Origin of the sequence: Rossellomorea sp. SC111 (assembly GCF_024733565.1) — a bacterium.
GTDB lineage: Bacteria > Bacillota > Bacilli > Bacillales > Bacillaceae_B > Rossellomorea.
In genome coordinates this window covers 1-57,671 of sequence record NZ_JANIOC010000006.1, presented here as the reverse complement: position 1 = coordinate 57,671, position 57,671 = coordinate 1, and the positions used below count along the sequence as shown (strand labels likewise).

Below are 57,671 nucleotides of genomic sequence, written 5' to 3'. Positions count from 1 at the left end.
GATCATCCTGCTTATGACAAACGCAGGCGAAACAAGCCCCTATTCCGCACCCCATCCTCTCCTCCAAAGAGATGAACCCGCGTCTGCCCTCCAATTGTATTTCCAGAGCTTTCAGCATGGGTGTCGGACCGCAGGAATAAAACACATCAAAGTCAGGCTTCTCTTCAGAGATAACATCTGTAACAAATCCCTCACTTCCAAGGGAGCCGTCGACAGTGGCAACATATGTGAGCCCCAGTTTCCTGAACTTATGTTCATAAAAGCTGACAGCTTCATTTTGAAAACCAAGAATGTGCTTCACTTCCCAACCGTTTTCCACAAGCTTCCTGGAAAGACCGTAGAGGGGAGGAACGCCAATTCCTCCACCTACTAACAGTGCGGTCTTACTTTCTCCTTCCACGGAGAAACCATTACCTAAAGGTCCCAATACGTCGACTCTTTCACTACTACCCACAAGGGAAAGGAGTCGTGTCCCTTTTCCTTCAGCCCGGTAGATCAGGGTCATGGTTTGATGTTCAGGGTCGTGGGAGGCGATGGAAATCGGTCTTCTGAGCAAAGGGTCGATTCCCGTCCCTATCTTCACATGAACAAACTGACCCGGGGCCTTTATTTCCTCCACTAAATCCCCTTGAAGAACCAGTTCAAAAATGTTTTCAGCTATCCGTTCATGAGAAAGAACAACCATCTTTTCGTTAACGATCATTGGTAAACCGCCTCTTTCACTTTCGGGAGTGAGTCCAGTGCCTCTGCTGAGAAAGTCATGGATTCAATCACTCTCAGGATGGCTTCTGCAGTGTCAAGTGACGTGAGGCAGGGAATGCCGTTTTCGACCGATTCTCTTCGAATTCTGAATCCATCACGGGCGGGCTGCTTTCCTTTTGTCAGTGTATTGATGACAAGTTGTGTCTCACCACTTTGGATGATATCCAATAATGTAGGGCCGCTGGATCCGATCTTATCCACTTCTCGAACAGTGATGCCGGCCTTGGCCAGATGGTCTGCCGTCCCCTTCGTTGCAAGGATTTGATAGCCGATATCGATAAAGCGTTGTGCCAGTTGTACTGCTTCACCCTTGTCTTTATCTGCCACGGTCATGAGCACGGAGCCATATTCCTTCATTTGCATTCCTGCAGCGACCATCCCCTTGTAAAGTGCCTTTTCCAAGGTATGATCTTTCCCCATTACTTCCCCAGTAGATTTCATTTCAGGTCCCAATGTGATGTCCACCCGTCTAAGTTTGGCAAAGGAGAAGACTGGAACTTTGACGTACACACCTTCTTTTTCAGGAATCAGCCCTGATTCATACCCTTGATCCTTCAGGGATATACCGAGGATGGACTTGGTTGCAATATTGGCCATTGGTACATTTGTGATTTTACTGATGAATGGCACTGTCCGGCTGGAACGCGGGTTCACTTCCAGGACGAAGACTTCGCCTTTTGAGATGACATACTGGATGTTCAGTAATCCGATAATGTTCAACCCTTTTGCCAGTCTTGTCGTATAATCGATGATGGTTTGTTTCTGTTCCTTCGTGAGCTGCTGCGGAGGATACACCGCGATGGAATCCCCTGAATGAACTCCCGCACGCTCGATATGCTCCATGATTCCCGGTATGACCACGTCAGATCCATCTGAGATGGCATCCACCTCGATTTCCTTGCCGATCAGATAACGGTCGATTAAAACCGGATGCTGGGGATTGACCTTTACAGCATTTTTCATATATTGAAGGAGCTCTTCTTCCCTGTAAACAATCTCCATTGCCCGTCCTCCGAGGACATACGAAGGTCTTACCAAAACCGGGTAGCCGATGCTTTTCGCTATTTCAAGTGCCCCTTCTACCGAAACCGCTGTTTTCCCATCCGGTTGAGGGATGCCGAGTTGGTTCAGAGTATGTTCGAATTTATCGCGGTTTTCTGCACGATCGAGATCTTCAAGTGAAGTACCCAGAATCGTCACGCCTCTTCTCACCAGCTCATCTGCCAGATTGATGGCCGTTTGACCCCCGAATTGAACGACGACTCCTTTTGGCTTTTCAAGATCGATGATGTGCATAACATCTTCCACCGTCAGTGGCTCAAAATATAATTTATCCGAAATACTGAAGTCGGTGGAGACCGTTTCCGGATTGTTATTTACGATGATGGCTTCATAACCCGCTTCCTTAATGGCCCAAACAGAGTGAACGGTCGCATAATCAAACTCCACTCCCTGTCCGATCCTGATCGGTCCCGAACCGAGGACGATGACACTCTCACGTTCTGTGACCCTTGATTCATTCTCATCTTCATAAGTCCCGTAGAAGTAGGGAGTTTCTGATTCAAACTCAGCTGCACAGGTATCTACCATTTTATATACTGGAATAAGGTCATTTTCTTTTCTCCAGGTATACACATCTGCTTCCGTGCTTTCCCATAACCTTGCCATGGTGATATCTGAGAATCCCATACGCTTCGCTTTTTGTGCAAGCTCAAAGTTGAAAGGGTTCATTGCTAATTCTTTTTCAAACTCTATGATTCTATTCATTTTATATAAGAAGAAGAGGTCGATTTTGCTCCATTCATGAATGGTCTCGATCGTCACTCCCCTTCTCAGCGCTTCGCCGATATAGAAGAGGCGTTCATCCCCTGCTTTCCTGATCCTTTTCTCAATCCACTCGTCTGTAAATTGATCCGCGTCACTCAATTCCATGTGATACGTATTGCTTTCAAGGGAGCGTATCGCTTTCAATAGTGATTCTTCGAAGGTACGTCCGATCGCCATCACTTCTCCGGTTGCTTTCATTTGGGTACCGAGGTTCCGTTTGGCAGCTTCGAATTTATCAAATGGCCATCTTGGGATCTTTGTCACAACATAATCCAGTGCAGGTTCGAATGATGCATACGTTTTACCCGTCACCGGATTCATCATTTCATCCAATGTAAGACCGACGGCGATCTTCGCTGCAAGCTTTGCAATCGGGTAGCCTGTCGCCTTGGATGCCAGTGCAGATGAACGGCTCACCCTGGGATTTACTTCAATGATGTAATACTGGAAGCTGTCTGGATCGAGTGCCAGCTGAACATTACAGCCCCCCTCGATTCCCAACTCCCGGATGATATTCAAACTTGTATTCCGGAGCATTTGATATTCGCGGTCACTTAATGTTTGACTTGGGGCCACCACGATGGAGTCTCCCGTGTGGATTCCCACTGGATCGATGTTCTCCATATTACACACAACGATGGCGTTATCGGCTGCGTCCCGCATAACCTCATATTCTATCTCTTTGAAGCCTGCAATACTTTTTTCCAGAAGGCATTGTGTTACCGGGCTGTATTTCAGTCCTGAGCTTACAATCTCGACCAGTTCGTCTTCGTTGTGACAGATCCCCCCTCCGGTTCCACCTAAAGTGTAGGCTGGACGGACAATGACCGGATACCCGATTTCATTCACAAATTGATAGGCTTCATCCAGAGAATGTATGATTTCACTGTCCGGAACCGGTTCTCCCATTTCATTCATCAAGTTCCTGAACAAATCACGGTCTTCCGCTTTCTCGATTGCGGAAAGCTTCGTCCCGAGGATCTCTACTCCGCATTCTTCCAAGACTCCCGACTGGGCAAGTTCAACAGCCATGTTCAATCCTGTCTGGCCTCCTAATGTAGGCAGGAGTGCATCAGGACGTTCTTTACGGATGATCCTGCTGACAAATTCCAGGGTCAAAGGTTCGATATACACTTTATCTGCCATTTCAGCATCTGTCATGATCGTGGCAGGGTTTGAATTTACGAGGATGACCCTGTAGCCTTCCTCTTTCAATGCGATGCAGGCTTGTGTGCCGGCGTAGTCGAATTCCGCCGCCTGTCCAATGATGATAGGTCCGCTTCCGATAACCAAGATGCTTTTAATGTCTGTACGTTTAGGCATGTTGAAGCTCCTTTCTTTTCTCTTCTTTCATCAGTTGTAAGAAATCATCGAATAAGTAGTTCGAATCCTCAGGTCCCGGAGATGCTTCAGGATGATACTGAACCGTAAAGGCAGGAAAGTCCAAATGTTTCAATCCTTCCACTGTTCCATCATTTATCGCCAAATGGGTCACCTGTAATCTTGATCCGGCTAAAGACTTTTCATCGACTGCATAGCCATGGTTCTGTGAAGTCAGAGCGACTTTTCCAGATTTTAAATCTTTGACCGGATGGTTGCCCCCACGGTGGCCAAATTTCATTTTGAAAGAGTCCCCTCCACATGCCAGGGCAAATAATTGATGCCCAAGGCAAATGCCGAAGAGTGGGATTTCACCAAGCAACTCCTTGATCGTTTCAACCGCTGCCGGTACATCTTTCGGATCTCCCGGTCCATTCGATAACATGATCCCGTCAGGCTGCAGGCGTCTGATTTCTTCCGCAGAAGTATCATAAGGAACCACGATCACATCACAATCACGCTTGTTCAATTCCCTTAGAATTCCGTGCTTCATCCCGAAATCCATCAACACGACACGATACCCTCTTCCAGGGCTTGCGTAAGCAGTCTTCGTGGATACCTGCATGACTTGATCTGTTCGCAGATCTGTACCATGCAGCTTTTCAAGCATTGCCCCTGAATCTATTTCAGCGGAACAAATGATGCCTTTCATGGCTCCATGCTTCCTGATGATCCTGGTTAACTTTCTAGTATCGATACCTGAGATTCCAGGAATTCCTTTTATTTTTAATAATTCATCCAACGTTGATTCATTTCTCCAGTTAGAAGGGAAGTCCGCCGCTTCTCTCACAATGAACGCTTTGATGGCCGGGGTGATCGACTCAAAGTCGTCCCGGTTGATGCCGTAGTTCCCTACAAGGGGATACGTCAAAGTGACAAGCTGGCCGCAGTAGGATGGATCTGAAAGTATTTCCTGGTAGCCTGTCATGCTTGTATTGAATACCACTTCACCGATCGTTTCTTCATTCGCTCCGAATCCTTCTCCCACGAAAACCGTTCCATCGTCTAAAATGAGTTGTCTTTTCATTGTTCGTTTCCTCCTTCATTCCATACAAGAGATCCCTGATAAAAAGTTGCCTTCGGCCATCCTTTGCATTCCCATCCTTTGAATGGTGTGTTCTTCCCTTTGGACCTAAATCCAGCAGGGTCAATTCCTCTTTGTTCTTGCAAATCAATGAGCGTAAAGTCCGCTTCTCCTCCTACTTCAAGTAGTCCAAACGGAAGATTGAATGCTGAACTTGGTTTGATGGTCATCCAGTCAATAAGCTGCTTCAGTGTAAAGATCCTTTTTTCCACAAAGTTTGTATAGAGTAGCGGAAATGCCGTTTCCAACCCGACGATTCCGAACGGAGCAAGCTGCATCCCTTCCGACTTTTCGGCTTCTGTATGCGGGGCATGGTCGGTGGCGATGAAATCAATCGTTCCGTCCAAGAGCCCCTCTATAAGAGCCTGCCGATCCTCATTACTCCTAAGAGGCGGATTCATTTTGAAGTTGGAATCAAGACCCGGAATATCGTCTTCACTGAGCAGAAGATGATGGGGCGTCACTTCAGCCGTCACGTTGATACCGGCTTTCTTCGCATCCCTGACCACCCTGACAGACTCTTTTGTCGATATATGGCAGACGTGGTAATGTACTCCCGCTGCTTCTGCCAGAAGCACATCCCTGGATATATGTACAGCTTCACAGATGGAAGGAATGCCTGGCAGGTTATGCTCTTTGGAGAATGTCCCATCATGAACCGCTCCTCCATAAATCAAGGTATTTTCTTCACAGTGGGCGACAATGGAGGCATTGATCCCGGCTGCCATCTTCATGGCTTGATACATCATATCCGCTGATTGTACCCCTACTCCATCGTCTGTGAATGCAAATGCCCCGTTTTCTTTTAATGATGGTAAATCATTAAGCTTATTCCCGATTTGCCTTTCCGTGATGGCGGCATATGGTAACACGCGAACACTTGCTGTGTCAGAGATTTTCTGATTAAGGGACTGTAGATTTCCCACTGAGTCGGGTACAGGTCTCGTATTGGGCATGGCCGCGATGGTGGTGAAACCGCCTTTTGCTGCTGATTTCGTTCCCGTTTCGATGGTTTCCTTATGTTCGCCGCCCGGTTCTCTTAGATGGACATGCAGATCGACAAAGCCTGGTGAAATCACTAACCCTTCTGCTTGAAACTCCTCGTGATCTTTCCCTTTCAGCTCTGAACCGATCTCTATGATCTTCTTATCTTCCACCTTTACATCCACAGTCTCAAGATCACCATTCTTTGTTACAAGTCGTGCATTCCGGATTAACCAATTCATTTCAAATTCCCCCTAGTCAGTTGATTTCGAGTGCTCTTTTTAAAACGGCCATTCTCACGTATACTCCATTTTCCATCTGAGTAAAGATTCTTGATTGCTCACATTCAACCAACGAGTCGGCTATTTCCACCCCTCGATTGACAGGTGCGGGATGAAGGATGATACCGGATGGTTTCATCCTGGCTCTCCTTGATTCCGTCAGTCCGAAGCGTTCATGGTATGCCTCTTTCGTCAGGATCGATGTACTCTCGTGACGTTCATGCTGGATACGGAGAAGCATGATGACATCAGAATCGGTTATACATTCATCTATAGGCAAATAGTGCTTTTGGTCCGTAGATGGGAACCATTCCTTCGGACCGGAGAAAAAGACTTCTGCACCGAGTTTCGTCAAGGCCTCAGCATTGGACCTGGCGACCCTGCTATGGGCGATATCTCCGATGATGGATACCTTGATTCCCTCGAATCGGCCAAACTCCTGATGGATGGTCAACAGATCTAACAGACATTGGGTGGGATGATTTCCACACCCATCTCCACCGTTGATCACACTTATGTTAAGAGGGGTCAGCTGGTCAAAGTAGCGTTCAAGAGAATGACGGATGACGACCGTATCGACTCCTATGCTTTCTAATGTTTTCACCGTATCATACAAGCTTTCACCTTTTTGGATGCTTGATGTTTGGGCTTCGAAGGGAATGACTTCAAGACCAAGTTTCCTTTCTGCCATTTCAAAGCTGCATTTTGTACGTGTACTTGCTTCGAAGAAAAGATTCGCAGCGTATTTCTTTGTCCCGCACTCCCAGCTTTCACCCTTTTGAAAACGCTCCGCCTGTTCCAGTATTTGAATGATTTCTTCCTTTGATAAGTCATTCATCGTCAACAAGTTCTTCATCATGAGACAACCCTTTCCTCTCTTCTCTTCCAAAAAAACACCCTGTCATCTTCCCGACAGGGTGTTTTTGAACATACTGACACTGACAGCGCGGAAAAACCCCGCATGTCTTGTTCAAATACACCCTTCTTAGACTCTCTGGACCATGTTAAAAGGTGTTTCTATTTACGCAACATCATGCTTTGTGTTTTCTTCTTGGAATAAATTGTTCTCTCCTTCACTCTCTTCCCTGCCCGGCAGGACAAGGTTCAGGAATACCCCAACGATCGCCGCAAGGGCCATTCCCGATAGAGAGACCTGCTCGTTGATCTTTACAAATGCCCCTCCGACCCCGATTACAAGGATGACACTCGAGATGACTAAATTACGCTTGTTTCCTAAATCCACTTTGTTATCGATCAACATACGGAGTCCACTTGAAGCGATGATTCCGAAAAGCAAGATGGAAACCCCACCCATGACCGCCGAAGGGATCGAACCGATCAAGGCCGTTATCTTGCCTACAAATCCGAACATGATGGCAAGTACAGCCGCCCCGCCGATGACAAAGACGCTGAACACCCGTGTAATGGCAAGCACTCCGATGTTTTCGCCATACGTTGTATTTGGCGGTCCGCCCAGGAAGGAGGCGATCACAGTCGCTACCCCGTCCCCCAGGATGGAGCGGTGAAGACCCGGTTTTTCAATGAAATTTCGTCCTACGACTTTACTTAATACCATCTGGTCCCCCGTATGTTCTGCCAGGGTCACCAGTGCAACCGGGACCATGATGGATACGATTTCCCAAGAGAAGCTCGGCGTGTAGTCGACAAACGGGACAAAGAAGTCCGGCATTTGGAAGAAGGGAGCATCGATTACCTGCTGAAAATCCACCAGCCCTGCGAAAACCGCGATGACATATCCTCCGATAATACCAGCGAGAATCGGGACCATCCCGAGAAATCCTCTGAAGTAAATCGAACAGATGACCGTGATTCCCAATGTGGCAAGTGCCACCATGAAGTGCGTGTTACTGTAAACCAATTGTTCTGCTCCAGGATTTTCATACATGGCCATATTGACGGCCGTTCCGGCAAGACCTAATCCGATCACCATGATGACCGGCCCTACCACAACCGGAGGAAGGATCCTGACAAGCCATTTCAATCCAAGCTTTGATATAAGCAGCGCGACGATTCCGTATACAATCCCTGCAAGGAAGCTTCCCATCATGGCAGCCTCCGGACCTCCCAGGCTCTTGGCAGCCAGGATCGGAGCGATGAAAGCGAATGACGACCCCAGGTAAGCAGGGATCCTCCCCTTCGTGATCAGGAGATAGGCAAGTGTTCCGAGTCCGCTTGAGATCAGAGCAACACCCGGGCTTAATCCCACAAGGAATGGAACCAGCACCGTTGCCCCGAACATGGCGAATAGATGTTGTATGCTAAGTGTAATCCACTTTCCTATATTAGGTACTTCTTCTACGTCTAACACGACTTGTTGATTTTGATTCATGTTTGTTTCCTCCTCCAATACCCATTTTTATCCATTAAAAAAACCCTCTTTGTCCTGAAGAGGGCACAAAGAGGGTATAAGAAGGCCAGATTCCACCTTCATTCCCATCCTTTGTCAGCCTCTCTGGACCGCTATTAAAAGGACTTCCGTTATTCTTTTTCGTGTATGGCAACGATGTCTTCTTGATCGACTTCTGATAATGCAACCATGATTTTTTCAGAGCTTGATGTCGGAATATTCTTCCCGACATAATCTGCCCTTATCGGTAATTCCCTATGTCCACGGTCAACCAGTACAGCCAGTTGAATCTGACTTGGCCTGCCGAGATCCATTAAGGCATCCAAGCCCGCCCGGACCGTCCTTCCGGTGAATAAGACATCATCCACCAAAATGACTTTCTTGTTTGTAATATCCACCGGAAGGTCAGAACCCTTCACTTCTGGTTCGTGATCGGCTGTTTTCGTTGTTAAATCATCACGGTAAAGGGTGATGTCTATTTCTCCGACCGGGATTTCTTCTCCTTCAATCGCATGGATCCGCTCGGCTAATCGGTTGGCGATATAAATGCCCCTTGTTTTAATTCCAACAAGGACGCAATCTTCAATTCCTTTGTTTCGTTCGATGATTTCATGGGCTATCCGCGTGAGTGCCCTTCGAATGGCGGGTTGATCCAGTACCGTTGCTTTCTTTGTCATTTTCGCCACCTCATTTTCATTTATTCTAATAAAAAATCCCTCTCACCGTAGAGATGAGAGGGCACACTTATCGTTATGATCTGATTGCACGCCAAAGAATTTTGGTCGTACACTGCTCCTTCTCAGCCTCACGGGACCGTATTAAAGGTTACTTATTCAATTAGTACAATCATAAGGGTCAGGTCGAAATTTGTCAACGGTTATTTTCAAGATGCTTAATCAATTTAGAGAATTCTTCGGGTAACTCCGCATGAAACTCCATATATTCTTCCGTTCTTGGATGAACAAACCCAAGCACTCCGGCATGAAGGGCCTGTCCTTCAATGCTCAACGTCTTTCGCGGGCCGTATTTCGGGTCCCCCGCCAGCGGGAAGCCGATGTATTTCATATGGACACGGATCTGATGGGTTCTTCCTGTCTCTAATTCACATTCAACGAGTGTGAAATCTTTATATCGGTCCAACACTTTGAAATGCGTGACCGCTTGTTTGCCATTATCCACGACAGCCATACTCTGACGGTCTTTAGGATCCCTGCCGATCGGGGCATCGATCGTCCCGTATTCGTGGGGGATCAGGCCATGTACGATGGCTGTATATTTTCTTGTTACGGACTTTGCTACAAGCTGATTCACCAAATGCTCGTGAGCCATGTCATTTTTCGCTACCATCAGTAATCCCGATGTATCCTTATCTATACGGTGGACAATCCCTGGTCGCAAAACGCCGTTGATACCTGACAGGTCCTTACAGTGATGCATCAATCCGTTCACCATTGTTCCAGAATAATGACCCGGTGCAGGGTGGACGACCATACCTTTCGGCTTATTGACGACGATAACATCCCCGTCTTCATAGGCAATCTCAAGATTAAGGTCTTCCGGCTCTACATCCAATTCTTCCGGTTCCGGGATCGATACAGTGATGACTGCATTCAATGGACACTTAAAGTTAGGTTTGACCGCTTCTTCATTTACTTTAATATGGCCATCTTTAATCCATTGTTGAACCTGGGAACGGGACCAATCCTTGTTCAACTGACTTACGACCTTATCGATTCGTTCTCCCTGGTTTTCCTCAAGTATGTTGTGCTGAATTACTTCCATTTTTGTTCTCCTTCTTTGCTTTTCGTTCGTCTAAATACATATAAATCAGTAATAGTGCTACTCCGATGGTTAATGCTGCATCGGCAATATTAAAAATCGGGAAATCATAGGAAAAGATGTATGTATTTAAGAAATCGACCACTTCTTTTCTGAAGACACGGTCAATAAAGTTTCCGATTGCACCGCCTAGCATGAAAGCAAGGCTCAGACTAAACAATGAATGCCCTTTTGCATGGACTTGCATATAATACACGATACCTACAATCACTATTAAAGTAATAATGTAAAAAAACCACATCTGTCCTTGGAGTATTCCCCATGCTGCACCTTGATTACGATGAGAAGTAAGATAAAAGACATTATCTATGATCGAGATGCTTTCTCCCTCGGTCATTTTTCTAACAACCAACCATTTTGTTAATTGATCCAGTCCAATTACAACCAAAGCCACTAAATAATAATACACAAAGGCAACCTCCGAACATCTTTAAATGATTACCTTTGCATTTTAGCATAAAAGGGGAAATAAAGACACTTAAACTGGAGAAGAACGATGGAAACGAGGGAGAGCAACCTATGAATAGGATGAGATCTTTCCAAACCTTCTCCATTCGAATGCATCTTCGATCGTCGTACAGGTTGGGTTCATCACCATGTAATCAAAAGGGATTTCCTGCCCGCTCAATTCACAATATCCGTATTGATTATCCCGGACACGACTCAGTGCCTGTTTCACCTCGGTGATTTCTTCGTCTATATACCTTTGGATTAAAGGGTGTTGAGATTGACTTGCTTCAAGCTCTTTCAAGGATTGTTTAAGCTCTTCTACAATGGATGTGTATCGGTCATATGTCATCTTGATCCCTCCATTTATAGTATGGGGGAATTGACCCTGAATATTGTGTTGCAAGATATAGCAATTATGGAATTTGAAAGGCGTTAGTATAAAGACAAAAAAAAGGGACCTGCCAAATGACAGGTCACCCCTTAATGTTTCCACTATGCCAGATGAGAATAGCTTTCTTTCACAACAGATGCACAGCGTGTGCAAAGTGTTGGATGATCTTTATCCTCTCCTACTGTTGTTGTCACGATCCAACAGCGGTCACATGTTTCACCTTCAGCTTTTTCAACGACGATGTTGTTTTCACCAAGGCTTAACGCATGCTCCGGAGCCTCGTTCACCGCTCCGCCGATTTCAAAGGCTGAGACAATGAACAGTTGTTTTAAGTCTTCTTTGATCGAATCGAGTAAGCCTTTCGTTTCATCATTTACGTATAGGGTCACTTTAGCCGTCAATGACTTACCGATCACCTTTTGATTACGGGCTTCCTCAAGGGCTTTTAAAACATCATCTCTTAATTCTAAGAATGTGTTCCATTTTTTCTTCAATTCATCCGCATTTGCGAATTGTTGTACTTCAGGCATATCTGTCAGCTGGACACTTTCACCTTCTGCACCCGGGATATATGCCCAAACTTCATCTGCTGTATGAGAAAGGATCGGGGACATCAGTTTCGTAAGGGCCACCAGGCTTTCATACAATACGGTCTGAATCGCTCTGCGCTCATAGTGATTTTCTGACTCGATATAGAGAACATCCTTCGCAAAATCCAGGTAGAATGAACTTAAATCCAACGTACAGAAGTTATTGACTGCGTGATAGATGCTTGCGAATTCATATTTATCGTAAGAATTTTTCACATTCTTCACAAGATCATTCAGCTTTACGAGCATAAATTGATCCACTTCTCTTAATTCATCAAAGGATACCGCATCTGTTTCAGGGTTAAAGTCAGAAAGGTTCCCCAACAAGAAACGATAGGTATTACGAATCTTCCTATAGACTTCAGCCACCTGTTTCAAGATTGGATCAGATACTCGAACATCTGCCTGATAGTCAACAGACGCTACCCAAAGACGAAGGATATCTGCTCCAAGCTGTTTCATTACCTTTTCTGGTACAACGACGTTCCCTAATGATTTACTCATCTTTCTTCCATCACCGTCAAGAGCGAATCCGTGACTTAACACGCCCTTGTATGGAGCTTTACCCGTTACGGCTACGCCAGTCGTCAATGAAGAGTTGAACCAGCCTCGATACTGGTCGGATCCTTCCAAATAAAGGTCTGCAGGACGCTGCAAGTCATCTCTTTCCTCAAGAACAGCCTGATGGGAAGATCCTGAATCGAACCAAACGTCCATGATGTCCTGTTCTTTCGTGAATTTCCCATTCGGACTACCTTCGTGAGTAAACCCTTCAGGTAAAAGATCTTTTGCTTCTTTTTCAAACCAAATGTTTGATCCATGATCACGGAAAAGCTTAGACACATGATCGATCGTCTCATCTGTAATGATCTCCTGACCATTTTCAGCATAGAATACCGGGATGGGAACTCCCCATGCACGTTGACGGGAAATACACCAGTCTCCACGGTCTCTGACCATATTGTAAAGACGTGTTTCTCCCCATGCGGGAATCCATTTTGTATCATTTACCGCTTGAAGTAATTCTTTGCGGAATTTATCGATGGATGCAAACCATTGTGCTGTCGCTCTATAAATAACCGGCTTTTTCGTGCGCCAGTCATGTGGGTAAGAGTGAGTGATGAAGTTTAATTTCAGTAATGCCCCCGCTTCCTGAAGCTTTTCTGTGATTGGTTTATTGGCCTTATCATAGAATAAGCCTTCAAACCCCGGAGCTTCTGAAGTCATAACCCCTTTATCGTCGACCGGACATAAAACATCCAATCCATATTTCTTCCCTACAAGGAAGTCATCCTCCCCGTGCCCTGGAGCTGTATGAACACAGCCGGTACCTGAATCAGTCGTCACATGCTCACCAAGGACTACAAGGGAGTCACGATCGTAAAGGGGATGTTTTGCTACGATATGTTCGAGCTCTTCCCCCTTGACCTTTTTAACTACAGAATGGTTATCCCATTCAAGATTCTCTGCGACCTCTTCAAGCAAGTCTTCGGCTACGACATAGCTGTTTTCATTCACATTTACAACGACATAATTCAAGTCTGCATGTACGGCAATCCCAAGGTTCGCAGGGATCGTCCATGGTGTCGTCGTCCAGATCACAAGTTGGGTTCCTTCTTCAAGGACATCCTTCCCTTCTGTAACGGCAAAACCTACATAAATGGACGGGGAACGCTTATCCTGATACTCGATTTCTGCTTCGGCAAGGGCTGATTCACTTGATGGTGACCAATAGACCGGCTTTTTCCCTTTGTAGATATAACCCTTTTTCGCCATATCACCGAACACTTTGATTTGCTGAGCTTCATACTCAGGTTTTAAAGTGATATACGGGTTTTCCCAATCGCCCCGTACACCTAATTGCTTAAATTGCTTACGTTGATTATCCACCTGCTCATAAGCATATTCTTCACATAATCTACGGAACTCGGCGATTGTCATTTCTTTACGCTTCACGCCTTTATTCGTTAACGCCTGCTCAATAGGCAATCCGTGAGTGTCCCAACCTGGAACATATGGGGCATGAAAACCGCTCATGGATTTATAGCGTACGATAAAGTCTTTCAGGATCTTATTCAATGCGTGACCCATATGAATATTCCCATTGGCATATGGAGGTCCATCGTGAAGGACGAATAAAGGACGATCACTCGTTCTTTCCTGTACCTTTTGATAGATGTCCATCTCTTCCCACTTTTTCTGTGTATCCGGCTCACGCTTCGGTAAGTTCCCTCTCATCGGGAATTCCGTTTTCGGCATGAGTAATGTATCTTTATATTCCATGAAATCATCCTCCTAATCGTTTCTCTTAATTGCCATCATTTCTATATCCTTCATTTCTTAATCAGGCAGGGTGAACTTTCCTTTTTCAAGAAATAAAAAAAGCTTTCTCATCCCTGAATAGGGACGAGAAAGCCTTTCCCGCGGTACCACCCTCATAAAGACCGGTAAGGGTCTTCACTTGTTGATTCGTAACGTGAATAAATCGCCACTCATTACTCTTTTAAGAGGAATTTCATGAGCAGGGCTCGAGGGTGATCTTCCGTGCTTCTTTCCTTGTCGGGCTCCCACCATCCCCGACTCGCTAGAAAGGATTCATCATAAGTACGTACTGTCCCTGTCTTTGCCTATTAATACAATTAAGATTGTTGTTCAATTATATGAAAATATTGCTCTTTTCGTCAAGACAATGTCTCTTCTTCTTTTAAAGTTTTTAAATCCGTTGCATCCAAATCGAATTCCATTAACTGATCCCAGTCATTTGTATCAAGAAGATCAAGCTGCGCTTCGATCAACATTTTGAAACGGGTACGGAACACCTTTGACTGCTTCTTGAGTTCTTCTATCTCAATGGCGATCTTTCGGGCTTTAGAAAGTGATTCATTAACGATGCGATCTGCATTCTTCTCTGCTTCCTTAATGATCAGCTTAGACTCTTTCATTGCATTCCGCTTGACTTCTTCCCCTGCTTCTTGAGCAATGACGATTGACTTGTTTAGCGTTTCCTCGATGCTTGTAAAATGACCTAAACGTTCATTCAATGAGTTTAAACGTTCTTCCGTTTCCTTCTTCTCACGAATCAGAATTTCGTAATCCTTGATAATCTGATCTAAAAATTCGTTAACCTCATCCTCATCATAACCGCGAAAGCCACGACTAAATTCTTTATTATGTATGTCTAATGGCGTTAAAGGCATGGGAGCCACCTCCAGTACTTGGTGAATTACATATTTATTATAACTAAAGTTTCGACAGTATGTGGGAGAATTCCTTTATTTTTCTTAAATTATTTAAGAATCCCCACAGAGATTCGCCATTTATCCCGTTTTGTTCTTCCTTCTATGGACAATAACTTACTTCTTCCAAATCCTCGGGCGGATAGAACATCGGAAGCTTCGACTTCAAAAGAGGGATTCTCAACCGCTTTCCAATTGACTTTGACATGGCCGCTTTTGATCAGGGTTTGAGCCTTTTGGCGGGAATCATTATAGATGGCTGCAAGTACGACGTCCAGCCTCAGTGAACTGACGGTAGTCGTTTTCTCCTGCCATTCTTCCAGACTTTCCATGCGTTCATCCAGTGGAATGGCGTTTAAAGAAATCTTGGCTTTCCCAATATGGGTCAGTTCCATAAGGACATAATCCGATATTTCATCGGCAAGCATCAGCTGAATGGTATCCTCCCCGGTCAGGATATCCCCGAACTTATCCCTTTTTAACCCTAGTGACATCAAGGTCCCTAATACCTGTCTATGTTCTATTGTAACAAACTTCGAAGCGTACTGTATTTCAAATAACCTTATTCCAAAATCTTCTTCCGTTGGCTGAAAATAAGGGGGATACAATAATGCTCGTTTGCGTTCTGAATTTTCAGGATAAAAAGATAGGATGATTTCATCGTTATGACCAATGACGGACTCGACAATATGCTGCTGTCTCGGGTCCAAAAAGTCCGTACGTTTCGCCGTATATTGATCTTCCACTGTCTGCTTCCACTCAAGTACCGCATCTACAAAATCTTTTTCATCCGGCCTGAAATGTTGATAAATTGAAGACATACTTTCACCCTCTCTGTGTTTTACCCAAAATAAAAGGACCGAAACTGTTTGACCGGTTTCAGTCCTTTATCGACATCTATCCTTATCATAATCATAGTACTGATTAAATAAGCCATCTAAATATTTGATACAAACCCGATTGAGCCAGATTCAGCACAATGAAAGCCACAATCGGCGAAATATCAATCATACCGATCGATGGTACAAAACGTCTGAATGGTTCTAAATACGGTTCACAGATCCTTGCAAGGAACTGTCCGATCGACGTCTCTCTGGCATTCGGGAACCAGGACATTAAAATATAAATGATTAACGCCCAGGAATATATTTGGATTAGTTTAGACAAAATTTCATAAAGCATTACCATAATTTACATTACCACCTCGAGTCTGATAAATCTTCCTCTTTTAAGAACTCAGAAATATTTCCGCTCACTTCAACATTGTCAGGTGTGCATAGAAAAATATTATCGCCTACACGCTGAATATCGCCACCGATTGCATACACCGTCCCGCTGAGAAAGTCCACAATTCGCTTCGCCTGGTCATGCTGTATCCTCTGAAGGTTTACAAGGACTGAGCGTCGATTCTTTAGATGGTCCGCTATTTCCTGTGCCTCTGCATATACCCTTGGTTCTACAAGGATCATCTTAGAAGATTTCTGGACACTCTGAAGGCTTACAACATTTTGTTTTGAATTTGAAAGCTGCGACTTCATGGGCTTTTTCTCCTCGTATTCTTCTTCATACTTTTCTTCTTCATATTCGTATTCATCTTCATCCAGCAAAAAGAACGTTTTAAACTTTGACTTAATACCCATTTGTATTCATCCCCTCTCAGTCATTTCCAACTAATGCTGTTCCAATACGAATAAATGTGGCACCCTCTTCAATTGCAATCACATAATCGTTGCTCATGCCCATGGATAATTCCGTACATGGGGCATATGAAAGATTATGTGAACGGATTTCTTCCTGAATCGATTTCAACTGCCTGAAACAAGATCTTAAGTAAGGTTCATCATCCGTATGGGGAGCCATCGTCATCAATCCTACGACTTTAATATTGGATAATTCTTTTAAACTGCCGACAAATCCTTTTACTTCATCAGGAGAAATACCATGTTTGGATCCTTCTCCAGAAACATTCACTTGAACGAAACAAGACACAGGCTTATCCGCTCTTTTATGAATTTCTTTCGCTAGTGACAGACGATCCAGGGAGTGTATGTATGATACTTTATCAATGATGTTTTTGACCTTCCTTGATTGCAGGGAACCGATGAAATGCCACCGGGCCTTGTCCCCTAAAACGTCCCACTTAGAGATCAGGCCATCATCCCGGTTTTCCCCTAAGTGGAGAAGTCCTGCTTCAACTGCCTCTTCCGCGCGGTCGATGGAAACGTATTTCGTTACCGCGACAATATTTACGTCTTCTGCCCTTCTTCCACTGCGTTCACAGGCAAGTTGGATGTTTTCATTGATGTGTTGAATATTTTCAGATACCTTCATCTTATTACTCCTTCCAGCCAATATAACTCATTATCCTTCCCGTTTCTCCACCATCTCTTCTATAAGAGAAAAATTCATCGTGACAGGACGAACAAAAACTGGAAGTATGAATTTGATCGGAATGTAAGCCGGACTGAACCAAGAGCTGGCGATTTAACTTCTTCAGATCAAGATTGTACTGTCCCTCTTCCTTTAAATTATAGGGTAAGTTGTTTTCATCTTCTAGTGTTTTTTTCACTTTATCAATCACATAATCATCCACAATATAGCAGCCTTTACATATGGAAGGTCCTATAATCACTTCTAAAGAAGATATTGAGGAACCTCGCCTGATAAAAGCATCGACCATTTTCGGTCCTATTTCAAGGACCGTCCCCTTCCATCCGGCATGTGCCAGCCCGATTGTTCCAGTCGCCCTGTCCAGGAAATAAAGGGGGACACAATCTGCATAACACATCGTTAACAGAAGGTTTCTTTCCTCTGTCAAGAATCCATCGGTATCTTTAATGCTGCTAAAATAGTTCTCTGCACCTTTTCCTCTGTCTCCAGAGTCCACATAAGAGATATTCTTCCCATGTGTCTGTTCAGCAGCCACAAAGCGATCAAGAGGCATATTGAGACCGGATGCCAGGAGTTTCCGATTATGAATGACTGATGCTTCCTTATCTCCTACATGAAGGCCCATATTGAATGAATGAAAAGGTCCTTCACTTATTCCGCCACGATTTGTGGTTATGCCCGCTACCAGTTTCGGGTTTTCCTTTGTCCATTTTCCAATGGAGTAATATGAGTTTGACTCTGATTTAAAAGGCTCTTTCGACACGGTGAATCTCCCTCGTTTTTTATTTAGTGTACCATAGTAGGTTGATATTCGTCATGTGTCGGGGGATTGTTTCGGTTCCTGAAGCTGTCCTTGAATGTAATGGTTGTCTTTATATCTGACCAGAATCACGTCTTCCCCTATCTTTACGATGCTGCTCCAAGGGATCACGATATCTTCTTCCTTGCCAAAAAAACCTAAAATCTTCCCTCCGCTCCCGATCACGATTGCCTCGATTCTTCCTGTATCCAGATTGATCTCAATATCACCGATATTCCCCAATTTCCGCCCATCTGAAATACTGACAACATCCTTCACCTGAAATTCTGATATACGCACCATATTCTTCACCCTCTTTTCATGTTGATTTATGATCGGTTCATCATTTTGAATGCATACTGACATACTCTTCACCTTTTAAAAGTGGATATTATCATTGTATGCAGCACAGAAAAAAGGCAGACCTTCCCGAGGGAAATCCACCTTTTTTCTATGCTTGTCGGGGCTAATCGAGCCGCCTCCGCTTTTCGTTATTCACTGAATATTTTTGTTCATTTGTTTGATTGCTGCTTTTTCTAGTCTTGATACTTGGGCTTGGGAGATTCCGATTTCGTCTGCTACTTCCATTTGGGTTTTCCCTTGAAAGAAGCGTTTGCTTATAATGAGTTTTTCACGATCATTTAATCGTCTCATTCCTTCTTGAAGGGCAATTTCTTCAATCCAGTGGAAATCGCGATTTTTTTCGTCGCTCAGTTGATCCATAACGAAGATCGGGTCTCCTCCATCATTATAGATGGGTTCAAACAGCGAAACGGGATCTTGTATGGCATCCAAAGCGAATACGATTTCTTCGTGAGATACATCAAGAACTTTGGCAATTTCTTCTGCAGTCGGCTCCTTGGATGTCTCCCCCATTAATTTCTCCCTTACTTGCAGAGCTTTATACGCAATATCCCGTAGTGAACGGGACACCCTTATTGGGTTATTGTCCCTCAAATAGCGACGGATTTCCCCAATGATCATCGGAACCGCGTATGTAGAGAATCGAACGTTTTGACCCAAATCAAAATTATCGATGGATTTCATTAATCCGATACACCCTACTTGAAATAAATCATCAACATACTCACCACGGTTATTAAAGCGTTGAATTACACTTAAGACGAGGCGTAAATTTCCATTGACCAGTTTTTCTCTAGCGGAAATATCACCCGCTTGCATTTCCTTGAATAAAATTCTCATTTCATCATTTTTGAGAACTGGCAATTTGGACGTATCCACACCACAAATCTCTACTTTATTACGTGTCATTCTTTCCCCTCCTTGTAGGAGTTGCTGTACAAAATTCAGTATTTCCTTGAAGAGGAAAAATATGCATTTCATTCTGATAAAGAGGGGCGGGTACGTTCCTAATCCCTTACAATAACTGATTAAAAAAGCTAAAATTATTTTAACTTCTTGGCCACATTAAAAAGCTGACCTTTTCAATTGAAAAAGTCAGCTTTAAATGTCAAACCATTTTATTGAATTCCTTCTTCAATCGCTTAATAATCCTTTTTTCCAATCGGGAAATATAGGACTGGGAAATCCCAAGCATATCGGCTACGTCTTTCTGGGTTTTTTCCTCCTCCCCCATCAGTCCGAAGCGAAGCTCCATAATTTGTTTCTCACGATCTGAAAGCTGATGAAGGGCATTAAAGAGTAATTTTTTATCCACTGTTGCTTCAAGGTCTTTTGTAATGATGTCTTCATCCGTCCCGAGAACATCTGATAACAGTAATTCATTTCCATCCCAATCGATATTAAGGGGTTCGTCAAACGAGACTTCTGAACGGATTTTGTTGTTCCTCCTTAAGTACATAAGAATTTCATTCTCTATACACCTTGAAGCATAGGTCGCCAACTTGATTTTTTTCTCGGGATTGAAGGTATTGACTGCTTTAATAAGACCGATGGTGCCGATACTGATCAGGTCTTCTATATTGATGCCTGTGTTTTCAAACTTTCTGGCTATATATACTACAAGTCTTAAATTACGTTCTATCAATAAAGATCGTGCTGCCTTGTCACCTTTAGGCAATTTATTGAGCAGGACTTCTTCCTCTTCCTTTGTCAACGGTGGAGGGAGGGCTTCACTACCACCTATGTAGTAAATTTCATCTGTCTTCAGGCCTAGCTTGATTAACAGTTTGTACCAATAATATAAAAACTTGAATTTGAATTTTTTCATTGTTGCTCCCCCTTCTATTTCTTTAAATTGTGAGTATAGTAGTAATAATTGATTTACGAAACGTTAAGTACCGGTTTTCTTGAAGCCATTTTCGGATGGATGATCGCCCCGAAAGTCCCATCTGCCGATAAGGGTTCTTCTCTAAAGGCGACTAAGCCATTTGGTATGGTCCATTCCGCTTCATGATCACTGAGTACTAATGAATCTGGCTTTATCGCTGCGAGAAGCTGACTGCTCCTTCCTACCGATTGTGCTGGAACGATACGCATCCTGTCAGACCAACGGGTATCGATCTGTTTCTCACCCGAAAAAATTTCATCAACATCATGGCAAAGTGCTTTCATTTCATCTGGTATCTCACCCTCGATATCAGCAATGGATAAGATCATGACCGGGCTTTTTGATATGGGGTCCTGAAGTTGATTCCCACTGTCCACAAGACCGCTTACCGTACAATGGAATTCATCAATCTGGATCCTGACTTTCAGGAGCTGATCATATTGGAGCTTTACATGCTCGATACTATCCACCCTCCCCTTAGAAAAATACCAGGCAAGAGGCAGGGCGAGCATCACAAATACCCAGCTTATCGGGTCACCAAATCCGCGTATGCTTGCAAGCAGCATGGATGATTCCCTGCTTGGATCGAAGCTGATAAAATAATGAGTCCCAATTAATATTCCACCCGTAAAAAAGGTGACGAAATAAAACATAAGAAGATTTGATATATAATAGCGCCATCTTCTAAAGCCAAAAGCTGAATACACCATGACGACTGAGAATAATAACTTGACTAAGGGGTTTCCTGCAAAGTGAGCAAATGGTGAAAAAGCGAGGAGAATAATGACAGAGCCTATCAGACTTCCGATACCTATTCTCCAGAGGGCGTATTGTCTCTTTAAGATGATTCCTGTTAACCATAATAAGAAAAAGTCTACTAACAGATTTAACAACCAAATGACATCCAAGTATAAAGTCAATCTCTGCCCTCCTTTTCACACCTCACAATTCGATTCTGTTAAAGACCGTAATGACTTATCAGAAGTATATCGTACATCCTTTTTAAAGGTTGTCATTTTTTGTATGCTCCCACGGAAAAGTTTTCGGAGATATGAACGAAAAATGTCATTAAATATGTATACATACTCACCTCCAAAATCCAGTTTATTCGGAATGCATTTTTAGTCCTGGGAACATAAAATTGAATACAAATAAGAAACCCCCAAGGCATGATGCCTTGGGGGTTTCTTATTTGTATTCAATATTAACGACGACGGTTTCTATTGCGAAGGAAGGTTGGAATATCCAATGTTTCCTCAGCGCCTTGATTGGAAGATGTTCTCACAGGCTCATGCTGTTGAGGTTGCTCTTCACGTTTAGGCTGTTCCCGTTTCACCGATTGGCTTGGGTTAGGACTTTGATTTGGTTTCATTCCACCGAAAGTTGGTCGGGTTTGTTTAGGTGGTTGAATGACCTCTTCATTGAACCCGGTTGCAATGACGGTAACGACGATATCATCTTTTAATTCTTCGTTGATGACCGAACCGAAGATCATGTTTACTTCTTGATCCGATGCAGAAGCTACGATATCAGCAGCTTCCTGAACTTCGTAAAGGCTTAAAGAAGTCCCACCAGTGATATTCATCAGGACGCCTTGCGCCCCGTCGATGGATGTCTCAAGCAGAGGGCTTGAAACTGCCTTTTTCGCCGCTTCAGTTGCACGATTCTCTCCAGATGCCGCACCGATACCCATTAGGGCTGAACCTTTGTTAGACATGATCGTCTTAACATCTGCAAAGTCCAGGTTGATCAGACCAGGTGTAGCGATAAGATCCGAAATACCTTGTACACCTTGACGTAGAACATTATCAGCTTCACGGAAAGCTTCAAGCATCGGAGTACTCTTATCTACGATTTCCAGAAGGCGATCGTTTGGAATGACAATAAGGGTGTCCACGCCTTCTTTCATTGCTGCGATTCCACCGCTTGCCTGATTTGAACGCTTTCTGCCTTCAAATGTAAACGGTCGTGTCACGACACCGACAGTCAATGCGCCGATTTCACGGGCAATTTGGGCAATAACCGGAGCTGCACCAGTACCGGTTCCTCCACCCATTCCGGCAGTGACAAAGACCATATCCGCCCCTCTAAGTGCCTCTTCAATCTGCTCTTTACTCTCTTCAGCAGCTTTTTTACCTACTTCAGGATTCGCGCCAGCTCCCAATCCCCTGGTTAATTTGCCACCGATTTGCATTTTTATTTCAGCTTTTGATAGATTCAAAGCCTGTGCATCCGTGTTGACAGCGATAAATTCAACACCTTGTACGCCGTGCTCGATCATGCGGTTTACGGCGTTGTTTCCTCCGCCACCTACACCAATAACTTTTATTGTCGCTAATGAATCTAAATTTGTATCAAACTCCAACATGACAAATCCTCCTAACTCGTCGAATCTATGGATTCCTTTATTTATTCAAAGAAGTATCCAAAGAACTTTTTCACTTTTGACATGGCCTTTTCATCTTCATGTTCTTCTTCTTTTACCTTTGCAGGCTTCGGCTTTTTATTCACAGGTTTTGATTGTCGCTTCTCAGCAGCCTCTGCAGGCACTGGTTCCGCGCTTACAGATCTTCCTTGCAATCTAGCATTCTTTTGAGCGTATTTAATCAATCCAACTGCTGTCGTATACTGGGGTTCCCGTACACCAATGTAATCAGGAATTGCCACACGTACACGATTTTGGAAAACGATTTGTGCTAATTCTAACACACCTGGGAGATTTGCTACACCACCAGTTAGAACATATCCACCTGGCAGGTCCCTGATTCCCAATCGTTTCAGCTCGTGGCTGATGAGGTCCAGGATCTCTTCAAGCCTTGCTTCTATGATATCAGAAATTTCTAATTGATTAAATTGCTGATGTTGATCACTGCCAATAATTGGCACGCTGAACACTTCATCTTCTGACGCATGGTCATAAAATGCATGTCCATATTTTGTTTTGATTTTCTCTGCATCATCCGTTGATGTCCGTAATCCAATCGACAAATCTTTCGTGATGTGCTCCCCGCCCACGGGCAGCACGGTTGTTGCCTTCAGATGTCCATTTTCGAAAACGGCTATCGTCGTAGAACCGCCACCTATGTCGATCAAGGCAGCTCCAAGGTTCTTTTCATCCTTTGATAAAGCAACCGTACCTGCGGCCAGGGGCTGAAGGACGATGTCGACAATTTCAAGGCCGGCTTTTTCTACACAACGGAGAGTATTATGTAAAATCGTCTTAGATCCCGTAATAATGGTGCCTTCCATTTCAAGCCGAACACCGATCATACCCCGTGGATCTGTAATCTCATCCAATCCATCAACGATGAACTGTCTTGGGATTACATTGATGATTTCCCTTTCTGGAGGAATCGATACAACCTGGGCTGCATCCATCACTCTTAGAACGTCTTCATCGCCGATCTCCCTGTTGTCACTCGACACTGCCACTACACCATGACAGGATTGAAGTGACACATGGTTTCCTGTTATACCTACGATGACCTGGCTTATAGATAAACCGACCATCCTTTCAGCTTGTTCAACTGCCTTCTTGATTGTATGAACAGTTTCGTCTATATCTACGATGGAACCTTTTCTGATCCCTTCTGAGTTCACATTTCCTACACCGATTATGTTTAAGGAATCATTTGTCATTTCACCAATGATTACTTTCACTGTGGATGTACCGATGTCTAGGCTAACGTAAATTTCATTGCTGTTCACTCTATGGCACCTCCTTAAAGAATGTTTATTTGGAACAACAATCCTAGAAAAACATTATTCTAAGTATATCTTAATATGATATTCGTCGTAACAAAAACGATTCCCTTTTAAAATTCTAATTTTTTTCTCTTTTTTCTTGATTATTTGACCAATTGCTAATCATTATTCTTCTAATCACTGCTATGTTTTGGAATAATCTTACCCCAAAAGCAAAAACAGCCGCCAAATATAAGTCTACACCAAGATGTACACCCAGAAAAGCTAAACTTGCTGCTAGTAAAATATTGAAAAAGAATCCAGAAACAAAGACCTTGTCATCATAAATATTTTGAAGGTGGGCACGAATACCGCCAAATAATGTATCCAATGCTGCGAGAACCGCAATCGATAAATAATTTGAATACTCTTCTGGAATTCTAATATCTGTCAGAAGTCCGAGGAAGACCCCTACTAGCAACCCTAATACGGGAAGCCACATATTATTCGTTCCCTCCTCTTTCCTTAACCGGTTCCATAAATCGGATCCGGATTGTATCTTTATATTCTGGAACCGTGAGCTTTTCTAAAGGCTTGGAAATACTGACCCTGAGGTTATCGATAAAGAAGTCTTCAACAGATCTTGAAACCTGCATGCGGTTATACAGGTCCTTGGCTGCATTTACATCCTTGGTCAACACTCTCACTTCAAACGGTATTTTTTTTATTGAGTTACCGTCCACCTTCGTTTCTCCATTAATATCCCGGATAACTGAGGTGTTGATCAGTCGATGCCCGTCAATCGCGATATCGACTGCATCATATTGATTCAGTTCATTTACAAGCCTCTCCAAAAGTTCCGGCGAGACATTCTGAACTTTTTCACCCAGGAGGATTTCCTCCATTGAAGGCTCGATCGTCAGTATAAGACCCGGGCCCGTTTTTTCTGTCAGCCCCATTTCAGTCTTCAATTCCTCTAATGTTTGCTTTAATGCCTGCTCCGGGCTTGATTGCTGCTCGGTTTTATACTGTTCCAGCTTCGCTTCTACAGAACGCGTTTCTGATAAAAGGTTAGAGTTGACTTCCTTTTCTTTCAAAAGCGCTTCCCTCAGTTCCCAGATATCTCTGGTATCCCGGACAACTGGCTCTTTGACAGTCTGGAACTGAATGGCAATCATAAACCCGATGATGACCGTAATGACGGTAAAGCTGATTTTAAGTTTGTTGTCCATTTATTGCACCTTACTTTCGGGACCTGGACCTCGCCCGTATCGATAACTTCAATGGGAGCCGGCTCATGATTCGCCTATGGTGGGTTCGAGGATGACCGAATTTTCTTTTTTCATCTCAAATATGATATTTTCATTCACCAACTGATCCTTCACTCCGCCTGTGATATTCATGGCGGAGGACAACACTTCCGGATCCCCGATTGCCGTAATTTCGAACGGGGCAGGGTACTCGATGCCATCAATCTGGATGACCGGACCGTTACACAGTATGTATGAATCATGCTTAAGTCTTTGCCCGTTGATCGCAACCGCAGAGGCACCTGCAATATATAATTCATTGATCACCTTAAAGACATGGTGTTCATGGACTATATAATTATTCGCGTTTTCTTCCTCCGGGTCATATTTCGCATCGGACAAGGTGACCGTTACCCCCGGCCCCTTCACTTTCGTTTTCCCTAAGTACATACGGTACTTCTCAGCATCCTCAGCCAGGTTGAAATAAATTTGCTTCTCTTTGGAGAATTCCTTCTCCATATTGCCGACCTTCTCCTGTTTCTCATAAAGTTTTTCCTGCAGACGATTATTCTTCTGCTGGTACTCGAGGATTTGATCTCTTAATGTTTCTTCCTGTTTCCATTGACCATTTGTCCGGCTCCCGAGCTCTTTTTGTTCTGTATTGGCCAGACTGAATGAAAAAGCAAGGATGAAACCCAAAACCAGACATACAAGAGAGAGGACCACGTGCTTACCTCTCACCTTCATCCTCTTCATTCGTTTGTTCACCTTCCGTTTCATATGCTCTGAAATAAGAACCGACCTCTAAGTCAATGACCCCTTTTACTGAAGGGTCCAATTGGCTGACGATCGAAGGATAATGCACCATCTTTTCTGAGAAGCTTCTGATGGTCGCACTCACTTCGAACCCGTCATTCATAAATAGAGTCAAGTGATATTTGTCTGTTTTCTTCGGAACGAGGTTGATCTCTGAGATGAGATGCTGCACTTCTTTCGGAAGCTCTCCTAATTCGTTCACCATTTTGACCAGGACCTCATCCTCTTCGAATCCCCTCAATAGAGGTGCATCCACAGGAATCGATCCGGTCCCTTTATCCAAGACCTTCCCATTTTCCAAAATGACAAAAAATTTATTCCCCTTAGAGAGATACGCTTTTTTATCATGTTCTTGAACGGTTATTTCGAATGAATTTGGAAAGGATAATTCCACTTTCGCATCCTTTACTTCAGGAAGCTTCTTTAACTGCTCGACCGTTTTCTCTTTGCTTACACTCCACACATTCATACCTTTGTCAATTCCACTTTTTTGAAGAACCGTCTTATTTGATATAAGTTCATTCCCATGAACGGACACTGTGTTTACATGACTCAAGGGCGATTGAAAGTATACAACCGACAATATCATCAGAAAGAACAAAGAAAGTAAAAACAGAAGCCTGCGGTTTGCTTTCTTTTTTCGGTGTTGTTTTAGTTTAGGAATACGATCTTCAATGGAAACAACATTTTCTTTTTTCATTTCGTTCTCCTCAATTTCACTTTTAATTCATTATGTCATGAGTGAGTTGAACTCTTCATGTCTTATAATGAAAGTACTCTTTACATTGGGATACCTTCTATTCTATACGAAGGAATAACATGTTAAAAGAGGAACAGAACGTTATTTTCTGCCATATGACCTTTTTGAAGCAAAAATATGAGTGATGCAGGGTCAATGGCCTATTTTTGGAGAATTGACCTCCTGTCACCCTAAGATGGATTGTCCATACCACTTATCGTATATGTACTTGCACTCACTTTCCAAAAGAATGACCATCCTATGTATTTCACTCTTGAACCCTATTTTAAACAACAATTGAAGCATTATGAATGCATGTCATTGAATTGTAAAAGTTTTGGTTAACAAAAGTAACAAACTCTCCTTTATTTTGAAAAGGTATGATAAAAATGAATTACGTATATGTAATTTATTGTAACATCGAAAACGCAAATATCCTATCCTTATTTCATATAACGGAAGGTTTTTCTCCTTTTCATTTCAGATAAAAAAGAGACCGACTGAGAAAAAGGGGAAGAAGTGGTGAGATCTTAATTCATCATTCGCTTCTTCCTGCCATTTTTCTTGTGTCAATCTCTTTTTTATGAAGCATCAGTTCCTTGAATAGCGGCTTATATTCAACAGGACCCCCACAGCCATCAGCATGAGGGTCAAAGAAGATCCCCCATAGCTCAGGAATGGAAGTGTAATCCCGGTTACGGGCATCAGCCCCGTCACTACCCCTACATTGATCATCACCTGGATGGCAATCATGGAAACGATCCCTAAAGCCAGGAAGCTTCCAAATAAATCTGGTGCACCCAATGCGATCCTTATCCCTCTCCACAAAATCAATGAAAACAGGATCAATACCAGGGTTCCCCCAATAAATCCAAGTTCTTCTGCTAAAATAGCAAATATAAAGTCGTTTTGAGGTTCCGGCAAATAGAAGAACTTCTGTCTGCTCTGTCCGAGACCCAATCCGAATAATCCACCAGGCCCGATGGCATACAGGGACTGAATGATTTGAAAACCGCTATTGAGCGGATCCTGCCAGGGATCTAAAAAGGACGTAATCCGTTTAATCCGGTAAGGCGCAGAAATGACGAGTCCTACAAATCCCAACAAACCGATCATGCCGAGCCCTACAAAATGTTTAATCCGAGCGCCAGATATAAAGATCATCACTACAGAAGTCCCCACCATGACAGTACCCGTTCCCAAGTCAGGCTGAAGCATGATCATTCCAAATGCTGTAAACACCAGTAAAAGTGCCGGAAGGACTCCTTTTCTAAAAGAAGTAATATACTTTTGGTTCTCAGATAAATACTTTGATAGAAAAGCGATCATGGCGAGTTTCATAAACTCCGAAGGCTGAATTGAAAATGCCCCTACACCGATCCAGCTCCTCGAACCATTCCGGAGCACCCCTATCCCGGGTATGAGAACAAGTACAAGAAGGACGAAGCAAATGATGATGATGATCTTTGACCAATTTCTCCAAGTCCAGTACTCTACGTTCATGATGAAAAACATCGCGAACAGTCCAACACCCGCAAAAAGAACCTGTCTTTTTGCAAAGAAAAAGGAGTCATCAAATTTGTAATCTGCCCATACAGCACTCGCACTGTATACCATGACCAGTCCAATTGCTAGCAAAGTGAGTGTAACCACAATGAGTATAAAATCGGGAGTCGATTTTTTTAAAGGCAATCCTAAACACCTCGAATAGACAAATTTAGAGCCGTTCGAGCATAGAAAACTACTGATCCCGGAATGAATGACTGGTTGTGTGAGTATGGATGCTCTATATGGACAAGCCCTTATTAAAGCTTATGCACGGCCTCGATAAAAATGTCACCGCGTTGTTCAAAAGTACGATATTGATCCCAACTTGCACATGCAGGGGACAATAAAACGATATCCCCTTCCCGTGCATGCTCATAAGCAACCGGAACCGCCTTTTCAACATTATCGACAGGAATAATCGTTTGTATCCCTGCCTTTTCCCCCGTTTTCACGAACTTCTCTGATGTTTCTCCAAAGGTGATCAATGTTTTGACGTTCACGAGAAATGGAATCAGGTCATCAAATTCATTTCCGCGATCCAATCCTCCTGCAAGCAATATAGTAGGGGATTCAAACGCTTTAAGCGCACTTTTAGTCGCCAGGCTATTCGTTGCTTTAGAATCATTGTAAAACTTAATTCCATTCATTTCCCGAACGAATTGAGTTCGATGTTTCACACCACCAAACGTACTCAATACCTTTCTGATACTTTCATTTGAAACGCCATATATTTTACATGCAGCAACGGCACAAAGGATATTTTCAAGATTATGAGCACCCGGAAGGACGATGGAGGATAAATCGACCACTTTTTCGTCCTTGAAATAAATAGCACGATCTTTTATATAAGCACCGCCTTCTATTTCTTTTTCGGTTGAAAAGCGAATCACCTGGGCTTTTGTAAAGCTGACCGCTTCCTGGACATGCTCTTGATCTCCGTTAATGATTAAATAATCTTTTTCCGTTTGATTTTTTGTAATATTGGATTTCGCTTTCCAATATTCGCTCAAGTCCCCATGATAATCAAGGTGTGCATCATATAAATTTGTAATAATGGCAATGTGCGGAGCGAAGTCCTGGGTCCCCATCAGTTGGAAAGAAGAAAGTTCGACTACCATCTTTTCATCCTCTTTCGCATCCTGGGCTACCTCAGAAGCAACGGTTCCGATGTTTCCGGCAATCCGAGGTTTTTGATTATCCTCTTTCAACATTTCGAATAACAGTGTGGTGGTGGTTGTTTTTCCATTGGTTCCCGTGATCCCGATCATTTCCGCTTCGGAGATTAAATAAGCGAGCTCGACTTCTGTTAAAACGGGAATATTCTTCTCCAGCGCTTTTTTAATCAATGGGTTATGATATGGGATACCCGGATTCTTGACGACAAATTGAAAACCTTCATCCAGGAGCTCGATGGGATGACTGCCGCATATGACTTTGATCCCTTCCTGAAGAAGCCCTTGGGCTTCGGGATTTTCCGACAAAGGCTTCTGGTCATTGACCGTTACGAATGCTTCTAACTTATGTAGGAGAGAGGCAGCACTTACCCCACTTTTTGCCAGACCTAATACCAGTACTTTTTTATGTTTGAATTTCGTAATGTTTTTCATTTATAACCACACCTCGATATAGATTCCTAAAACGGCAAAAAGTAATCCCACAGTCCAAAAAGTGACGACAACACGCCACTCCGACCATCCGACCAACTCATAATGGTGGTGCAATGGGCTCATTTTGAAAATACGTTTTCCAGTTGTTTTGAAGCTTGCCACCTGTAAGATGACGGAAAGAGTCTCAATGACGAATACTCCCCCAATAAGGATTAGAATGATTTCAAGCTTGGTTAAAATGGCAATCGTAGCAATCGCGCCTCCGAGTGCAAGTGAGCCGGTATCACCCATGAATACTTTGGCAGGATGGGCATTAAAGACGAGAAAGCCAAGAACCGCGCCCACCACCGCTACTCCGAAAATGGCAACATCATATTGGGATTGGCTCCACGCTAGTACAGCCAGTGCCCCGAATGCAATGGCACTCGTTCCGGACACCAAACCGTCGAGACCATCCGTCAAATTGACAGCGTTTGAAAATCCAACAAGCCAAAAAATAATGAACAAACAATAAAACCAGCCTAATTCAAACGAGATATCCGTCAGTGGTATCGAAACCGTGGTCGGAAAGTCGTTCTGTTTAAAGATAAGATAAAAGATCACCGATATGACAATCTGTCCCAACAGCTTCTGCTTGGAGGTCAAACCTAAATTCCTCTTCATCACGACTTTGATAAAGTCATCAAGGAAACCCAATAATCCAAATCCGACAGTCACGAGGATCATTAAATACGTTTCAGGACCGGGTTCTGAATATTTACCGGTCATCACAAATGTGGTGATGACGATGGATGCTAAGAACACGATCCCACCCATCGTGGGGGTACCGGTCTTTTTTTGATGAGACTCGGGCCCTTCATCCCGGATACTTTGTCCAAACTTCAATCTTCTAAGGAAAGGGATAAACAAGGGGGCAAGCAATACGGTTATGAGAAACGCCATTATGAGGGTAAAAAAGATCACTTGTTCCATCATCGTGAGTCCCCTCCCTTTCCATCGGTTGGCTCCTGAAGAGATCCCTTCATAGACACATCATTTGTTTGATTTTGTTCAGGTTCATTGCTAAAAATAAACTTCGTCATAATTTCCCACTTTTCTTGATTGTAATTTTGTTTGTAACTCTCTTGTAAGTCTAAATAAGCCCTATACACATCTTCAACCATAAATAACGGGAAGTGATTGGGGACAAAGGATGGAATTTCTTCACCCTTGGGCCAAAGGGAAGCAACCGCTCCTTTTTCAATGCTCCTAAAAAGGTCCACTTTATCACCGAAAGGTATATATAGTCCCTTCTTCATTCCCATCCTAGTTGAATTTGAAACTACTAAAAAGGGTAAACCCGGTAAATGAATTCCTTTGGTTTCAGGAAACTTTTTTCTAACCTCATCATAAAGAAGCATTCCTACAACCCCTTGATGAAGTGTCTTGCCACTTCCCGGTCATCGAAATCGTATACATGATTCCCTATGATCTGATAGGTTTCATGTCCTTTCCCGGCAATCAGGACGACATCTTCCGGTTTCGCAAGGCTCAAGGCTTCTTTGATCGCCTCTTTGCGATCAACGATCAATTGATATTGTTTGCCGACCACTCCGGCTTCCATATCCTTCAGGATAGCCCCGGGGTCCTCGGTCCTGGGATTATCAGAAGTGAAAATGGCATAATCGCCGTAATCACAGGCGATTTCCGCCATGATCGGCCTCTTGATCCTATCCCTGTCCCCTCCGCATCCGACCACCACTATCACATGGCCGTTTGTAATCGACCGGATGGTCTCTAATACATTTTTCAAGCCATCCGGAGTATGGGCATAGTCGACGATGACCGAAAAGGGCTGACCTTCTGAAACTGTTTCAAACCGTCCCCTGACCCCTTTGGCTTTTTCAAGGCTCCTTATGCTTTCATCGATTGATATACCGGCAGCAAACGCTGTCGCTATTGCAGCCAGGGCGTTGTACACATTAAACTTCCCTGCATAATTTAAGACGAGTTCACGTTCCCCAAATGGAGAGACAAGGGTGAAGACCGATTCTGTCGCCCTAAGGACCACATCTTTGGCATGGAAATCAGCTGATGGAGACAGTCCATATGTAAATACATGGGCGGCTGTGGATTTGATGAAATAATCAGCTGCATCATCGTCCTTATTAATAATGGCATATTTAGGGGATTTCTTAAAATAAGTATTCCCTAATTGAGAAAACAATAAGCCCTTCGCATTACGGTAGTCTTCCATCGTTTTGTGATAATCAAGATGATCCTGTGTCAGATTCGTAAACACAGCAATATCATAGTCACAGCCGTGCACCCGACCTTGATCCAAAGCATGTGAAGAAACTTCCATGATGGCCGACCGGACCCCTTTATCACAAAATCTTCTGAATGTCTGCTGAAGGGTTAAACTGTCAGGCGTCGTATTATGGCTGACCTCCAACTCCTCCCCCACTTTGATATGCAGAGTTCCAATCAATCCTGTCTTCACCCCACTCTGAGTAAAAACGTGATCGATGAGGTGGGTCGTCGTGGTTTTGCCATTGGTCCCCGTCACTCCGACCAAGAGCAACTGATGGGAAGGCTGTTTATAAAAATGGTCCGAAAGTATCGCCATCGCTTTCTTCGTATCGGGAACAATGACGACAGGAACGCCTGCATCCAGTTTCCTTTCTGCAAGGATCGCTGCTGCACCATTCTTCTCTGCCACTCCGGCAAGAGAGTGGCTATCAATCTCCAATCCATTAATACAAATAAATAAATCACCATTCTTTACTTTTTTATGGTGGTTAGCGATGTTTGAAATAGCTGGATTCCCTTCACCCTGTACTGAAAAAAACGGTAGTACTTCCAGCAAAGTGTGCAATCTCATCCTTTCAACTCCTCACAGGCAGAAAGCAACCTTTTTATATTTTACAAAAAAACATGAATGAAAGCTATCAACCTTTTAACTTAGTTCGAGATCTTTTTAACATCACTATGGCTGACACTTTATACCCGGGGATTTATCGATTCAAATCCCCGGCATAAATAAAAAGTATATCATGAAATGACTATTGTGTAGACCTACTCCGCCATTATTCTTCAGATAGATAAACCCTTACCTTTGATCCCTGTTTTATTTTCACCCCCGGGTCCGGAGACTGACTTACCACTTTTTCTCCGCTTCCGCTTACGTCGAGGTCCAGGTTAACAAGTTGTTCCTTCAGCTCATTCTTCGTCAATCCGACCAGGTCAGGGGTTTCAATCAACGGGATGTCGGTCCAGGTCATCTCTTTTTCAATTTGACCCTTACGCTTCGGTACCCCCATTGCCTCCAGACTATCGCCTATGATACTCCCTCCTATCGGGGCTGCTACGACGCCACCGAATTGAATCGTCCCCTTCGGATTATCGACAGCGACATACACTACAATCTGAGGGTCATCTGCAGGTGCCACTCCCATAAAGGAAACGATATGATTGTTTTCCAGGTACTTACCATCCTTTGCCTTTTGAGCTGTCCCCGTTTTCCCACCTACACGGTAACCGTCAACAAACGCTTTCTTTCCGCTTCCTTTGGCCACGACACTTTCCAACGCTTCACGAATCTGCTTTGACGTTTCTTCGGAAATGACCCTTTTCTTGATCTGAGGGCTCTTTCTCATGACCACTTCTCCTGTTGAAGGGTCGATAAGCTCTTTAGCGATATAAGGCTGATACAATACTCCTCCATTGACTGCCGCTGACACGGCTGCAACCTGTTGAATGGGGGTAACGGCCACCCCCTGGCCAAATGCGGTTGTCGCCTGTTCTACAGGCCCGACACGGTCGAGGTTAAAGAGAATCCCCTTCCCTTCCCCTTGTAGATCGATCCCCGTCTTTTCACCAAAACCAAAATCATGGATATAGCTGAACAATTTTTCTTTCCCTAACCTTTGACCCAACTCCACAAATCCTGGGTTACATGAGTTCTGAACCACCTCCAGGAATGTTTGTGTCCCGTGTCCCCCACGCTTCCAGCAGTGGAGAGTCGATCCAGCCACTTCGATATGCCCGGGGTCATGAAATGTCTCTTTATAAAGGTCCACCTTTTTTTCTTCGAGTGCTGCCGCAAGAGTAATGATCTTGAACGTAGACCCCGGTTCATACGTACTCCAAATCGGTAAATTCCGATTATAGATCTCCTGAGGGACATTTCGGAAGTTAGCCGGATCAAATGTCGGTCTGCTCGACATGGCCAGTATTTCACCATTCTTAGGATTCATGGCGATGGCAATGATGCCATCTGGATTATACGTCGCCTCTGCGATGTCCAATTCACGCTCAACGATTGTCTGTACTTTGGTATCGATCGTTAACTTTAAATCCAACCCATTCTCGGGTTTTTCAAAATCATCTGCCATATCAGGCATTCTCTTTCCTTTGGCATCGGAGAAAAATTTCACATACCCTTTATCTCCACTAAGCTCTTCATCATAGGAAAGTTCCAGCCCCATAAGCCCTTGATTATCTATTCCAGCGAAGCCAAGTACATGGGATAAATAACTTCCATATGGATAATAACGCTTGGAATCCTCCCCTAAATACACACCCTTTAAGTTTAAATCCCGTACTTCTTTCGCTTTCTCATAAGAGATCTTCCTTGCTTCCTTTATCAACACCATATTTGCTTTCTGTGTTACATATTTATATGCAGATTCAACTGAAATATTAAGAACGGCCGCCAGTTTATCCGCTGTCCCTTGAGGATCCGTAATTTGCCGTGGCACGACAAATATTGTCGGTGCACTTTGATTCCCGGCGAGTTCTACTCCATTTCGGTCTACTATTTTCCCTCTCTCAGGTTGAAATGGGATATTTCGACTCCAGGAGTCTTTTGCCAAACCGGTAAGCCAGTCCCCTTTAAAAAACTGAACATACCCCAGCCTGATATCTATGATGGAGAAAATAAGGACCCCTATTACAAGTGCTACTGCCAATCTCTTCCTTACCGTTACATTGGATACTCTTTTCACAAATGGAACCTCCCCTTCTATGGCTCGTTCCATTATATGCTTGGACTTATGGTGGTATGTTTGAATTCAACGAAAGACTAAATGGCTACTTTAAACGGAATTCCGTTTTAGGGAAGGATGGACAAAAAGGGATGACCCGGTTTTCGAGTCATCCCTTTTCGCTAATTTTGTTGTTCTTCTTCTTTTGGAGCCGCTGCTTCTTCAGGTGTCTTAAAGTTGACGACGAGTGGCTCATCTTTCTTGACCTTTATCCCGGGCTGGATATTCTGGCTGAAAGCATATCCATTTCCAACCATATTGATCTTAAGACCGGCGATATTGGCTACTTTAAAGACATCCCTTACTGACCACCCTTTCATATCCGGAATGGTAATGTCTCCATCGGTTTTGATCACAACTCTTTCTCCTTCAAGAATAGTTTTTCCGCCTTGAGGAAGCTGCTTGACCACTTGTGAACCATTTCCGACCACGATAGGAGTGACCCCTGCTTTTTCCAGCTCTTTTTTCGCTTCTTCCACGCTCATTTCCCTCGTTTCAGGGAGTGATTGTTTCTTCAGGCTCACTTTTTCCTGAGGTTTGATGTTCAGGTATTTTAAGCTGTTTTGCATCACAGGATTGAAGACGGCAGAGACCGGATCAGATCCGATTTCAGTCGGTTCCAATTCAGGCTGTTGGATCCCGACATAAACGATTAACTGAGGGTCGTCGATAGGAGCCATACCCATAAAGGAGAAAAGATAATTTTCTTTCCCGACCATGTACCGGCCATTTGATGGATCCGGTATCTGACCCGAACCTGATTTGCCACCGACACGATATCCATCTATCGCAAACTTCTGTCCTGTACCATTTTCAGATGTGACGGTCGTCTCCAGGTATTCCCTGGTCTTGATCGCCGTTTCCTTCGTAATGGGGCTTCCTGAAACTTCAGGCTTCGTCTCTTTGATCACTTTCTTTGTATTAGGATCGACGATCTTTGAAATGACATAAGGCTTCATCATTTTCCCGTCATTGGCAATCGCCGATTCCGCCTGAACCATTTGAAGCGGTGTGACGGTCGTACCTTGACCGAAGATGGTCGTATATTTTTCAATCGGGTAATGGTATAATATCGAACCCGATGCCTCATTCGGTAATCCTACGTCTGTCGCTTCGCCAAATCCAAAGTCATGTAAATAGTTTTCATATTTCTTAAACCCGATTTTATCCAACAGATTCGCGAATGCAACATTGGAGGATCTTTGTACGCCTTCAAGGAACGTAATCGTTCCCCAACCTTCTCCTCCATTATGATCCCGGATCGGATTTGGAACATTTTCCACGTAGAACTTACCAGATTCATAGGTTTCATTCGGATTGAACTTTCCTTCATTCACTGCAGCTGCAAGGGAAAAAGACTTCATCGTGGATCCCGGTTCATATGTATCTTCAACGATGATATTGGTCCAGTTATCCAAGAGCCCCTCCCGTGTATCCGGGTGAAAGGTAGGTCTTTGACTCATGGCAAGAATCTTCCCTGTCTTCGGGTCAGATACGATGGCAAACATTTTCTTGGGCTTGTATTTTTTCTGGACTTCATTCATTGCTTCTTCAAGGAAGGTTTGAATCTTCTTATCGATGGTCAGATAAAGGTCATCCCCATCCTTGGGTGGTGTAACATGCTCATCTGCATTGGGAAGCAGATAGCCCCACACGTCACTCTTATATGCAACAGATCCATCCTTGCCCTTCAGAACATCATTGAAGCTTGCTTCCACTCCCATTTTACCCACTGTCGTAGAATCCCCATCGTCGTCCGTTGATTTCTGTGCGAACCCGATAAGATGTGAGGCGAAGGAGCCGTTAGGATAGAATCGTTTCGCTTCCTTCCTGAACGTAACACCAGGAATATCCTCTTCCTTGATTTCGAGCATCATCTGATGGGATAAATCTCTACCTGGAGCACCGAATTCCACTTGATACGGAAGTTTATTGTTTTGACCTTTTTTAGTTAAGCGGTCATAAATTGCACTTTCCTTCATATCGAGATAGTTGGAGAGGACTTTGGCGGTCTTTTCTGGATCTGTCACATGCTTCGGTTTTTTTGGATCGCTCGTTATACTTGGATCTAATATCGCAACCAGTGTATAAGCGGACGTATCCTCTGCAATGACTTCCCCTTTCCCGTCAAAGATTGTCCCTCTGTGTGCTTCTAAAATATGGCTTTTAATGTATTTCTTTGCCGCCTGTGATGCAAGGACCTTACCTTCCGCTTCTCCCGTGACCTGAATGGTGACAAAGCGGACCATTAATACAAAAAAGAGCAAGCCGAAAATCCCGAAAAGGATGGCTGCCCCTATGTTCATACTTGGTCTTTTTTTCATTATTGTTCAACAACCTTAACGTTCTTTTCTTTTAAGTTAAGTCCAAGTTCCTTTGCTTTTTCAAGAATACGCTCGTACGTACTCAGCTCACTTACTTGAAGTTTCAGGTCAGTATTCGCCTTTTCCTGCTTTTCGATGGTCGTTTCTACGTGCTGAACTTCTTTATTGGCATCATAGATAGCAGCCTGAGTCGATACAATTTGAACGGCAAGGAAACAAAATACCATTGCAAAGATAGTTACTAGGATTTTTTCACCAGGGGTGATCCCGTACCTTCTTTCCTCATTCAAACGCTTAGGTTTGGCTTGAACGGACTGATAGGATTTCTCAACTTTTTGCTGCTCATAATTTCTGGCTAAGTTACTCAAAATTCTCCCTCCTGTTTCCTTCTTTTTATATATTTTTTTCTGCGATTCTCAATTTAGCCGACCTTGCCCGATTATTTTCTTCCAATTCTTCTTCGCTTGGCAGGATCGGTTTTCTCGTTACTAGTTTAAGTTCTGCTTCATATCCTTCCGGGATAATAGGTAATCCCGGTGGCAGGTCCGGTCCTGATGCTTTTTCTTTGAACATCGTTTTACAAATCCGGTCCTCTAAAGAATGGAACGTGATGACACTCACTCTTCCGCCCTTATGCAGAAGCCCTATGGCTTGTTCCAACGAATCCTCGAAGGCCCCAAGCTCATCGTTGACGGCTATGCGGATTGCTTGGAAGACCCTTTTGGCAGGATGACCACCCTTTCGTCTTGCAGGTGCAGGAATCCCTTCCTTGATCAGTTCTACTAATTCACCTGTCGTTTCGATTGCTTTCACTTCGCGTGCGGCTTCAATCTTTCTTGCAATCTGCTTCGAAAACTTTTCTTCACCATACCGGTAAAAGATTCGGACCAGATCTTCAAATGACCAGTGGTTTACGACATCAAATGCACTCACTTCGCCTTGTAAGTCCATTCTCATATCGAGAGGCGCATCGTGGTGATAACTAAAGCCCCTTTCAGGAGTATCCAATTGAGGAGATGACACACCCAGATCGTAAAGAATCCCATCCACACTATGTACTCCGAGATGTTCAAGTTCTTCCTTGATATGTCGGAAATTGGATTGAACGAATGTGACCCTGTCCTGATAAGCTGCAAGCTTTTCTTTCGCATGATTGATGGCCGTTTCATCCTGATCGAAGCAATAGAGATGCCCCTCGGACGAAAGCTGGCTGGCCAGGTACTCACTATGACCCGCCCCGCCTAACGTACAATCCACATAGACTCCATCTTCCTTGATTCCCAGTCCATTTACGGTTTCTTTCAATAATACAGTTGTATGTTTAAACATGTTGACTTCACCTTTCCAATCGAACGTTTTGTGGTGGGCTAAATATCAAATCCCACCATATTCTCAGCAAGCTCGGCAAATGAATCTTCAGACTGTGTGAAATAGTCTTCCCATAATGATTTACTCCAAATCTCAATTCGATTGGAAACTCCCAAAATAATGCATTCTTTATCCAATTGTGCATAATTCACAAGTGTAGCAGGAATATTCACCCTGCCCGTTTTATCCAGTTCACTCTCGGTTGCCCCCGAGAAGAAGAATCGAGTGAAGGAACGGGCATCTTTTTTAGTAAGCGGCAGGGCTTTAAGCTTTTCCTCTAGGGATCGCCACTCATCCATGGGGTAACCAAATAAGCACTGATCAAGTCCCCGGGTGATGACAAATGAATCCCCGAGATGATCACGGAACTTGGCAGGTACGATTATACGGCCTTTATTATCAATATTATGTTGATATTCGCCCATGAACATATGCACTGCCCCCACTTTCTATCACAAATGTACCACATCCCCCCACTTTTCTCCACTCTTTTCTATATTCTTTCCTTGCAAAATATTTCCTCTATTTTTCATTAGTGTTTTTCCTGCTTTTACAGACAAATTTCCAGAGTTGAATTTTGTCTTTATACAACAGAAAAAGGACCAAATTCGCATATCAAAACGAATTTGGTCCTTTTATATATTGACCGATCAGATGTAGATCACCTTATGAGTGCCATCAAAAGAATATTCCAGAGTGGTCAGGTCCCTTATGAAAGTGGGGCCGTATTTGTTCAGGAAGTACAGGACATTCCAGGTTCTTTCCTGTGGTCCTTCATTTGGTCTGATACTGTTTTCCACTTTCATGAACTGGGTGAAGATCAAGGAGTGCTTATCTTTTAACGCTTTGTCAATTTTTTTGCGTAAATAATCGAACTGACCATGATGAAATTCAAGATTCTTATCAAGAATCGGATTTAATCCCTGATCAATCGAGACGGCCTGTTTACGGATTTCCTCATATCGGCGATCGAGGTCATCCTGAATGCTCTTCATTTCCTTTTCTAACCCAGGACGTTCAAGGGATTTCCAAAAGGCATCCCTGGCAGTTGTTACCCCTTCTGTAATCACTCCGTGAATGGATAGTTGGAGGTCTTTGATCCTCTTATTTATCTCCCTTTCCACTATGGTGATATTTAATCGTGGCACGACGGGAGGCATCTTCAAATCTACATATTCAAACGCTCTTTTCAATTCTCCCCAGTAGGCTATTTCACCAGGTCCGGCAATAAACGCCAGGTTCGGGAATAGCCATTCCTGCATCATCGGCCTTGTGACGACATTATTGCTGAATGATTCAGGGCTTTTCTCCAACATCGATAATAACTCGACGGAAGAGAAGGTTTTTCCGCTATTTTTCTCAAAAAACAGATCCCCATCCCGGTCTAACAAAGCCCTTTCATTCTGAATTTGAAGAAAAAGATTGGCGGCAGAAGGAGAGATCTCCAGCTGAGTTTGAAAACCACTTTCCCGGATGTCGCGCTGTTGCAGAAGGACCGCATCCGTTATCGACTGGCTGTTTTCAATCAAATGACGGAAATGGGCCGCTTCAAGTTTTCTAAGTGGTGGATGGGAGGAATCAATGACCAGTAATCCAAATTCCTTGAATAAACTCATTACGATATGAGCAAATAAGCGGACGATTGACTCTTCCTCATCGATCATCTGATGAAGCTCCACTGAAAGCTGTTTTGAGTATTCCGTTTCCCCTAAAGCAATCAGTATGTCATCAAGCCATTTCTTCATTACTGAGTTGGAATACGTTATGAGAGAGGTCATCTTTTTTTCCAATACCCTCTCAGGATACCCCACCTTTTCAAGCTTTGATCCTTTTTCAACGTATATATGATTCACTTCCTGATAATCGTGGTCTTCTCCCGCAATCCAAAAAACCGGTACCACGGGGTGCCTAAGTTCCGCTTCCTGCTGCCTGGCCAATTGAATGACTGAAATGATTTTATGTATGGTATAAAGGGGGCCAGTCAAAAGACCTGCCTGTTGACCGGCAACGACGGTTACCGCATTATTCCTCAGTTTCTCAAGTGCCTCTTCTACTTTATCGGAAGTAGGCAGCCCTTTCATATAGGAAGAGATGCACTCTGATAGACCCTCCCGAGGGAAGTGACGGGACCTTAAATCCTCCATCCGTTCCTCGTAAACGGATGGTCTGTTGATATTATAGTGAAAAAAAGAAGTGACAGGCTCTTCTTGTTTTAAGTATTTAGACGCAAACTGATTTATTGCTGGAATGTTTAAGCTTTCCAATTCCATATGAATTACTCCTTTTCTAGCTCTTGATATCCTAACGAAGAGTATATCATTCCACTTAATGAAAAGGAAAAAACTTGCCTGCAAATTTTAATACAATTCCAGAATTCGGAGGATGAGACCTGTGATCATTAATGTGATATAGGCAGTGAAAAATAAAAGGAAGTTCACCCGCCAGAAGCCCCTGAGGACTTTTGGATAGTCGATCTCACCTTTTGCTTTCCAGTACATAATGGCAAACAGGACACCGATTGAACAGACCACAATAAAAATGAGCCACAGGTATGATGTCTTCCAAATGGCGAGGACAATAAAGTGAACAGATACAATCAAGAGAAATGTCGTAATATCAATGGCAATATGAACAGCTCTCCTGTGACTTTTTAAGATTTCCTTGGCAAGAATAAAACTAATGAAATACCCCAGAAATGGAATCATAACGAATATGGCAATGATCGTCGAAAAAATGGAAGCCATTTTATCCCCCCAGACCTTCTCTTTCTATTCCTTTAACTAATTGGTAAAGTAGATTCATGATGGGTACAAAATGGTGTTCTTTTTGCGCTTTTTCCAGAAGGACTCCAATGATCGATTCAATTTCCGTCCTTCTTTGTGATTCTATGTCTTTTAACATGGAAGATCTGTTTAGATATGTATTCCGGCAGATATCGACTACTTTTTCGAAGGAGATATTCCCTTCCATTTGCGGAAATAAGAGTAGCATCTCATTGAATAGATCCTTCTGCAGTCCATGGAAAAATGGGTTGTCAACAAGCTTACCATTCGTCACACCCGTTAGAGCTGTCAGGGGGTTGATTAATACATTGACGAATAATTTAGTCAGCAACATTTCCTCGAAGTCTTGCTGGATTGAAAACGGGAAGGAAGCAGAACTCTTTGATACTAATTCTTCTATAACACGCCCATTTCCTCTAATTAACGCAATATTCGTCCCGGCTTCCCCTAAATGATGGACGGTGACATCATTATCCTTCATTGCTCCATGCTCCACTGACCCCGCGATCAGGTGATGATGAGGTAATGCTTTCACCCATTCAACATGACCCACCCCGTTTTGAACAAACATCAGGGGGAGATGAGAACCTAGTTCGACGAGTTTATTTCTAAGAAACGGGAGATCATATTCCTTCACTGCCACAATTACAAGGTCTAATTCCTTCTGAACTTCAAATTCTTGGGCTGCTCCGACCCTGGTTGTGATTGCCGACCCATTTTTATGTATGGTAACTCCATTTTCCACCAGTGATCGGACTTGGGACTCTCTCCTCACGATAAGGGTCACATCAAATAACCGGCCTAAATAACCAGCAAATAAAAGGCCTATCGCTCCGCCTCCAATGACTCCAATTTTCATACAAACTCCTTCTTTTTCATCGTTTATGAACATTTTACCAAAATTTCATCAGTGAGAAAACGGTTATAGGTAGAAAGAATCAATTGCTATTTGAAAGAAAGGGCCCGTCCCAAAGGAACGAGCCCTGCTTTAATATATCATTATACAGGATATACTGGATGTTTTCTGTCACTGAACTTGACATCCTTTGTTTCATAAAGCTTATAGCGTTGGATCAATACGGTACGTAATTCGTTCGGGGCGGTGATTTCATCCACAATTAATTCAGACGCCAATTTATAAATATCGATATGTTCTTTATATTCCTTCTGTTTTTCCTGGACATACTGAATTCTTTCTTTCGGATCTTCGATAGCTTGGATCTTGTTGGAATAGACGGCATTCACCGCAGCCTCCGGACCCATTACGGCGATTTGCGCCGTAGGAAGAGCAATACATACATCCGGGTCGAATGCAGGACCAGCCATGGCATATAAACCTGCTCCATAAGCTTTCCTTACGATTACGGAAATTTTCGTTACCGTTGCCGAACTCATGGCAGCTATCAATTTTGCACCGTGACGGATAATCCCCGCTCTTTCCACTTTCGTCCCGATCATGAATCCTGGTACATCAGCCAGGAATAACAAAGGAATATGGAAAGCATCACATAATTGAATGAATTTAGCCCCTTTATCTGCAGAATCATGGAAAAGGACTCCACCCTTCACTTTCGGTTGATTGGCAATGATGCCCACTACCTTCCCGTCAAGTCGGCCGAACCCAGTGATCAATTCAGGAGCGAACAGCTTTTTCATTTCAAAGAAGCTTCCTTCATCAATCAACGTATCGATGCAATCATACATATTGAAAGGAGCATTTTGATGTTCAGGGATGATGTCTTCCAGCAGTTTATCATGTTTAGGTGCAAGTCCATCCAACACCTTTGGCTTGTGCTGATAATTTGCCGGGAAGTAACTTAAATACCTCTTCGCTTCTTCAATCGCTTCCTCTTCGGATGCCGCAAGCAGGTCACCACATCCACTGACCGTACAATGCATTCTTGCACCACCCATTTCTTCAAGGGTCACTTTCTCCCCGATGACTTTTTCCGCCATTCGAGGCGACCCAAGATACATGGACGCATTTCCATCTACCATGATGACGATGTCACAGAAGGCAGGAATATATGCTCCTCCAGCTGCCGATGGTCCAAAAAGGACGCAAATTTGTGGAACCATCCCGGACATCTTTACTTGGTTATGAAATATTTTGCCTGCCCCCCGCCGATTCGGGAACATATCTAACTGATCGGTGATGCGTGCACCTGCAGAGTCCACTAAATAGAAGATAGGCACTTTTAAATTGAGTGCCGTTTCTTGGATCCGGATGATTTTCTCTACCGTCCTCGCACCCCAGGAACCGGCTTTGACCGTGGAATCATTGGCCATGACGCACACAGTCTGCCCTCCTACTTTTCCGGTCGCCGTCACAACTCCATCAGCCGGTAAATCTTCAGCCTTGTTGTTGGCAAACATCCCATCTTCCTGATAATCCCCATTATCAAATAATTGTTGAAGACGATCCCGGACAAACATCTTTTTCTGTTCTTTCAATTTCTCATGATATTTTGGCTGTCCACCGGATGCAATTCTTTCTCTCGTTTCTTCAAGAGTATTGATGATCGTTTTAGATGTCGACATACTATCCCCTCCGTCGTTTTATGTAAATATCCAAGTACGGCTCACAGACAAGCCAGAAATCGCCATTGATTTCTGGCTCATTGTTTTACCAGGATCATCCTTCGATTGTAAGTAGTACATCCCCTTCATTCACGAAGTCCCCTACACTTACTTTAATCTCTGTCACTTTCCCTCCCGCTTCAGCTTCAACGGGAATTTCCATTTTCATAGATTCAAGCATTAGAACTGTATCCCCGGTAGACACCTCTCCACCTTGTTCCACCAATACATTTAATACCGTCCCTGCCATTGTTGATGTGATTTCCTTCATGATTGATTCCTCCAGTTTATCTTCTTATGTTTGATTTAGTGCTCATTACGTGCGGTTGGCTGTCAAAAAGTCCTGAAGCCATTTAGTCGTATATGATCCTTCTATAAAGCCGCTGTCTTCAATGATATCCCTGAAAAGACTGACATTCGTTTTGACCCCTTCAATCGTTACCCCTGCAAAGAAAACCTTTGCTTTATTCAGCGCATCCTGGCGGTCATTTCCCTTGATGATACATTTAGAGATCATCGGATCATAGAATGGAGTCACATTATTCCCCTTTTCATATCCGCTGTCAATACGGACACCTTCACCTTCACCTTCGCCCCATTCCAATTCTGTCAGCTTTCCTGGAGAAGGGTAAAACGTCTTTGGATCTTCGGCATATACCCTGAACTCAATCGCATGACCGGTATTCTGGATTTCCTCCTGCCTGCAAAGAGGCAGAGGCTCTCCGCCCGCGACAATCAGCTGCCATTTCACAAGATCGAGCCCTGTGACCGTTTCAGTGACCGGATGCTCTACCTGAAGGCGGGTATTCATTTCAAGGAAGTAAAAATTCTCTTCTTCATCAACGATAAATTCTACCGTTCCTGCATTCGTATAATTCACTGCCCTTCCAGCCTGTATGGCAGCTGTGAACATCTTCTCCTTCGTTCCTTGAGAGAGGGCAGGAGAAGGAGATTCTTCTATCACTTTCTGGTTTCTTCGTTGTACGGAACAATTTCGTTCGAATAGATGAACGAGATTCCCATGATGATCACCGAAGATTTGTACTTCTACATGTCTTGCATTCTCTATACATTTCTCAAGAAAGACTTCCTCTTTCCCGAAATAAGCTTTTGCACGGTTTTTAGTAGAATCGAAGCTTTGAACGAGCGCTTGCTCATTTTCACAGCGGATCATGCCGATGCCCCCACCTCCGCCACTTGCCTTCAGCATAACGGGATAGCCGATTTCCTGCGCAACCCTTTTAGCATCCTCGATGGTACCGACTCCTCCGTCGCTCCCTGGTACCACAGGGACAGACGCTTCCTGCATTACTCTTCTCGCCTCTACCTTATCTCCCATTTTTTCAATGATGTCATGGGCAGGACCAATAAAAGTAAAGCCCTCTTCCGTCACCCTTTTCGCGAAGTCAGCATTTTCCGATAGCAGGCCGTACCCAGGGTGGATTCCATCCACTTTCTCTTTCTTTGCAACATCCAGTATATTGTCCACTACTAAGTATGAACGGTTCACTTGTGATTCACCTATGCGGAATGCAGCATCCGCTTCTTTCACAAAGGGCATATCCTGATCTGCATCTGAATAAACCGCGACTGTTTGAATGTTTAATTGTTTACATGTTTTGATGATCCTTGAAGCGATTTCTCCCCTGTTTGCAATTAATATCTTCTGCACAATCTCTCCCCTTTCTTCATAGAACACACCTGTTCATAATACGAATTCTACAAAAATCGTCGAAATCCTTCTTCTCTATTGTAAACGTTTTCTTAATTAAGTGCAGAATTTTTTGTTATTTTGTTATATAATAATAATAAATACTTGTTCTAATAATAAACGAATTGCAAACGGAAACAACATTCTTCATGTTTCCAAAGAATCATGTTTCAGCATTTTAGGAGGTCATATTATGGCAGTGAAAGTGGAAAAATTAAAAGTAAACTATAAAACTCTAGAGGAGTTTAAGAAATTTAAAGAATATGGTGTACAGGAATTATCCATGCTTGAGGAACTGCAGGCGAATATTATTGAAAACGATAGTGAATCTCCATTTTACGGAATTTATTTCGGGGATACCCTGGTTGCCAGAATGAGTCTTTACCAACGCAATGCCCGTTTTGATCAATACTTCGATCCTCCCCAGAATTACCTGGAGCTTTGGAAGCTTGAAGTATTGCCAAAGTATCAGAATAAAAGCTACGGAAAAGAATTAGTGGAATTCGCCAAGAACTTCGGATTGCCGATCAAAACAAACTCCCGTATCAAATCTCAAGGTTTCTGGGAGAAAATGGGGTTTGAAGCCGTAACATACGAAGTAGAAAGAGATTTAGGTGAAAATCCATACGTATGGTTCCCTGAAGGGGTCAAAGAACAAAAAATCAGTTAATACACAAAAAAAGGCTTGCTCAAGTATACTTGAGTCAGCCTTTTTCTTTTCATTTATTCAATCTTTGTAAATTTCCGTTCTTATCCATTTGAAATTTCACTTTGTCCTCATTTCCTTGGAGCAGGGCCATTTTTCTCGCTTTTTCAAAAATGGCCAATAAAGATTTATGATCTTCTTCAAGAAGATTGAATTTTTCTTGATACTCTTTCAACTCTTCTTCTGTTTCTTTAAGCTTTTCCTGCAGTTGTGAGATTTGTTTATGAAGCTGATTGTTTTCATTTCGTACCTTTTCCTCGATACGGACAGCTTCCTCTGCTTTTTGAAGGTACTGTATCATACTCCCCATTGAAAATGCTTCCGGAGATTCCGACGTACTTTCAACCGTCGGGATTTCCTGCTTTTCTTCATACGCCTTCTTTAGCGGAGAATGTTTCTTAGATTGCTTTCTCTGTTTCTTTGCCAGTTCGATTCCGGATTTATATTGTTTACGAACAAATGAATTCCAACGAAAGCCGCATGCCGCGGATGTCCTTGATAGTTTTTTTCCTACTTCTTCAAACGCCTGCAGCTGAGTACCACCTTCGCGTATATGGCGCAGCACCACTTCCGCTAACAATACATCTTCATCCTGGCTCCAGGCATCCTGTCTATTTGAAGACATTTCCATCCCCCCTATTTCGTCAGTTTCTCCATACATATGCTCTTACTAGAGAAGATAGAATCAGCCTCACTATTTTTTAATATACAAAAAAGGAACCGGTTTTCGCCTGCTCCTTTTGGTGATCTGCCTATTTAGATAAAAATTGTTCTACTGCCATGTGGTGCTCATCTTGTGCCCAAAGTTCGGAACATTGTTTGATTTCCTCCACGATATTCTCTTCTATCCTCTTTGTATTCCACTGGTTTAGAAGTTGTCGCTTATATGCCTTCAATACCTCTGCAGATTTAGATGAAATCATTTTAATAAATGGCACTTCATGAACAGGTATCGTTTCATCCACCACTTCATCTACGAACCCCATTTGAAAAAGGGCTTCTGCCTGTTCCAAACGCGCCGTCATTAAAAGAGAAAGGGCTTTGGAAACAGGCAGTCTTTCAAGGAGCAAAGTCCCTCCTCCCCATCCAGTCGTGATGGCAAGATTCCCTTGAACGAACCCCATTTTAGCGGTTCTTCTTGAAACCCTGAAATCACATGCAGTGGCGATCTCACATCCCCCGCCAATTGCTGTCCCATTGATGAAGGCAATGGTAGGTTTCGGCAGAAAGGCGAGTCTCGTAAGAAGGCTACCCATCTTACTAAGCATTTCGTAGCTTTGACTTTGTGTTTTCAGATTGTGGAACTGCGACAAGTCTCCTCCGGAACAAAATGCCCGATCTCCACTCCCTGTTATAAGGAGCGCTTTCACTTGATCGTTTTGAACGCTCTCATCCATTGCCTCCCTAAGCCCATTCATGATTTCATAGCTCACTGCATTTCGTTTATGTGGCCGGTCGATGATAAACTCTAATATCCCTTCATTGTTCATATGTATTACATATTCTCCCATTCTTTAAAGCCCCCTTCTATTTTACTTATAGTGTATGGGTTTCAAGAGGGGATGAACAGACTTTTTCTATTTATACGACAAAAAAAGCGTGAAGAGCCATGGTCTCTTCACGCTTTTTTGAGGTGTAAACGATTATTTGTTTACAACTTCTTTTCCTTTATACGTTCCGCACTCTTTACAAACACGGTGTGCCAATTTCATTTCACCACAGTTTGGGCATGCTACCATACCAGGTACACTTAGTTTGATGTGTGTACGACGTTGTCTTTTTGCTGTTTTAGAAGTTCTTCTAAAAGGTACTGCCATTCTTCCCACCTCCTTAAAAGAGATTCATACTCATTATGAAGCCAGTCGAGCTGGTACTTCGCTTTTAAGAGTTCTTGTTTTGATCAAGAAGTTTTGCTAAGTCAGCGAGTCGAGGATCTACTTTCTTTTCTTCCTCTTGTTCGACTTCACGAGCCTGTTCTTCGGTCATCACTTCCCAGTTCTTACCGGAAGGCATCTCATCTTGTTCTCTCGCTTCATCACTGATTACTTGCATCGGAATCTCAAGTAACAGCAATTCTCTAATAGCCGGTTTTAAATCAATAACATCACCTTGTATACGATGTACTTCCTCTTCCTCATACTGATCATAATCAGCTTCATTAAGAAGATACGTCTCAATCGTATTGATGTCAACTGGTAAATCGACATCCACAAGGGTTCTTGAGCAAGGCAGGACTAACTTCCCTTCTATATGAAGATGGAAAGTGACACGGTTTGAACCAATATCTGCCTTTCCAGACACCCGAATAGGCGAGACTTCTATAATTTGGGGATCGACTTCTTTCAGGTCGTCCAAATTAATCGTTTCGTCTATGGAAAGTCCCTTGTCTCTAAATTTTTGTAATTGGATTATTGACCATTTCAATGTAATCACCTCAAGGCAACAAAGGTAATTATAGCTTTCATAATACCGTTTGTCAATATTTTTTCTTTACACTCTTTACTTCCATAGTGTTGTAATTATAACGTTTAAATATAAGGATTTTCAAATATTTTATGATATTCGTTATGATTTCCTATTGAGATGCATAAATGGGCTCGTAAAAAACACAGAGACCGTTCCTCTCCGCTGCAGCCACTTGCTTTCCTCGTGGAGGAAGTCAAGCCTCCTCGGGCTGGTGCCCTGCGGGGTCTTGACCTTTCCTCTATTTCCCGCAGGAGTCAAGTGGCTTCCGCTACGATCCACTCTTTGGTTCTAAGAAAAAGTCTTTCCCCAATCTAACGGAAAGACAAAATCATTAAATATGTTATATTTAGTTAGATTCAATAAAATAGGATATTTGAGTACTTTTATTTTCTATTATAAAGAATGTGAGACTGATTTCGGAAAGGATGTGTGGATTTTATGAGAGCCACAGGGGTCGTAGTGGAGTATAATCCATTTCATAATGGACATTTACATCATTTGAGGGAGACGCGGGCAACTACAGGGGCGGATATCGTCGTGGCCGTGATGAGTGGGCACTTTCTCCAGCGTGGAGAGCCTGCACTCGTTTCCAAATGGGCACGTACCAGGATGGCGTTGGAGACGGGAGTGGATGTTGTCATAGAGCTTCCATATTGTTTTGCGACTCAGCATGCTGAAATTTTTTCAAAAGGTGCCATTTCACTCCTTGATCGTTTTGGCTGTGAGAGCTTCTGTTTCGGAAGCGAAGATGGTGATATGGATGCTTTCCTCAACACGATTCGATTCATCCAAACCAACCAGGAGCAATACAATGCGTACATAAAAGGATTTATCCAGGAAGGGATGAGCTATCCTTCAGCCCTCGCCGGTGCATTTCGGAAATTAGGCCATCAGGACGATGTCATCGATTTAAGTAAACCCAACAATATTTTGGGATTTCACTATTTGGAAGCAAGGAACCAGCTTTGTTCTTCATTAAAAGCGTATACCATTACGCGTGAATCAGCCGGTTACCATGATGAACATTTCTCCTCCCCTTCAATTGCCAGTGCAACCAGCATTCGAAAAAGCATATTCAGTACCCGTGGGGATCACGAGATCGGATTTTATCTACCCGCCAGTTCTGTGCAGGAACTGGATAGGTATAAAAGTGAGTATGGAGGATTCCACAGGTGGGAGAATTATTGGCCATTGCTTCAGTATAAGCTTCTCTCCTCTTCAAAAGATGAGTTGAGGGATATATATGAAGTAGAAGAGGGAATAGAAAACCGGATGGTAGAGTGTGCGAAGTCTACCTTGTCCTTTGAAGAATTCATGACCAAGCTCAAGACGAAGCGATATACTTGGACACGCCTTCAAAGAATGCTCCTTCACGTATTAACCGATACACATAAAGAAGAGATGCGGAACCGGCATGACTCCCCAAGTTACATCCGCCTTTTAGGAATGAATGACAGGGGCAGGGAATATATCCGTTCCCGGAAAAAGAACCTGTCCCTCCCTTTGATCAGCAAGCTATCTAGTGCAGATCAACACGAAATACATTTAGATGTAAAGGCCGCGGAAATCTATTCATTGGGCATACAGCATCCAGATGCACGAAAAAGACTGCTTCGACAAGAGTGGTCTCAACCGCCTATCATGAAGACAATATGATTCAAACAAAGAGACTGCCCCAGTACTGAGGCAGTCTCTTTGTTCAGTTTTTGATTGATTTGAGGAAGGACAGGGCTTCATCAAAAGTTTTTACAGGTATCACTTTCATATCCGTACCGATGTCTTCAGCAGTTCTTTTCGCAGCTGCATAGTTGGATTCAAGATCAGGGTATTTTTTCTTCATTTCTTTCGTAATGGTTTCATCCGGTGCAAGGAAATATTCGGCATCCGCTTTGTCAGCAGCAATGATTTTTTGTTCGATGCCGCCGATACGTCCGACTACTCCATCCTCTGAGATTGTCCCGGTCCCGGCAATCCTGTGCCCTTTAGCAAGGTCTTCCTCGGTTAGTTGATCATAGATCTCCAAACTGAACATCAATCCGGCAGAAGGTCCTCCTATTTCCTCGGTCTCAAGCTTTACTGGTGGATCGGTAATGATTTCTTTATCATCGCTTAATGTGATGCCGAGGCCAATTTTATCAGGGGCATCGGGAAATTCTTCCAGTGGAATCGTTTCAACCCTTTCCTCTTTATCCCGCACGAACGTGATATCCACTTTGTCTCCCTTTGTTTTCCCACTTACGTAATCAATGAATTCTTGTGAGGACTGAAACGTTTGACCATCGATGGCTGTGATCCGATCGCCCGGTTTCAGGACTTTTTCAGCCGGCATGTCAGGATATATATTTAATACATAAATCCCTTTATATTTATATTCATACGGTTTGCCTGCTTTGCTGTATGCCACTTCAATGGCATGGCTTTGGGAGTTATTCATGAGCTGAAGTTGGCGAAGATTGTATTCTTCATCGCTTTCATGTGGACTCCTGATCTCCTCTACCGGAAAGATATATTCATATTTCCTTATGCTCGCCATTAGATAGGCATATATATTCGCCCTTCCCATTCTGACGGTTGTCAGCATCAGTTCCCCATCGTCCTCATATCCATTCTCGACGTGGACGATTGGATCCAGTTCATGTGCACTTCCGGGTTTCGTTACATAGAAAGGCAGATAATAAAAAGAAGTGGCGACCATGATGATGGTCATGATGATCAGGGTTCTTATCAGCGTTTTCGTTTTCATATTTTTACTCCTTCCAATTGTCCAGAGCTTCCTTGATGGAAGGAATAGCCTTCTTTGCTTCTTCTTCTCCCATATCGATGATTTCTTCAATGTTTTTAAAAGCTCTGGTACTGTACATTTCTACATGTGGTCTGATCATGAAATCAGAAGCAAATTCACGGTGAGCGACGATTTCCAGTTGAAGGATATCGATGCTTTGCATGATCACGTCATATATGGTGGTGATTTCTGCATTACGTTTCACATGAGACACATCGACCCCGATCACAATATCCGCTCCCATTTCTTTCACCACCGAAACCGGGACCCGGTCAATGACGCCCCCGTCCACCAATAGACGGCCATTTATCCTTTCAGGCACAAAAATACCAGGTATAGCGATACTTGCCCTTACAGCGCTTGCTATTGGACCGGTGGTAAATATGACTTTTTCTCCATTGGTTATGTCAGTTGCCACAACACTTACAGGGATATTTAATTCTTCAATATTTTTATTATGAGTAAAAAGCTGAATGAACTCTTTTATTCTTTTACCAGATATGAAACCCATTTTCGGAACAGTAAAGTCCAAGTAATACTTTCTTCTGAAGGTAGTGGAAAGCTTGTAGAGGTCTTCCATCTTGTGACCCACCCCATAGAAGCAGCCCACAAGTGCGCCCATACTGCTGCCTGCAATCATATCAATCGGTATTTCAGCATCATCAAAGGCTTTCAAGACGCCTAAATGAGCAAATCCCCTTGCGCCACCCGAGCCGAGGGCTAATCCGATCTTTGGTCTATCCATGCCCTTCCCCCTTTTCCCGAGTTATCGGTCTATTCATCATATGGTCTATTTCAGTTATGTATGAGTATATTGAATAATATGAGGACAAGTTGAATTAATCTCATTTTATCATTCTTTTCCCATTTCACAAGGAATTGAGATAGAAGGAACTATTTTCTTAGGGGAGGAAGTCCTGTTGTTTAAATCCAAAATCAAGACCTTGGCTTTATCCATAAGTGTGACGGTATTTGCCACATCTCTTATCTTGATGCCCGGGGAATCATTGGAGGCATCCATCAGAGGGTTGGACATGTGGTGGGAAATCGTCTTTCCATCCTTATTGCCGTTTTTTATTGTGTCTGAAATGCTGATCGGATTTGGGGTAGTCCGGTTTATAGGAGTTATGCTGGAGCCCTTGATGAGGCCATTATTCCGGGTCCCGGGAGTAGGCGGGTTTGTGTGGGCCATGGGGATGGCATCGGGGTTTCCCGCAGGAGCTAAATTGACGGCCAGGTTGCGTCAGGAAGAACAAATTTCGAAAGTGGAAGCAGAACGACTCGTTTCATTCACCAACTCTTCCAACCCGCTATTCATATTCGGAGCAGTATCTGTCGGGTTCTTCCAAAACGCTACACTGGGCATTGTGTTAGCAGCCGCTCATTATATCGGGAACATTTTTGTTGGCGTCGTCATGAGGTTCTATGGAGCCAAAGAGAAAGAAGAAATCAGAAGCAGCCTAACAAAAAGGAAAGGTTTCATCCTCCGGGAAGCATTCTCTGCACTTCACCGGACAAGACTGGAGGACAAACGCCCCATCGGTAAACTATTGGGGGATGCCGTCACTTCCTCTATTCAAACGTTATTAATGATCGGTGGATTCATCATCTTATTTTCTGTTATTAATAAAATGCTGTATCACCTGCACATCACGACCTTTTTTGCCGAGGGTCTATCGACATTATTTGTACTTCTGCAATTACCCGATCAGTTAAGCATCCCATTTATCTCAGGGCTCTTTGAAATCACATTGGGTTCAAAGCTCACAAGCGGCGTAACTGAAGCCACCCTCCTCCATCAAGCGATCATCACAAGCTTTATATTAGGCTTCAGTGGATTCAGCGTCCAGGCACAGGTCGCAAGTATCCTTGCAGATACGGATATTCGATTTAAACCTTTCTTCTACGCACGCTTAGTTCATGGATTTGCAGCTTCTGTCACTACCATTCTCATTTGGAAGCCTATTTATAAAAGGTTCTCCGATGAACAGCTATCCAATGCCATCCCGGTATTCGCCAGGCATAACGACGCATTTTGGACCGATATGCTCTATTGGTTCAAAACGGTTGGTCCCATTATCACGATTTCAAGTCTGATCGTATACAGTATTCTATATGCCCGAAAACATGTAATTGAATGAAAAACAAGGTTGATCCCCCTAGACCGATATCACAGTTAGTGAATATAAGGTCTATAGTTGGATCAACCCTGAATGGTTAGTCACGTTGATATTTCGTCTTTAGTGATTCTTCTACACGCTTCGGTACAAGCTCAGAGATATCGCCACCGTATTTAGCCACTTCTTTGACAATACTCGAACTTAAGAAAGAATACTGGTTATTCGTCATAATAAAGAACGTCTCTATTTCATCATCCAGGACCCGGTTCATGGACGTGATCTGCATTTCATATTCAAAGTCCGATACCGCCCTTAATCCCCTGATGATCGCTTTTGCATTCACATTCTTCGCATAATCGACCAACAAACCTTGGAATGAATCGACGACCACATTCGGTATATCCCTGGTGACTTCCCGAATCAATTCAATTCGTTCTTCCACCGAAAATAGTGGTTTCTTAGAAGAATTATTCAGTACTACCACATACATTTCATCAAAAACCTTAGCACCCCGTGTAATAATATCCAAATGTCCGTATGTAATGGGATCAAAGCTTCCCGGACAAACTGCTATACTTGGCATTTTCTTACCTCCCGTTCTTTATCTTAATTCCTCAATCATTCTCCTCTGGAAAATATCGATATTCTGATGATTCCGTAGGTCTCTTCCCTTACCTTCTCCAAGCTTCCCACTCTATCTTCCAGTGTCATTTCCGATCCATGCTCACACATGACGAAACCGCTTTCATTTAGAAGATTGTGTTCATCGATGAATTCCAGGAGTTGTTGAAGCTTTTGCTGTTTGTATGGAGGATCCAGAAATATATAGTCAAAGACTATTTCTCTTTTTAGTATCGCCTTTAATGCTCTCGTAGCTTCATTTCGGTATACTTCACTTTGATCCATCAAATCACAGTCTTTAAGATTGGCCTTTACCGTTTGAAACGCCTTTTGATCCCTATCCACGAAAATGACGGAATCGAGTCCGCGGCTCAACGCTTCAATGCCAAGTCCACCGCTTCCTGCAAACAAGTCCAATCCTGTCCCGCCATCAAAATAGGGACCTAACATATTGAATATCGATTCTTTCACCTTATCTGTTGTGGGCCGTGTTCCACTTCCAGGAACAGCCTTTAGCGGCCTGCCCTTTAACGTACCTGATATGACTCTCATAATCATCCACCATATATGTATTTTTTCCTCCCTATCCTATCATATCTCGACACATATCGCCACATTCATAATTTCGACCAAAAATGTATAAAATCATTTTGATAGGTGATAATGAAAGTAACAGCATCCTAACTGATGTTGTTGCCAACCGCGGAGAAGACTTACGATTCCCCATAAGTTCTTCCTCCGGTTTCTCCTCTCCCTTTGCCTTCTTTCCAGAGATGGATATAGAAGGACCCTGCAGAAAGTTCTGCAGGGCTTTTTACATTTCCTTTAAAATCTCGATGGCATTTTCCTTGTTCTTCACTTCCGCATCGAACAATTTTCCATACCAGTGTATGTCCATATAAATGGTATCCCCTATCATTTGAACCGGCTTCCCCAGTAATCCGTAGTTTTCTTCATTATATATGAAATAATCTTCATTTATATAGAACCTTAATGTATTTCCCTCTACAGAAGTGAAGTATACGCCGGGCTGCAGTTCTTCCATTTCAATTCCTAATGCCTCGACGGCTTCAGGGAACTGAATGTATTCCTTTTGTTGATATGAAATGTAAGAGAGCTGAATTGGTTTTCGATTGACCTTCATTGGCTTACTCGCATTGAGGATAAGCAGAGGATGCTCATTCCCTTTTACACTTTCAGCAAAAAAAGAGCATATAAACCCTGTCACGCTACTGACTGCTTCATCAAACATGTCACTGTCTATGGATTGATCTTTTATCTTTTTTCTAAGATCATCCCACTGGGAAGAGGTGAGACCGTCTTTTAGCTGTTTGTATGCCCATGCCGGTTTAGCAGCGTATGGAGGCTCATTAAGTAGGATACTGACAGCCAATTCCTTCAACCACGCATCTTCATCACTTGAGGACAACGTTTGATACAACAGGCTATGCCTTATACTTTTCAACTGCTCCCCGTACGCATCATTGATCACGATCAGATGAGGGGAGTTAAAAGGTTTGATTTTATCCGTAATGAGGACTTTCACATAACCGTCAGCGGATTCGAGTGTATCCAGCTTGTCAAATCCGACTGGATCCCCTTCCTCGGTCAATATCGTTACTTTTGAAGAGCCACTCTCTTTCCATGATTCTTTAGTCCACACTAGATCCGAAGGTTCCCCTCTGCCACTGAAGAAATAATAATCGATATAATCCAGTTTTTTATGGCTTGAAGATGGATAACCCGCTATCCATTTTCCGTTTCTTAAGCTCTTTTCGGTTAACTGAATATCTGTTTTGAGGGTAGAAACCCCAGAAAGTACAGGATACCAATTTCTTAATGGCATATTCTCAGCTTTCGTCGACTGCTTTAATGAATAGGTTATGGTGATTTCCTGAGGATCATGATTGAACGTACTTACATAAAATTCACCGTTTTCTTTCGTTAGACAATTGTTTTCTTCTTTATCTATACAGGTAAAGTTCCCCGCCTCAGCCGGCCATTTGATCAAGAGGGGGGCAGGAGAAATGGTTGATTGGAAGTGGATCTTCTGAGTCACATGAAACGTATCTTCTTTATGAATGATGGAATAGGATTGACTTACCTCAACAATACTGGATTCACCCGCACTCTCTGTCGTAAACCCCATCCACTGGAAGAAGAGAATGCCCGAACTTACCAGAATCATCAAAAAACCGAAAGTGAATACAAATCGTTTCATACTATACCCCTTACATCCGTTTGCTACTTAAAGAATAGCAGAAATAGAAGAATAATTGTGGTACATATTTGTGAAATCCTTCAAATATTGTTGTTTTTTTCACTTCCTATGATCTGTAGCTCTGTCAACGAGTGTGAGCTACAGGGTGAGGGGAACTGCTTCGCTTTCCACGGACGTTCGGCCGAGCCTCCTCAGCACACTTCGCTTCCGGGGTCTCGACACGCCCGTTTTTCCGTAGGAGTCTACGCAGTTCCCCACACCCTCTTATCAAGCTATTGGTGACAGAGCCAAATGCTTCTCAAAAACCATTAAAGAATTAAGAGCATTTAACTTTAACTATTCTATAACTATAAACAATCACTTCTGCCTTAAAAAAACCGAAGCAATATAGACATTTATTTACTATAGTTGATTGGAGCGGAAGGTGCTCGACTCCTGCGGGAAATGCTGGACAGCACGAAATGCGGAGGCGGGTTGTTCAGCCCCGACAAGCATAAGATGAATGGACTAAGAAGGCGTCCTTTTGCCTTCTTGGGCCATTAAGCTTATGACCTCGAGGGGCTAGCCGCCGGAGCTGGACAGTTGAGACCCCGCAGGGCAACGCTGAGTTGCACCCCTATTGTTGGACACCCCAACCAACAATAGGAGGTACCAGCACATATGGCCAAGTTTACTCAAGAATCTA

General features: G+C 43.3%; 55 protein-coding genes and 1 other annotated feature (1 of these 56 running past the window's edge). Of the genes, 3 read left to right on the top strand and 52 right to left on the bottom strand.

The features are described 5' to 3' along the window. From NQ095_RS09275 to NQ095_RS09065, 43 genes are all read right to left on the bottom strand, one after another. Positions 1-703, bottom strand: the 5' portion of a protein-coding gene (locus NQ095_RS09275) for a dihydroorotate dehydrogenase electron transfer subunit (protein WP_258263208.1). It extends 71 nt beyond the left edge of the window; only the first 703 of its 774 coding nucleotides appear in the window; the start codon lies at positions 701-703; its stop codon lies off the left edge, out of view. Beyond that, on the bottom strand, positions 700-3,912 hold the full coding sequence (gene carB, locus NQ095_RS09270; RefSeq protein ID WP_258263207.1) for a carbamoyl-phosphate synthase large subunit: 3,213 nt from the start codon (positions 3,910-3,912) through the stop codon (positions 700-702). Before carB ends, NQ095_RS09275 begins: the two co-directional genes overlap by 4 nt. Next, positions 3,905-4,996, bottom strand: a complete 1,092-nt coding sequence (locus tag NQ095_RS09265) for a carbamoyl phosphate synthase small subunit (RefSeq protein ID WP_258263206.1) — start codon at positions 4,994-4,996, stop codon at positions 3,905-3,907. The genes carB and NQ095_RS09265 overlap by 8 nt, the downstream gene beginning before the upstream one ends. Further along, positions 4,993-6,279 carry a dihydroorotase gene (locus tag NQ095_RS09260; RefSeq protein ID WP_258263205.1) on the bottom strand — a complete coding sequence of 429 codons (1,287 nt, stop codon included), beginning with the start codon at positions 6,277-6,279 and terminating at the stop codon, positions 4,993-4,995. Before NQ095_RS09260 ends, NQ095_RS09265 begins: the two co-directional genes overlap by 4 nt. A 16-nt stretch (positions 6,280-6,295) precedes the next feature. Next, positions 6,296-7,174 carry an aspartate carbamoyltransferase catalytic subunit gene (locus NQ095_RS09255; RefSeq protein WP_258263377.1) on the bottom strand — a complete coding sequence of 293 codons (879 nt, stop codon included), beginning with the start codon at positions 7,172-7,174 and terminating at the stop codon, positions 6,296-6,298. Positions 7,175-7,339: 165 nt separating this feature from the next. Continuing rightward, positions 7,340-8,668, bottom strand: a complete 1,329-nt coding sequence (locus NQ095_RS09250; protein WP_258263204.1) for a solute carrier family 23 protein — start codon at positions 8,666-8,668, stop codon at positions 7,340-7,342. A 149-nt stretch (positions 8,669-8,817) separates the two neighbouring features. Next, positions 8,818-9,363 carry a bifunctional pyr operon transcriptional regulator/uracil phosphoribosyltransferase PyrR gene (gene pyrR / locus NQ095_RS09245; RefSeq protein WP_258263203.1) on the bottom strand — a complete coding sequence of 182 codons (546 nt, stop codon included), beginning with the start codon at positions 9,361-9,363 and terminating at the stop codon, positions 8,818-8,820. A gap of 193 nt (positions 9,364-9,556) precedes the next feature. Next, a complete protein-coding gene (locus NQ095_RS09240; protein WP_258263202.1) occupies positions 9,557-10,468 on the bottom strand; it encodes an RluA family pseudouridine synthase in 912 nt (303 codons plus the stop codon). Beyond that, positions 10,440-10,934 carry a signal peptidase II gene (gene lspA, locus NQ095_RS09235; RefSeq protein WP_258263201.1) on the bottom strand — a complete coding sequence of 165 codons (495 nt, stop codon included), beginning with the start codon at positions 10,932-10,934 and terminating at the stop codon, positions 10,440-10,442. Before lspA ends, NQ095_RS09240 begins: the two co-directional genes overlap by 29 nt. A 108-nt stretch (positions 10,935-11,042) precedes the next feature. Next, positions 11,043-11,324 carry a hypothetical protein gene (locus NQ095_RS09230; RefSeq protein WP_258263200.1) on the bottom strand — a complete coding sequence of 94 codons (282 nt, stop codon included), beginning with the start codon at positions 11,322-11,324 and terminating at the stop codon, positions 11,043-11,045. Between the two features lie 143 nt (positions 11,325-11,467). Beyond that, positions 11,468-14,239, bottom strand: a complete 2,772-nt coding sequence (gene ileS, locus NQ095_RS09225) for an isoleucine--tRNA ligase (protein WP_258263199.1) — start codon at positions 14,237-14,239, stop codon at positions 11,468-11,470. Positions 14,240-14,355: 116 nt separating this feature from the next. After that, positions 14,356-14,589, bottom strand: a binding site (T-box leader). Between the two features lie 48 nt (positions 14,590-14,637). Further along, positions 14,638-15,153 (bottom strand): DivIVA domain-containing protein, encoded by a 516-nt coding sequence (locus NQ095_RS09220; RefSeq protein ID WP_034755815.1) that lies wholly within the window; start codon positions 15,151-15,153, stop codon positions 14,638-14,640. Positions 15,154-15,242: 89 nt separating this feature from the next. Then, positions 15,243-16,013, bottom strand: a complete 771-nt coding sequence (locus tag NQ095_RS09215) for a YlmH family RNA-binding protein (protein WP_258263198.1) — start codon at positions 16,011-16,013, stop codon at positions 15,243-15,245. Between the two features lie 103 nt (positions 16,014-16,116). Further along, the gene (locus NQ095_RS09210; RefSeq protein ID WP_258263197.1) at positions 16,117-16,380 is read right to left on the bottom strand and encodes a YggT family protein; all 264 of its coding nucleotides are present in this window, start codon (positions 16,378-16,380) and stop codon (positions 16,117-16,119) included. Positions 16,381-16,388: 8 nt separating this feature from the next. Further along, entirely contained in the window at positions 16,389-16,832 is a 444-nt protein-coding gene (locus NQ095_RS09205; protein WP_060669857.1) for a cell division protein SepF, read from the bottom strand. Between the two features lie 16 nt (positions 16,833-16,848). Next, positions 16,849-17,523 carry a YggS family pyridoxal phosphate-dependent enzyme gene (locus tag NQ095_RS09200; RefSeq protein WP_258263196.1) on the bottom strand — a complete coding sequence of 225 codons (675 nt, stop codon included), beginning with the start codon at positions 17,521-17,523 and terminating at the stop codon, positions 16,849-16,851. A gap of 4 nt (positions 17,524-17,527) precedes the next feature. Then, complete coding sequence (pgeF, locus tag NQ095_RS09195; RefSeq protein WP_258263195.1) at positions 17,528-18,346, bottom strand: peptidoglycan editing factor PgeF; 819 nt, start codon at positions 18,344-18,346, stop codon at positions 17,528-17,530. Between the two features lie 51 nt (positions 18,347-18,397). Continuing rightward, positions 18,398-18,685, bottom strand: a complete 288-nt coding sequence (locus NQ095_RS09190) for a YlmC/YmxH family sporulation protein (protein WP_060669862.1) — start codon at positions 18,683-18,685, stop codon at positions 18,398-18,400. Positions 18,686-18,877: 192 nt separating this feature from the next. Further along, positions 18,878-19,654, bottom strand: a complete 777-nt coding sequence (gene sigG, locus NQ095_RS09185) for an RNA polymerase sporulation sigma factor SigG (protein ID WP_060669863.1) — start codon at positions 19,652-19,654, stop codon at positions 18,878-18,880. A 199-nt stretch (positions 19,655-19,853) separates the two neighbouring features. Beyond that, complete coding sequence (gene sigE, locus NQ095_RS09180; RefSeq protein ID WP_113968294.1) at positions 19,854-20,573, bottom strand: RNA polymerase sporulation sigma factor SigE; 720 nt, start codon at positions 20,571-20,573, stop codon at positions 19,854-19,856. 53 nt (positions 20,574-20,626) lie between these two features. Then, complete coding sequence (gene spoIIGA / locus NQ095_RS09175) at positions 20,627-21,553, bottom strand: sigma-E processing peptidase SpoIIGA (protein WP_258263194.1); 927 nt, start codon at positions 21,551-21,553, stop codon at positions 20,627-20,629. 284 nt (positions 21,554-21,837) lie between these two features. Then, the gene (gene ftsZ / locus NQ095_RS09170; RefSeq protein ID WP_258263193.1) at positions 21,838-23,001 is read right to left on the bottom strand and encodes a cell division protein FtsZ; all 1,164 of its coding nucleotides are present in this window, start codon (positions 22,999-23,001) and stop codon (positions 21,838-21,840) included. Positions 23,002-23,042: 41 nt separating this feature from the next. Continuing rightward, the gene (gene ftsA, locus NQ095_RS09165) at positions 23,043-24,341 is read right to left on the bottom strand and encodes a cell division protein FtsA (protein ID WP_258263192.1); all 1,299 of its coding nucleotides are present in this window, start codon (positions 24,339-24,341) and stop codon (positions 23,043-23,045) included. 115 nt (positions 24,342-24,456) lie between these two features. Beyond that, a complete protein-coding gene (locus NQ095_RS09160) occupies positions 24,457-24,819 on the bottom strand; it encodes a small basic family protein (protein WP_206851012.1) in 363 nt (120 codons plus the stop codon). A 1-nt stretch (position 24,820) separates the two neighbouring features. Beyond that, on the bottom strand, positions 24,821-25,549 hold the full coding sequence (locus tag NQ095_RS09155; protein WP_034755843.1) for a DUF881 domain-containing protein: 729 nt from the start codon (positions 25,547-25,549) through the stop codon (positions 24,821-24,823). A gap of 63 nt (positions 25,550-25,612) precedes the next feature. After that, positions 25,613-26,323, bottom strand: coding sequence for a DUF881 domain-containing protein (locus NQ095_RS09150; RefSeq protein ID WP_258263191.1), 711 nt, complete (start codon positions 26,321-26,323; stop codon positions 25,613-25,615). Then, positions 26,298-27,083 (bottom strand): cell division protein FtsQ/DivIB, encoded by a 786-nt coding sequence (locus tag NQ095_RS09145; RefSeq protein WP_258263190.1) that lies wholly within the window; start codon positions 27,081-27,083, stop codon positions 26,298-26,300. Before NQ095_RS09145 ends, NQ095_RS09150 begins: the two co-directional genes overlap by 26 nt. A gap of 630 nt (positions 27,084-27,713) precedes the next feature. Next, entirely contained in the window at positions 27,714-28,814 is a 1,101-nt protein-coding gene (spoVE, locus tag NQ095_RS09140; RefSeq protein ID WP_258263189.1) for a stage V sporulation protein E, read from the bottom strand. Positions 28,815-28,927: 113 nt separating this feature from the next. After that, positions 28,928-30,277, bottom strand: coding sequence for a UDP-N-acetylmuramoyl-L-alanine--D-glutamate ligase (murD, locus tag NQ095_RS09135; protein WP_258263188.1), 1,350 nt, complete (start codon positions 30,275-30,277; stop codon positions 28,928-28,930). Further along, positions 30,278-31,252 (bottom strand): phospho-N-acetylmuramoyl-pentapeptide-transferase, encoded by a 975-nt coding sequence (gene mraY / locus NQ095_RS09130; protein WP_258263187.1) that lies wholly within the window; start codon positions 31,250-31,252, stop codon positions 30,278-30,280. Further along, the gene (locus NQ095_RS09125) at positions 31,249-31,677 is read right to left on the bottom strand and encodes a hypothetical protein (RefSeq protein ID WP_258263186.1); all 429 of its coding nucleotides are present in this window, start codon (positions 31,675-31,677) and stop codon (positions 31,249-31,251) included. The genes mraY and NQ095_RS09125 overlap by 4 nt, the downstream gene beginning before the upstream one ends. Before the next feature lie 2 nt (positions 31,678-31,679). Continuing rightward, a complete protein-coding gene (locus tag NQ095_RS09120; protein ID WP_258263185.1) occupies positions 31,680-33,140 on the bottom strand; it encodes a UDP-N-acetylmuramoyl-L-alanyl-D-glutamate--2,6-diaminopimelate ligase in 1,461 nt (486 codons plus the stop codon). Between the two features lie 205 nt (positions 33,141-33,345). Continuing rightward, complete coding sequence (locus tag NQ095_RS09115; RefSeq protein WP_258263184.1) at positions 33,346-35,265, bottom strand: stage V sporulation protein D; 1,920 nt, start codon at positions 35,263-35,265, stop codon at positions 33,346-33,348. Positions 35,266-35,426: 161 nt separating this feature from the next. Next, positions 35,427-37,628 carry a penicillin-binding protein gene (locus tag NQ095_RS09110; protein WP_258263183.1) on the bottom strand — a complete coding sequence of 734 codons (2,202 nt, stop codon included), beginning with the start codon at positions 37,626-37,628 and terminating at the stop codon, positions 35,427-35,429. Beyond that, positions 37,628-37,996, bottom strand: a complete 369-nt coding sequence (gene ftsL, locus NQ095_RS09105) for a cell division protein FtsL (protein ID WP_258263182.1) — start codon at positions 37,994-37,996, stop codon at positions 37,628-37,630. Before ftsL ends, NQ095_RS09110 begins: the two co-directional genes overlap by 1 nt. A 25-nt stretch (positions 37,997-38,021) precedes the next feature. After that, complete coding sequence (rsmH, locus tag NQ095_RS09100; protein WP_258263181.1) at positions 38,022-38,957, bottom strand: 16S rRNA (cytosine(1402)-N(4))-methyltransferase RsmH; 936 nt, start codon at positions 38,955-38,957, stop codon at positions 38,022-38,024. Positions 38,958-38,995: 38 nt separating this feature from the next. Then, the gene (gene mraZ / locus NQ095_RS09095; RefSeq protein WP_098440851.1) at positions 38,996-39,427 is read right to left on the bottom strand and encodes a division/cell wall cluster transcriptional repressor MraZ; all 432 of its coding nucleotides are present in this window, start codon (positions 39,425-39,427) and stop codon (positions 38,996-38,998) included. A gap of 219 nt (positions 39,428-39,646) precedes the next feature. Then, a complete protein-coding gene (bshC, locus tag NQ095_RS09090) occupies positions 39,647-41,266 on the bottom strand; it encodes a bacillithiol biosynthesis cysteine-adding enzyme BshC (protein WP_258263180.1) in 1,620 nt (539 codons plus the stop codon). A gap of 87 nt (positions 41,267-41,353) precedes the next feature. Next, positions 41,354-41,740, bottom strand: coding sequence for a DUF3397 domain-containing protein (locus tag NQ095_RS09085; RefSeq protein ID WP_060669895.1), 387 nt, complete (start codon positions 41,738-41,740; stop codon positions 41,354-41,356). A gap of 1 nt (position 41,741) precedes the next feature. Beyond that, the gene (locus NQ095_RS09080) at positions 41,742-42,638 is read right to left on the bottom strand and encodes a 2-dehydropantoate 2-reductase (RefSeq protein ID WP_258263179.1); all 897 of its coding nucleotides are present in this window, start codon (positions 42,636-42,638) and stop codon (positions 41,742-41,744) included. Between the two features lie 140 nt (positions 42,639-42,778). Beyond that, entirely contained in the window at positions 42,779-44,320 is a 1,542-nt protein-coding gene (locus tag NQ095_RS09075) for an acyl-CoA carboxylase subunit beta (protein WP_258263177.1), read from the bottom strand. Between the two features lie 94 nt (positions 44,321-44,414). After that, on the bottom strand, positions 44,415-44,630 hold the full coding sequence (locus NQ095_RS09070) for a biotin/lipoyl-binding carrier protein (RefSeq protein WP_060669906.1): 216 nt from the start codon (positions 44,628-44,630) through the stop codon (positions 44,415-44,417). A gap of 45 nt (positions 44,631-44,675) precedes the next feature. Then, positions 44,676-46,031 (bottom strand): acetyl-CoA carboxylase biotin carboxylase subunit, encoded by a 1,356-nt coding sequence (locus tag NQ095_RS09065; protein ID WP_258263176.1) that lies wholly within the window; start codon positions 46,029-46,031, stop codon positions 44,676-44,678. Between the two features lie 232 nt (positions 46,032-46,263). Here NQ095_RS09065 and NQ095_RS09060 point away from each other — a divergent pair, with 232 nt between their 5' ends. Beyond that, positions 46,264-46,740 carry an N-acetyltransferase gene (locus tag NQ095_RS09060; RefSeq protein ID WP_258263175.1) on the top strand — a complete coding sequence of 159 codons (477 nt, stop codon included), beginning with the start codon at positions 46,264-46,266 and terminating at the stop codon, positions 46,738-46,740. Between the two features lie 49 nt (positions 46,741-46,789). On the opposite strand, the gene NQ095_RS09055 is transcribed toward NQ095_RS09060, so the two are convergent. The 4 genes from NQ095_RS09055 to NQ095_RS09040 all read right to left on the bottom strand — a co-directional run bounded on the left by NQ095_RS09055 (position 46,790) and on the right by NQ095_RS09040 (position 49,200). Continuing rightward, positions 46,790-47,401, bottom strand: a complete 612-nt coding sequence (locus tag NQ095_RS09055; protein WP_258263174.1) for an RsfA family transcriptional regulator — start codon at positions 47,399-47,401, stop codon at positions 46,790-46,792. A gap of 127 nt (positions 47,402-47,528) precedes the next feature. Further along, a complete protein-coding gene (locus NQ095_RS09050) occupies positions 47,529-48,287 on the bottom strand; it encodes an enoyl-CoA hydratase/isomerase family protein (protein ID WP_258263173.1) in 759 nt (252 codons plus the stop codon). A 132-nt stretch (positions 48,288-48,419) separates the two neighbouring features. Then, positions 48,420-48,593 (bottom strand): 50S ribosomal protein L32, encoded by a 174-nt coding sequence (rpmF, locus tag NQ095_RS09045; RefSeq protein ID WP_060669915.1) that lies wholly within the window; start codon positions 48,591-48,593, stop codon positions 48,420-48,422. Positions 48,594-48,657: 64 nt separating this feature from the next. After that, the gene (locus NQ095_RS09040) at positions 48,658-49,200 is read right to left on the bottom strand and encodes a YceD family protein (protein WP_258263172.1); all 543 of its coding nucleotides are present in this window, start codon (positions 49,198-49,200) and stop codon (positions 48,658-48,660) included. Positions 49,201-49,680: 480 nt separating this feature from the next. On the opposite strand from NQ095_RS09040, the gene NQ095_RS09035 reads away from it, so the two are divergent. Then, positions 49,681-50,898 (top strand): nucleotidyltransferase, encoded by a 1,218-nt coding sequence (locus tag NQ095_RS09035; protein ID WP_258263171.1) that lies wholly within the window; start codon positions 49,681-49,683, stop codon positions 50,896-50,898. 43 nt (positions 50,899-50,941) lie between these two features. Here NQ095_RS09035 and NQ095_RS09030 read toward each other — a convergent pair whose 3' ends face one another. Next, positions 50,942-51,985 (bottom strand): SepM family pheromone-processing serine protease, encoded by a 1,044-nt coding sequence (locus tag NQ095_RS09030; RefSeq protein ID WP_258263170.1) that lies wholly within the window; start codon positions 51,983-51,985, stop codon positions 50,942-50,944. 4 nt (positions 51,986-51,989) lie between these two features. Next, a complete protein-coding gene (locus tag NQ095_RS09025; protein WP_258263169.1) occupies positions 51,990-52,769 on the bottom strand; it encodes a patatin-like phospholipase family protein in 780 nt (259 codons plus the stop codon). Positions 52,770-52,944: 175 nt separating this feature from the next. Here NQ095_RS09025 and ylbJ point away from each other — a divergent pair, with 175 nt between their 5' ends. Then, on the top strand, positions 52,945-54,165 hold the full coding sequence (gene ylbJ, locus NQ095_RS09020) for a sporulation integral membrane protein YlbJ (protein ID WP_258263168.1): 1,221 nt from the start codon (positions 52,945-52,947) through the stop codon (positions 54,163-54,165). A 76-nt stretch (positions 54,166-54,241) separates the two neighbouring features. Here the strand turns inward: ylbJ and coaD are convergent, their stop codons facing one another. The 3 genes from coaD to NQ095_RS09005 form a co-directional block, all read right to left on the bottom strand. Next, positions 54,242-54,727: a pantetheine-phosphate adenylyltransferase gene (coaD, locus tag NQ095_RS09015; RefSeq protein WP_258263167.1), complete on the bottom strand. Its 486-nt coding sequence runs from the start codon at positions 54,725-54,727 to the stop codon at positions 54,242-54,244. Between the two features lie 35 nt (positions 54,728-54,762). Beyond that, positions 54,763-55,317, bottom strand: coding sequence for a 16S rRNA (guanine(966)-N(2))-methyltransferase RsmD (gene rsmD, locus NQ095_RS09010; protein ID WP_258263166.1), 555 nt, complete (start codon positions 55,315-55,317; stop codon positions 54,763-54,765). A 262-nt stretch (positions 55,318-55,579) separates the two neighbouring features. Beyond that, positions 55,580-56,986: a hypothetical protein gene (locus NQ095_RS09005; protein ID WP_258263165.1), complete on the bottom strand. Its 1,407-nt coding sequence runs from the start codon at positions 56,984-56,986 to the stop codon at positions 55,580-55,582. Between the last annotated feature and the right edge of the window lie 685 nt (positions 56,987-57,671).

Coding starts and splice junctions, on each gene's coding strand:
- coaD (WP_258263167.1), bottom strand. CDS start 54,727: ATGCCAAGTATAGCAGTTTGTCCGGGAAGCTTTGATCCCATTACATAC.
- NQ095_RS09230 (WP_258263200.1), bottom strand. CDS start 11,324: ATGACATATGACCGATACACATCCATTGTAGAAGAGCTTAAACAATCC.
- murD (WP_258263188.1), bottom strand. CDS start 30,277: ATGAAAAACATTACGAAATTCAAACATAAAAAAGTACTGGTATTAGGT.
- NQ095_RS09075 (WP_258263177.1), bottom strand. CDS start 44,320: ATGTCGACATCTAAAACGATCATCAATACTCTTGAAGAAACGAGAGAA.
- NQ095_RS09250 (WP_258263204.1), bottom strand. CDS start 8,668: ATGAATCAAAATCAACAAGTCGTGTTAGACGTAGAAGAAGTACCTAAT.
- NQ095_RS09005 (WP_258263165.1), bottom strand. CDS start 56,986: ATGAAACGATTTGTATTCACTTTCGGTTTTTTGATGATTCTGGTAAGT.
- NQ095_RS09190 (WP_060669862.1), bottom strand. CDS start 18,685: ATGGTGCGTATATCAGAATTTCAGGTGAAGGATGTTGTCAGTATTTCA.
- sigG (WP_060669863.1), bottom strand. CDS start 19,654: ATGACACGTAATAAAGTAGAGATTTGTGGTGTGGATACGTCCAAATTG.
- NQ095_RS09260 (WP_258263205.1), bottom strand. CDS start 6,279: ATGAATTGGTTAATCCGGAATGCACGACTTGTAACAAAGAATGGTGAT.
- mraZ (WP_098440851.1), bottom strand. CDS start 39,427: ATGTTCATGGGCGAATATCAACATAATATTGATAATAAAGGCCGTATA.
- NQ095_RS09160 (WP_206851012.1), bottom strand. CDS start 24,819: ATGTGGCTTCCCGTATTAGGGTTGCTAGTAGGGGTCTTCCTCGGACTT.
- ftsZ (WP_258263193.1), bottom strand. CDS start 23,001: ATGTTGGAGTTTGATACAAATTTAGATTCATTAGCGACAATAAAAGTT.
- NQ095_RS09050 (WP_258263173.1), bottom strand. CDS start 48,287: ATGGGAGAATATGTAATACATATGAACAATGAAGGGATATTAGAGTTT.
- NQ095_RS09205 (WP_060669857.1), bottom strand. CDS start 16,832: ATGGGTATTAAGTCAAAGTTTAAAACGTTCTTTTTGCTGGATGAAGAT.
- NQ095_RS09220 (WP_034755815.1), bottom strand. CDS start 15,153: ATGCCTTTAACGCCATTAGACATACATAATAAAGAATTTAGTCGTGGC.
- sigE (WP_113968294.1), bottom strand. CDS start 20,573: ATGAAAAAATTCAAATTCAAGTTTTTATATTATTGGTACAAACTGTTA.
- NQ095_RS09125 (WP_258263186.1), bottom strand. CDS start 31,677: ATGCTTCTTTATGATGAGGTTAGAAAAAAGTTTCCTGAAACCAAAGGA.
- NQ095_RS09030 (WP_258263170.1), bottom strand. CDS start 51,985: ATGAAAACGAAAACGCTGATAAGAACCCTGATCATCATGACCATCATC.
- NQ095_RS09035 (WP_258263171.1), top strand. CDS start 49,681: ATGAGAGCCACAGGGGTCGTAGTGGAGTATAATCCATTTCATAATGGA.
- NQ095_RS09265 (WP_258263206.1), bottom strand. CDS start 4,996: ATGAAAAGACAACTCATTTTAGACGATGGAACGGTTTTCGTGGGAGAA.
- rpmF (WP_060669915.1), bottom strand. CDS start 48,593: ATGGCAGTACCTTTTAGAAGAACTTCTAAAACAGCAAAAAGACAACGT.
- NQ095_RS09080 (WP_258263179.1), bottom strand. CDS start 42,638: ATGAAAATTGGAGTCATTGGAGGCGGAGCGATAGGCCTTTTATTTGCT.
- NQ095_RS09110 (WP_258263183.1), bottom strand. CDS start 37,628: ATGAAAAAAAGACCAAGTATGAACATAGGGGCAGCCATCCTTTTCGGG.
- NQ095_RS09145 (WP_258263190.1), bottom strand. CDS start 27,083: ATGAAAAAAGAAAATGTTGTTTCCATTGAAGATCGTATTCCTAAACTA.
- NQ095_RS09060 (WP_258263175.1), top strand. CDS start 46,264: ATGGCAGTGAAAGTGGAAAAATTAAAAGTAAACTATAAAACTCTAGAG.
- NQ095_RS09070 (WP_060669906.1), bottom strand. CDS start 44,630: ATGAAGGAAATCACATCAACAATGGCAGGGACGGTATTAAATGTATTG.
- NQ095_RS09150 (WP_258263191.1), bottom strand. CDS start 26,323: ATGAAGAGGATGAAGGTGAGAGGTAAGCACGTGGTCCTCTCTCTTGTA.
- rsmH (WP_258263181.1), bottom strand. CDS start 38,957: ATGTTTAAACATACAACTGTATTATTGAAAGAAACCGTAAATGGACTG.
- NQ095_RS09055 (WP_258263174.1), bottom strand. CDS start 47,401: ATGTCTTCAAATAGACAGGATGCCTGGAGCCAGGATGAAGATGTATTG.
- NQ095_RS09210 (WP_258263197.1), bottom strand. CDS start 16,380: ATGGTAATGCTTTATGAAATTTTGTCTAAACTAATCCAAATATATTCC.
- ileS (WP_258263199.1), bottom strand. CDS start 14,239: ATGGAATATAAAGATACATTACTCATGCCGAAAACGGAATTCCCGATG.
- NQ095_RS09085 (WP_060669895.1), bottom strand. CDS start 41,740: ATGGCTTCCATTTTTTCGACGATCATTGCCATATTCGTTATGATTCCA.
- NQ095_RS09025 (WP_258263169.1), bottom strand. CDS start 52,769: ATGGATAGACCAAAGATCGGATTAGCCCTCGGCTCGGGTGGCGCAAGG.
- mraY (WP_258263187.1), bottom strand. CDS start 31,252: ATGATGGAACAAGTGATCTTTTTTACCCTCATAATGGCGTTTCTCATA.
- NQ095_RS09155 (WP_034755843.1), bottom strand. CDS start 25,549: ATGGACAACAAACTTAAAATCAGCTTTACCGTCATTACGGTCATCATC.
- NQ095_RS09255 (WP_258263377.1), bottom strand. CDS start 7,174: ATGAAGAACTTGTTGACGATGAATGACTTATCAAAGGAAGAAATCATT.
- NQ095_RS09200 (WP_258263196.1), bottom strand. CDS start 17,523: ATGAAGGTATCTGAAAATATTCAACACATCAATGAAAACATCCAACTT.
- NQ095_RS09240 (WP_258263202.1), bottom strand. CDS start 10,468: ATGGAAGTAATTCAGCACAACATACTTGAGGAAAACCAGGGAGAACGA.
- rsmD (WP_258263166.1), bottom strand. CDS start 55,317: ATGAGAGTCATATCAGGTACGTTAAAGGGCAGGCCGCTAAAGGCTGTT.
- pyrR (WP_258263203.1), bottom strand. CDS start 9,363: ATGACAAAGAAAGCAACGGTACTGGATCAACCCGCCATTCGAAGGGCA.
- NQ095_RS09120 (WP_258263185.1), bottom strand. CDS start 33,140: ATGAGATTGCACACTTTGCTGGAAGTACTACCGTTTTTTTCAGTACAG.
- NQ095_RS09215 (WP_258263198.1), bottom strand. CDS start 16,013: ATGTCTTCAATTTATCAACATTTCAGGCCGGATGAAAAAGATTTTGTA.
- carB (WP_258263207.1), bottom strand. CDS start 3,912: ATGCCTAAACGTACAGACATTAAAAGCATCTTGGTTATCGGAAGCGGA.
- bshC (WP_258263180.1), bottom strand. CDS start 41,266: ATGGAATTGGAAAGCTTAAACATTCCAGCAATAAATCAGTTTGCGTCT.